At 72.1% G+C, this 57,671-nt stretch carries 49 protein-coding genes (1 of these 49 running past the window's edge); 30 read left to right on the forward strand and 19 right to left on the reverse strand.

The genetic code is table 11. From position 1 onward, the window contains the following. Both DI272_RS45345 and DI272_RS17645 read left to right on the forward strand, forming a co-directional pair. A partial coding sequence (locus DI272_RS45345) for an alpha/beta hydrolase (protein WP_258314591.1) occupies positions 1-268 on the forward strand: 268 nt, incomplete at its 5' end. Between the two features lie 300 nt (positions 269-568). Continuing rightward, the gene (locus tag DI272_RS17645) at positions 569-1,960 is read left to right on the forward strand and encodes an MmgE/PrpD family protein (RefSeq protein ID WP_181387223.1); all 1,392 of its coding nucleotides are present in this window, start codon (positions 569-571) and stop codon (positions 1,958-1,960) included. On the opposite strand, the gene DI272_RS17650 is transcribed toward DI272_RS17645, so the two are convergent. Then, positions 1,942-2,139: a thiamine pyrophosphate-binding protein gene (locus DI272_RS17650; protein ID WP_146238344.1), complete on the reverse strand. Its 198-nt coding sequence runs from the start codon at positions 2,137-2,139 to the stop codon at positions 1,942-1,944. The genes DI272_RS17645 and DI272_RS17650 overlap by 19 nt on opposite strands. Positions 2,140-2,517: 378 nt before the next feature. On the opposite strand from DI272_RS17650, the gene DI272_RS17655 reads away from it, so the two are divergent. Further along, positions 2,518-2,766 carry a hypothetical protein gene (locus DI272_RS17655; protein WP_109496292.1) on the forward strand — a complete coding sequence of 83 codons (249 nt, stop codon included), beginning with the start codon at positions 2,518-2,520 and terminating at the stop codon, positions 2,764-2,766. Positions 2,767-2,793: 27 nt separating this feature from the next. On the opposite strand, the gene DI272_RS17660 is transcribed toward DI272_RS17655, so the two are convergent. After that, on the reverse strand, positions 2,794-3,402 hold the full coding sequence (locus tag DI272_RS17660; RefSeq protein WP_109496293.1) for a TetR/AcrR family transcriptional regulator: 609 nt from the start codon (positions 3,400-3,402) through the stop codon (positions 2,794-2,796). A gap of 286 nt (positions 3,403-3,688) precedes the next feature. On the opposite strand from DI272_RS17660, the gene DI272_RS17665 reads away from it, so the two are divergent. Then, positions 3,689-4,327 carry a GNAT family N-acetyltransferase gene (locus DI272_RS17665; RefSeq protein WP_146238345.1) on the forward strand — a complete coding sequence of 213 codons (639 nt, stop codon included), beginning with the start codon at positions 3,689-3,691 and terminating at the stop codon, positions 4,325-4,327. Between the two features lie 108 nt (positions 4,328-4,435). Here DI272_RS17665 and DI272_RS17670 read toward each other — a convergent pair whose 3' ends face one another. Next, entirely contained in the window at positions 4,436-7,261 is a 2,826-nt protein-coding gene (locus DI272_RS17670; protein WP_258314592.1) for an FtsX-like permease family protein, read from the reverse strand. Continuing rightward, entirely contained in the window at positions 7,258-7,962 is a 705-nt protein-coding gene (locus DI272_RS17675) for an ABC transporter ATP-binding protein (protein ID WP_109496295.1), read from the reverse strand. The genes DI272_RS17670 and DI272_RS17675 overlap by 4 nt, the downstream gene beginning before the upstream one ends. An 80-nt stretch (positions 7,963-8,042) precedes the next feature. On the opposite strand from DI272_RS17675, the gene DI272_RS17680 reads away from it, so the two are divergent. From DI272_RS17680 to DI272_RS17710, 7 genes are all read left to right on the forward strand, one after another. Further along, complete coding sequence (locus DI272_RS17680; protein WP_109496296.1) at positions 8,043-8,669, forward strand: PadR family transcriptional regulator; 627 nt, start codon at positions 8,043-8,045, stop codon at positions 8,667-8,669. A 455-nt stretch (positions 8,670-9,124) separates the two neighbouring features. Then, positions 9,125-10,036, forward strand: a complete 912-nt coding sequence (locus DI272_RS17685) for a pyridoxamine 5'-phosphate oxidase family protein (protein WP_109496297.1) — start codon at positions 9,125-9,127, stop codon at positions 10,034-10,036. Positions 10,037-10,605: 569 nt separating this feature from the next. Then, positions 10,606-11,190 carry an RNA polymerase sigma factor gene (locus DI272_RS17690; protein ID WP_109500891.1) on the forward strand — a complete coding sequence of 195 codons (585 nt, stop codon included), beginning with the start codon at positions 10,606-10,608 and terminating at the stop codon, positions 11,188-11,190. Next, entirely contained in the window at positions 11,187-12,410 is a 1,224-nt protein-coding gene (locus DI272_RS17695; RefSeq protein ID WP_109496298.1) for a CU044_5270 family protein, read from the forward strand. Before DI272_RS17690 ends, DI272_RS17695 begins: the two co-directional genes overlap by 4 nt. 339 nt (positions 12,411-12,749) lie before the next feature. After that, entirely contained in the window at positions 12,750-13,547 is a 798-nt protein-coding gene (locus DI272_RS17700) for a hypothetical protein (protein WP_109496299.1), read from the forward strand. Between the two features lie 115 nt (positions 13,548-13,662). Then, positions 13,663-17,790, forward strand: coding sequence for a ricin-type beta-trefoil lectin domain protein (locus tag DI272_RS17705; protein WP_109496300.1), 4,128 nt, complete (start codon positions 13,663-13,665; stop codon positions 17,788-17,790). 67 nt (positions 17,791-17,857) lie between these two features. Next, the gene (locus tag DI272_RS17710; RefSeq protein WP_109496301.1) at positions 17,858-18,649 is read left to right on the forward strand and encodes an SDR family oxidoreductase; all 792 of its coding nucleotides are present in this window, start codon (positions 17,858-17,860) and stop codon (positions 18,647-18,649) included. Positions 18,650-18,703: 54 nt separating this feature from the next. Here the strand turns inward: DI272_RS17710 and DI272_RS17715 are convergent, their stop codons facing one another. Both DI272_RS17715 and DI272_RS17720 read right to left on the reverse strand, forming a co-directional pair. Continuing rightward, positions 18,704-19,363, reverse strand: a complete 660-nt coding sequence (locus tag DI272_RS17715; RefSeq protein WP_109496302.1) for a TetR/AcrR family transcriptional regulator — start codon at positions 19,361-19,363, stop codon at positions 18,704-18,706. A 160-nt stretch (positions 19,364-19,523) separates the two neighbouring features. Next, positions 19,524-20,342, reverse strand: coding sequence for an oxidoreductase (locus DI272_RS17720; RefSeq protein ID WP_109496303.1), 819 nt, complete (start codon positions 20,340-20,342; stop codon positions 19,524-19,526). Positions 20,343-20,598: 256 nt separating this feature from the next. Between DI272_RS17720 and DI272_RS17725 the strand changes: the two genes are divergently transcribed. Further along, positions 20,599-22,185 carry a CehA/McbA family metallohydrolase gene (locus DI272_RS17725; protein ID WP_181387224.1) on the forward strand — a complete coding sequence of 529 codons (1,587 nt, stop codon included), beginning with the start codon at positions 20,599-20,601 and terminating at the stop codon, positions 22,183-22,185. Positions 22,186-22,214: 29 nt separating this feature from the next. Here the strand turns inward: DI272_RS17725 and DI272_RS17730 are convergent, their stop codons facing one another. Genes DI272_RS17730 through DI272_RS17750 form a run of 5 tightly spaced genes read right to left on the reverse strand, consistent with a single transcriptional unit; the run spans position 22,215 to position 27,711 of the window. Beyond that, positions 22,215-23,222, reverse strand: a complete 1,008-nt coding sequence (locus DI272_RS17730) for an ABC transporter ATP-binding protein (RefSeq protein WP_109496304.1) — start codon at positions 23,220-23,222, stop codon at positions 22,215-22,217. Further along, positions 23,215-24,189, reverse strand: a complete 975-nt coding sequence (locus DI272_RS17735; protein ID WP_109496305.1) for an ABC transporter ATP-binding protein — start codon at positions 24,187-24,189, stop codon at positions 23,215-23,217. Before DI272_RS17735 ends, DI272_RS17730 begins: the two co-directional genes overlap by 8 nt. A gap of 3 nt (positions 24,190-24,192) precedes the next feature. Next, positions 24,193-25,155, reverse strand: a complete 963-nt coding sequence (locus DI272_RS17740; RefSeq protein WP_109496306.1) for an ABC transporter permease — start codon at positions 25,153-25,155, stop codon at positions 24,193-24,195. Continuing rightward, positions 25,148-26,071 carry an ABC transporter permease gene (locus DI272_RS17745; RefSeq protein WP_109496307.1) on the reverse strand — a complete coding sequence of 308 codons (924 nt, stop codon included), beginning with the start codon at positions 26,069-26,071 and terminating at the stop codon, positions 25,148-25,150. Before DI272_RS17745 ends, DI272_RS17740 begins: the two co-directional genes overlap by 8 nt. Before the next feature lie 5 nt (positions 26,072-26,076). After that, entirely contained in the window at positions 26,077-27,711 is a 1,635-nt protein-coding gene (locus DI272_RS17750; protein ID WP_109496308.1) for an ABC transporter substrate-binding protein, read from the reverse strand. A gap of 134 nt (positions 27,712-27,845) precedes the next feature. On the opposite strand from DI272_RS17750, the gene DI272_RS17755 reads away from it, so the two are divergent. Next, a complete protein-coding gene (locus DI272_RS17755) occupies positions 27,846-28,772 on the forward strand; it encodes a phosphatase PAP2 family protein (RefSeq protein WP_258314593.1) in 927 nt (308 codons plus the stop codon). Positions 28,773-29,213: 441 nt separating this feature from the next. Here DI272_RS17755 and DI272_RS45350 read toward each other — a convergent pair whose 3' ends face one another. Then, the gene (locus DI272_RS45350; protein ID WP_258314594.1) at positions 29,214-29,591 is read right to left on the reverse strand and encodes a hypothetical protein; all 378 of its coding nucleotides are present in this window, start codon (positions 29,589-29,591) and stop codon (positions 29,214-29,216) included. Further along, entirely contained in the window at positions 29,570-29,896 is a 327-nt protein-coding gene (locus tag DI272_RS45355) for a hypothetical protein (RefSeq protein WP_258314595.1), read from the reverse strand. Before DI272_RS45355 ends, DI272_RS45350 begins: the two co-directional genes overlap by 22 nt. Before the next feature lie 33 nt (positions 29,897-29,929). On the opposite strand from DI272_RS45355, the gene DI272_RS17770 reads away from it, so the two are divergent. The 3 genes from DI272_RS17770 (at position 29,930) to DI272_RS17780 (ending at position 32,450) form a co-directional block, all read left to right on the forward strand. Beyond that, entirely contained in the window at positions 29,930-30,475 is a 546-nt protein-coding gene (locus tag DI272_RS17770; RefSeq protein WP_258314596.1) for a hypothetical protein, read from the forward strand. A 188-nt stretch (positions 30,476-30,663) separates the two neighbouring features. Then, positions 30,664-31,335 (forward strand): response regulator transcription factor, encoded by a 672-nt coding sequence (locus tag DI272_RS17775; protein WP_109496312.1) that lies wholly within the window; start codon positions 30,664-30,666, stop codon positions 31,333-31,335. Beyond that, positions 31,332-32,450, forward strand: a complete 1,119-nt coding sequence (locus DI272_RS17780) for a sensor histidine kinase (RefSeq protein WP_109496313.1) — start codon at positions 31,332-31,334, stop codon at positions 32,448-32,450. The genes DI272_RS17775 and DI272_RS17780 overlap by 4 nt, the downstream gene beginning before the upstream one ends. 8 nt (positions 32,451-32,458) lie before the next feature. Here the strand turns inward: DI272_RS17780 and DI272_RS17785 are convergent, their stop codons facing one another. Both DI272_RS17785 and DI272_RS44530 read right to left on the reverse strand, forming a co-directional pair. Further along, on the reverse strand, positions 32,459-34,231 hold the full coding sequence (locus DI272_RS17785; RefSeq protein WP_109496314.1) for an ABC transporter ATP-binding protein: 1,773 nt from the start codon (positions 34,229-34,231) through the stop codon (positions 32,459-32,461). A 42-nt stretch (positions 34,232-34,273) separates the two neighbouring features. Beyond that, positions 34,274-34,444 carry a hypothetical protein gene (locus DI272_RS44530; protein WP_181387225.1) on the reverse strand — a complete coding sequence of 57 codons (171 nt, stop codon included), beginning with the start codon at positions 34,442-34,444 and terminating at the stop codon, positions 34,274-34,276. Between the two features lie 214 nt (positions 34,445-34,658). On the opposite strand from DI272_RS44530, the gene DI272_RS17790 reads away from it, so the two are divergent. Then, entirely contained in the window at positions 34,659-35,906 is a 1,248-nt protein-coding gene (locus DI272_RS17790) for a DUF418 domain-containing protein (protein ID WP_181387226.1), read from the forward strand. A gap of 47 nt (positions 35,907-35,953) precedes the next feature. On the opposite strand, the gene DI272_RS17795 is transcribed toward DI272_RS17790, so the two are convergent. Next, positions 35,954-38,314 (reverse strand): M4 family metallopeptidase, encoded by a 2,361-nt coding sequence (locus DI272_RS17795; protein ID WP_181387227.1) that lies wholly within the window; start codon positions 38,312-38,314, stop codon positions 35,954-35,956. A 524-nt stretch (positions 38,315-38,838) separates the two neighbouring features. On the opposite strand from DI272_RS17795, the gene DI272_RS17800 reads away from it, so the two are divergent. Further along, positions 38,839-39,282 carry a hypothetical protein gene (locus DI272_RS17800; protein ID WP_109496315.1) on the forward strand — a complete coding sequence of 148 codons (444 nt, stop codon included), beginning with the start codon at positions 38,839-38,841 and terminating at the stop codon, positions 39,280-39,282. 87 nt (positions 39,283-39,369) lie between these two features. Next, a complete protein-coding gene (locus DI272_RS17805; RefSeq protein ID WP_258314597.1) occupies positions 39,370-42,339 on the forward strand; it encodes a LuxR family transcriptional regulator in 2,970 nt (989 codons plus the stop codon). 151 nt (positions 42,340-42,490) lie between these two features. Here DI272_RS17805 and DI272_RS17810 read toward each other — a convergent pair whose 3' ends face one another. Then, entirely contained in the window at positions 42,491-45,517 is a 3,027-nt protein-coding gene (locus DI272_RS17810) for a helix-turn-helix transcriptional regulator (protein ID WP_181387228.1), read from the reverse strand. A gap of 191 nt (positions 45,518-45,708) precedes the next feature. On the opposite strand from DI272_RS17810, the gene DI272_RS17815 reads away from it, so the two are divergent. The 4 genes from DI272_RS17815 (at position 45,709) to DI272_RS17830 (ending at position 49,630) form a co-directional block, all read left to right on the forward strand. Next, entirely contained in the window at positions 45,709-46,128 is a 420-nt protein-coding gene (locus tag DI272_RS17815; protein ID WP_109496317.1) for a hypothetical protein, read from the forward strand. Positions 46,129-46,243: 115 nt separating this feature from the next. Beyond that, the gene (locus tag DI272_RS17820) at positions 46,244-46,891 is read left to right on the forward strand and encodes an HAD family hydrolase (RefSeq protein ID WP_109496318.1); all 648 of its coding nucleotides are present in this window, start codon (positions 46,244-46,246) and stop codon (positions 46,889-46,891) included. Between the two features lie 209 nt (positions 46,892-47,100). Further along, positions 47,101-47,838 carry a response regulator transcription factor gene (locus DI272_RS17825; RefSeq protein ID WP_109496319.1) on the forward strand — a complete coding sequence of 246 codons (738 nt, stop codon included), beginning with the start codon at positions 47,101-47,103 and terminating at the stop codon, positions 47,836-47,838. Continuing rightward, positions 47,828-49,630: a cell wall metabolism sensor histidine kinase WalK gene (locus tag DI272_RS17830; RefSeq protein WP_109496320.1), complete on the forward strand. Its 1,803-nt coding sequence runs from the start codon at positions 47,828-47,830 to the stop codon at positions 49,628-49,630. The genes DI272_RS17825 and DI272_RS17830 overlap by 11 nt, the downstream gene beginning before the upstream one ends. Before the next feature lie 3 nt (positions 49,631-49,633). On the opposite strand, the gene DI272_RS17835 is transcribed toward DI272_RS17830, so the two are convergent. After that, positions 49,634-50,701: a serine protease gene (locus DI272_RS17835; protein ID WP_219933850.1), complete on the reverse strand. Its 1,068-nt coding sequence runs from the start codon at positions 50,699-50,701 to the stop codon at positions 49,634-49,636. A gap of 160 nt (positions 50,702-50,861) precedes the next feature. Here DI272_RS17835 and DI272_RS17840 point away from each other — a divergent pair, with 160 nt between their 5' ends. The 7 genes from DI272_RS17840 (at position 50,862) to DI272_RS17870 (ending at position 57,238) form a co-directional block, all read left to right on the forward strand. Further along, entirely contained in the window at positions 50,862-51,464 is a 603-nt protein-coding gene (locus DI272_RS17840) for a hypothetical protein (RefSeq protein ID WP_109496321.1), read from the forward strand. Next, on the forward strand, positions 51,448-52,533 hold the full coding sequence (locus tag DI272_RS17845) for a hypothetical protein (protein ID WP_109496322.1): 1,086 nt from the start codon (positions 51,448-51,450) through the stop codon (positions 52,531-52,533). The genes DI272_RS17840 and DI272_RS17845 overlap by 17 nt, the downstream gene beginning before the upstream one ends. Beyond that, entirely contained in the window at positions 52,530-53,246 is a 717-nt protein-coding gene (locus DI272_RS17850; protein WP_109496323.1) for an ABC transporter ATP-binding protein, read from the forward strand. Before DI272_RS17845 ends, DI272_RS17850 begins: the two co-directional genes overlap by 4 nt. A gap of 8 nt (positions 53,247-53,254) precedes the next feature. Further along, positions 53,255-54,463 carry an ABC transporter permease gene (locus DI272_RS17855; protein ID WP_258314598.1) on the forward strand — a complete coding sequence of 403 codons (1,209 nt, stop codon included), beginning with the start codon at positions 53,255-53,257 and terminating at the stop codon, positions 54,461-54,463. A 132-nt stretch (positions 54,464-54,595) separates the two neighbouring features. After that, the gene (locus DI272_RS17860) at positions 54,596-56,068 is read left to right on the forward strand and encodes a catalase (RefSeq protein WP_109496325.1); all 1,473 of its coding nucleotides are present in this window, start codon (positions 54,596-54,598) and stop codon (positions 56,066-56,068) included. A gap of 18 nt (positions 56,069-56,086) precedes the next feature. Further along, the gene (locus tag DI272_RS17865) at positions 56,087-56,476 is read left to right on the forward strand and encodes an ankyrin repeat domain-containing protein (protein ID WP_109496326.1); all 390 of its coding nucleotides are present in this window, start codon (positions 56,087-56,089) and stop codon (positions 56,474-56,476) included. A 90-nt stretch (positions 56,477-56,566) separates the two neighbouring features. Beyond that, positions 56,567-57,238, forward strand: a complete 672-nt coding sequence (locus DI272_RS17870) for a TVP38/TMEM64 family protein (RefSeq protein ID WP_181387229.1) — start codon at positions 56,567-56,569, stop codon at positions 57,236-57,238. 7 nt (positions 57,239-57,245) lie between these two features. Here DI272_RS17870 and DI272_RS17875 read toward each other — a convergent pair whose 3' ends face one another. After that, positions 57,246-57,671, reverse strand: partial view of a TetR/AcrR family transcriptional regulator gene (locus DI272_RS17875; protein ID WP_109496328.1) — the 3' portion only. 153 nt of this gene lie beyond the right edge of the window; the window shows 426 of its 579 coding nt (coding positions 154-579); its start codon lies beyond the right edge, outside the window; it ends in the stop codon at positions 57,246-57,248.

Raw genomic sequence — 57,671 nt, forward strand, 5'->3', positions numbered from 1 at the left:
CCTCACCTGGGACAGCGTCGACAAGATGGCCGCCAGCGACGTCTTCCGTGCCGTGCCCCTCATCGGCCCCCGCCCGGTCCTGCAGATCATCGGCGAACGCGCGGTGACCGCCTGGATGGCCACCGACGCCCACCAGGCCGCCACCGGCCCCAAGGAACTCCACCGCATCCCCGGAGCCAGCCACGTCGACCTCTACGACAAGCGCGAGTACATCGACCCCGCCGTCGACAAGCTCGCCGACTTCTTCACCACCCACCTGGCCAAGTGACCCACGGCGCGGCGCCCGGCTCACCACGGGCCGGGCGTGCCGTGCTGTGCTGTCCTAGCGGTCAGGTGCCTCGGCAGGTGTCGGCATGTGGTCACCGTGCCGCCGGGCCAGTCCTTTGACTGACGATCTGCCGCACTGTGCGCAGTTCATGATGTTCCGAGGCTTTCTGAACGGTGTCGCACATGTGTCGCGCACCGTCACTTGACCGATGTGTTTCCTCCGCTCGCGCAGCGATCGTGGATCCGGCGCGCACACGTGGCTCGCCGCTTTCCCCGTTCGCGACCTCGAAGGAGGGCTGCCGTGACCGCCCCCGCCGCTGACCACCCCGGCACCACCACCCCGCTGGCGGAACGCATCGCCCGCTGGGTCACGGCCCTGCGCTATGAAGACATCCCCCCGGAGGTGCGGGACTTCACCAAGCTTCTCGTCCTCGACCAGATCGGCTGTGAACTGGCCGGTGCCGTCCTGCCCAACATCCAGCCGGTCCTGCGGCTGGCGGAGCGGCAGCCGGGAGCGGCCCAGGCGACCCTGGCCCACTCCGGCCGGGCATCCACCGTCTCACAGGCCGCCTGGGTGAACGGCACCCTGGGGCACAGCGGTGAGTGCGACGACGCCCATCCGCTGGCGTGGCACGTCACGTCCGTCGTCGTACCCGCCGCCCTCGCCCTCGCGGAGCGCGAGGGGGCGTCCGGACGTGACCTGATCACCGCCGTCGTCGCGGGCGTGCAGACGATGGCGCTGCTCGGCTCCGCCGGCACTCCGCCGATGCTGGCGACGGGCTGGCACGGCGCGAAAGTGCTGGGCGTGCACGGCGCGGCAGCGGCGGCCGGGGTGATCCTCGGCCTCACTCCGGAACAACAGACCAACGCCTTCGGCATCGCGGGCGGCGACTCGGGGGGCACGGTCGAGTACGACGAGCACGGGGGCGAGGTGAAGCGGATGTACCCGGGGTCGGCCGCCCGCGCGGGCGTGGAGGCCGCCCAACTGGCGCAGCTCGGCTTCACCGGCCCGCCCACCATATTCGACGGCAGGAAGGGGCTGCTGAACCTCTTCGCCGGCGGCGGGAACATCGCGGCGCTGGAGGCGCAGTGGGACCGCTGGCTCATCCTCGAAACGATCATTCGTTTCTTCCCCGGTGTCGCCACCAACCACACCCCGCTGGACGTCATCGGAAAGCTGCGCAAGCAGTACGGCGTCAAACCGGCCGACGTCGCCCGGATCCGGGTCGGCCTGGTCGACTTCGCCGTCGGGCACGGGGCCAGCATCACGCGGCCCACCGACGCCATCACTGCCCAGTTCAGCCTCGCGTTCAGCATCGGCCTGCAGTTCGTCACCGGCGCCAATGCCCCTGCCGACTACTTCGATCCCGCTCGCTGGACCGACCCGGACGTCCTCGGCATCGGTGATCTCGTCGAGGCGTACGCGATGCCGATCCCCGAGGGCGACCCGGTCTTCAGCACCCGGGTGGACATCGAACTGCACGACGGCACCGTTCTCAGCGCCTACCAAGCCGGCTTTCCCGGGCACTCCAGCCGTCCCGCCACCCGGGAGGACATCGAGCGCAAGTTCCGGACCGCTGTCGCCGGAGTCGTCCCCGCCGAGCGCGCCGCCGCGCTCCTGACGGCCGTGGCCGCTCTGGAGGAGCATGACACCGTTCGCGCGGTGACGAGGCACTACGGCATCGAGGGATAGCCATTCGGTACGCCGGTGAGCCGTCCCACGGCGGCGGCCGTGAAGACCGCTTTCTGCTCGTGCCGGCAGACGACGACCTGCGGTCCCGTGTCGGCCAGCGCGTCGTACACGGTGTCGATCTTCGCGCCGGGGACGCCGAACACGTACGGCGCGTCGTTGGGCCGGAGGCCCTCCGCCATCCGCTGGGCGGACCTGACCGGTTCGACGGGGGTCTCGGCAGGGCCGTGGGCGGGCGGTAGGGGGCGGCCCCGCGGTCTGCCCTCAGGGGCACACCTGCGCCGGGCACTGCCGCAACGAGACACATGTGATGTACGGACACCTCGTGCGGGTATGACACGGACGTAGGGCCGTCTCTACACGTCCCGATGGCAAACGTGGGGGCTGGTCCATCGCGCGGGTCGGGGTGATCGAGAAACATACGGACTGACGCCTGTCGCAGTTGGCGTTTTCCTCCGCATCACCTGCCGGCCACGATCGCGGGGCGTCTGACCAGCGGCGTCGGGATCGGGCTGGGAGAGGGCGAGCCGAAGACCCACCGTGAGGAGGCCGTCGGGGCGTTGCTCGGGTACGTCACGGGCCTCGGGGTCGGGGCCGCCTACGGGATGCTCTGCCGCCGCGCCGCGCTGCCGGTGTGGGCCGCCGGGACGCTGCTCGGCGCCGCGGCCATGGTGGGCAGCGACGTACCGGCCACCGCGTTGAAGGTGACCGACCCGAGGACCTGGGGCCCCTCGTCGTGGGTGTCGGACATCGTGCCGCACCTGGCGTACGGCTTCGTGGGGGCGAGTGTGTACCGCGCGCTGCGCTGATCGGGAAGTGTGTGTGACCGCGGGCGCTCAGGGGGAGAGACCTTCGCGGTGGGGTCGTGCTCCGTCCAGCAGGTCGAGCTGAAGGTTCACCGCGGCGGTGGTGCGGGCAACGTCGCCCGTGGCCAGCAGATCGAGCAGCGCGCCCCGCAGCACGGCCAGGACCAGGGTGCACTCCGCCTCCGCGGCCTTTGTCCCGTGCTGCTCGGCGGGGCGGCCCGCCGCGAGGAGTTCGAGCCAGTCATTGACCGTCTCGCGGGCGAAGCCGCCCCAGGGGCCGTCCGGCTCCATGATGGACCGGGCGTAGCTCTCGACCCACAACGCCACCAGGCCCCGGCGGGCGTCGTCGGAGAGCCAACGCCACAGACGGCGGGCGACCGAGGTGGTTCCCTCGTCCGCTGCGCGCAGGTCGGCCAGCACCTCGATCTGGTCGAGTTCGTCCGCTCGGGCGCGCGCGAGCAGGGCACGGATGAGTCCGTCCTTGCTGCCGAACAGGTACAGCAGCACACGTGGGCTGGAGCCGATCGCTTCGGCCAGCGGGCGCAGGGACAGTTCGCTGATTCCGCTGTGCAAGGCATATACGTATGCCGCCTCGAGGAGTTCCTTCTGGCGGGGAGAGTTGCGCTGAGGTGTGGTCACCGGGATACCATAGGTGAAACAGTCGTTTCAGTCACACCTATCGGTACTCGGCTCCAGCCGGCGACGCCCGGAGCTCGACGGTGTTGGCTCTCGCCGCGGCGGCCCTGCCGCGCTCGTAACGTTCTGCTGGAATCGCCCATCGCGGAGCCGGGCCATGTCCTGTGCCCGCGGTGGTTACAGAAAGACGATCACGATGACCACAGAAGCGATATCTCACCTCCTGGACGTGCCGGTGCGGGCCTCGCTCACGGGGGATCATGCTCGCTTCGGAGTCCGACGCGGCCGTGTGCTGCGATACAAACCTGGCCTCGCCACGTTTGCCGCGCTGCCGGACGACCCGGAGCCCCAGGACTGGCACGACGCCGCCGCGCTCGCAGGGCCGGGGCAGGTGCTGTACCTCGTGGGCCAGGACCCGGAGCTTCCTCCCGGCTGGACCGGGGTCTCGCACAGCCGGGGTGTGCAACTCGTCGCGGACCGCCCGGTGGCCCGGTACGACGAGGAGGTGCGGGTGCTGGGGTTCCAGGACGCGCTGGAGATCCTCGCCCTGGTCGAGGAGACGAAACCGGGCCCGTTCCTGCCCCGCAGTCTGCAGTACGCGCGGTACTTCGGGTTCCGTGTGCACGGGGAGCTGGTGGCCGTGGCCGGTCTGCGGATGCGCCCGGAGGGGTTCGCCGAGGTGAGCACGGTCTGCACGCTCCCCGAGTACCGGGGCAGGGGCCTGGCCCGGCGCCTGGTGATGCATCTGTGCCGGCTCGTCGCCCAGCAGGGCGCCACCCCGTTCCTGCACGCCAAGGCGGATCAGGAGGCGGTGCTGCGGTTGTACGGCTCGCTGGGTTTCGAGCACCGCGCCGATCTCGTCTTCCGTCAGATAGCGGCCCCGCGGGAGCTGTCCGCGTACCCCCTCGGCGGCGGGGAAGCGAGCTGAGGACCGGAAGCTGGGTGCCCGGGGCTCAGGGCCGCGTCCCGACGGCCGGACAGGGTCCGGCCGTCGAGACCGCCTGGTGAGCGCACGCCACCGCGGCGGCCGGCCGGTTCAGTCGGCGGCGAGCAGGTGCGCGGGGGCTATCCGGGACAGGCTGCGGATCGGGATCGCCAGGGCCGCCGTCACCAGGGCGGTCGCGGCGAGCGTGGCCAGCAGCGCCGCACCGGCGACGACGAGCAGGTGTCCGTGGAGCACCCCCTGCCCGAGCGCCAGCACGACGAGCAGCCCGGCCACCGCGCCGGACAGGCCGCCCAGCAGGGCGAGGCCGATGCCCTCGTACAGGGTCGCTCGCGCCAGCTCCCGGTCGCTCCAGCCGGTCGCCCGCAGCACCGCGAGGTCGGCGGCGCGTTCGCGCTGGGAGATGACCAGCACGTCCACGACACCGGCGGCGCCCAACAGCAGGCACAGGGCGACGCTGAGGTAGTCGGCCCCGCGGGCCTCCGCCACCACGGCGCTGCCGAGCAGTGAGCCGGCGACCTGGCCGCGAAAGGCCAGCGTCAGAGCGAGCAGCAGGGTGAACGCGGCCACGCCCAGGGCCAGTCCCGCCGCGCCCAGCAGGGTGCGGCCCCGGACCCGCAGCAGGTTGAGCAGGGCCAGACCGGCCACTGAACGCACCGGGCGGGCGCGGCGGACCGCTGCCACCGGCGGCCGGACCGCTTCCATCGGCCCCATCCGGGTGGCGAGCCAGGCCGGGATCAGGCCCGCGACCGTGGCCAGGACGAGCGCCACGGGCAGGACCAGAAGGGACTTGGTGCCGGCGTCGGGCTGTCCGAGCAGGCGGCCCAGCACGTAGGCGAGCAGCGTGCCGGCGGCTCCGGCGGCGAGTCCGATCGCGAACAGTTCGCCGAGGACGAGGCGGAGCACTTCGCCACTGCTCCAGCCCAGGCAGCGCAGCGTGCCGATCTCAGTGCGGCGTGAGCGCACCGAGGCCAGTGCCGCCTGTCCGATGAAGAGGGCGCAGACGACGAGGACGAGGACGAAGAGCAGGGCGCTCTTGGTGTCCACGGCCCGCAGGATCCGCAGGGCGACGCCCTTGGCGACCCAGCGTTCCGTCACGTGGGTCGTGGCGTCGAGGACCACCGTCTGGGGGGCGGGTGAGCTGCCGACGGTGACGTCGACCTGGAGGCGGGGGTAGGCGGCCCGGATCTGGCCGGCGACCGCGTTCACCCGGGCGCGGGAGGCGGCGTCGACGCCGCTGACGCCGGCCACCCGGATCCTGATGGCGCTGACCGGTGCCTTGTCCTGGAGGGTCGGGGTGCGGCGGCTCTTGGTGAGCGCGGTGATGGAGTCCATCGTCGTCAGCATGGTGGGGGGCGGGCTGACGTAGCCGCCGAGGTTGCGGTCGGGGCGCAGGGCCTTGTCGTGGAGCGCCTCGCGGGTGGCGGTGTCGGCGCCGGTGACCTGGGGCGGCTGGTAGGTCTCCAACGGGGCGTCGGACAGGGGGGAGAAGCCGGGCAGCTTGCCGGTGTCGTAGCGGCCGACCAGGCGGACGAGGGGGTTGGGCAGGCGCCCGTAGTCGGTCTCCTTGCAGGCGTCCATGCCGAAGCAGTTGGTGGAGGGGTGGCTGACCACCTTGCGGTACTGGGTGCCCTGGTTCTCCTCGGGCACGTAGGGAACCGGTTGCCGGTCCTGGTTCGTCACCCACAGGCCGGGTTTCTGTGCCGGTTGTGTCTGCACCTCCAGGTGGTCGCCGGATGTCCGGCGGTAGGTGACCGGGCCGACCGTCCAGTAGTCGCTGGTGTCGAAGGAGTCCTCCTCCAGCGCCTTGCGGTAGCCCTTGCTCAGGTCGGCGCCGATACGGCCCACGGGGGTGCCGTGCAGGCCGTGGACGAAGTCGACGGCGGTGGGGTTGCCCAGCTTGGACGGCAGCCGGGCCGGGTCACCGACGTCGAGCCGCTCGACGGTGGCGTCGAGGGTGCCGGTGGTCAGTGGGTTGCTGCTGAGCAACGCCGGTACGTAGAAGTCGTATCCGCCGTAGCTGCTCTTCGGGGGCGGGACCTTCCACGGCTTGTCGTTCTCGGTGAGCATGCGGCCCGAGGTGACCGTGCCGCCGAGGCCCACGAGCCGGTCCTCGGCCTGCGGGTCGATGGCTGACAGCAGCACGGGGTAGCTGACCGGGATGTCGATGGTGGCCTTGCCCTGGCCGGACTGGCAGTTCATCCACGAGTTGAGCCGGGGGTCGAACGCCGAGATCTCCCTGCGGTCCTCGGAGATGAGGTTCGGCTTCATGGGCAGGTCCACGCCGAACTCCGTCAGCTGCGTCTTGTCCCGGTTGAAGTAGAAGCAGACGTCGTACTTGCCGTCCAGCTGGTAGCGCCGGGTGCTCTTCTCCGTGGCGGCCTTCTCCAAGGTCCTCGACCGGAAGTAGTCCTCCGTCACCGAGGTCAGCGGGCTGCGGGTCAGGTAGACGTACTGGTCGGAGGTTCGGTAGCTGCCGAGTCCGGCCGTCAGGGTGGGGCGGATGCGGAGGATCTGCCGGGACGCCTTGCCGTCGAGGAAGCGGGACACGTCCACGGTGACGCGGCTGTTCACCATGAGGTAGCCGATGTTGGCGACGGGTGCGGCCACGTCCACTCCGGCCATGCCGCGGATGCGCCGGTACTGGTCCAGGGTGATGCCGCCGAACGTCCCGGACAGGAAGTTCGGTACGACCATGCCGTCGCGGCGTTCGGCGTCGGTCTGCGCGTTCGGCGGGCGCACCAGGACGTCGTACGCGGACCGCGCGTTCTTCTGCACGGTGCCCACGGTGGTCGCCCGGCTCGTGCTCACGGTCGCCGTCAGCAGGGTGAAGCTGGTCGCCGCCACCAGGATCCCGGCGGCGAGGGCCAGTGCGCGTCCGCGTCTGCGCCGGAGCTGTTCGAGGATGATCGCTATCACGGGCGCAGGCCCCCCAGTCGTCCCAGCACGTCGGCGGCGGGGGTGATGCGCTGGTCCGAGGTGATCCTGCCGTCCTGGAGGCGTACCACCCGGTCGCCGCTCGCCGCGACCTCCGCGTCATGGGTGGCGATCAGCATCGTCATCCCGTAGCGCTCGCGCAGCGCCATGAGCAGGTCGATGATCTCCCGCCCGATGACGCTGTCGAGGTTGCCCGTCGGCTCGTCGGCCAGCAGCAGCCCCGGCCGGTTGATCAGGGCGCGGGCCACGGCGACGCGTTGCTGCTGACCGCCGGACAGCTGCGAGGGCAGTGCGTCGGCGCGGTCGCCGAGGCCGACCGCTTCGAGCAGTTCCCTGCCGCGCTCGTGCCGGTCGAAGTCCACGCGGCGGGGCAGGACGGGGGCGAGGACGTTGTCGAGCGCGGTCAGCGCGGGCAGCAGGTGGAAGCGCTGGAAGACGAAGCCGATACGGCGCCGGTGGGCGTCCAGGTCGCGGGGGGTGAGCTGCACCCCGTCGATCTCGACATGGCCCTCGTCGGGCCGGTCCATGCCGCCGGTCAGGTGCAGCACGGTGGACTTGCCGGCGCCGGAGGGGCCGGTCAGCATCACCGTCTCGCCGGCCGCGACCTCCAGGTCGACCCCGTCCAGAGCGGTCAGTTGGGGGTAGCGGCGGCTCACCGCACGCAACGCCACGCTTACAGCCATAGGTACCGCCTCGCCTCATACATTGTCACAATGCAGCGGTATGTTGTCACAATGCAGAAGGGGAAGGGAGGTGCAGGCCGATGCCGATCCACCATGCCGTGCTCGCACTGCTGAGCCGGCGGCCGAACCACGGGTATGAACTCAAGGCCCGGTTCGAGGAGACGATCGGCCCGCAGTGGGGCGGCCTGAACATCGGCCACCTCTACCAGATCCTGGAACGGCTGGTGCGTGACGGATATGTGTCTCGCTCCCAGGTCGCCCAGACCGACCGGCCCGACAAGACCCTCTACACCCTCACACCGGCCGGCGAGACCGAGCTGCACACCTGGGCGACGACCCCGTGGGTGCGGGTCGGCGGCTTCCGCGACGAGCTGTTCCTGAAGCTGCTCGGCGCGGTCTCCGTGGGCCCCGAGGCGCTGTCCACGTTCGTCGAGTCGCAACGGCAGACCTACCTGTCCGAGCTCGCGGGCCTGGGCCAGCAGCGCCGGGCGCACTCCGGCGAGCCGCTGGTCGCGGTCCTCATCGACGCCGCCATCGCGCACACCAAGGCCGACCTCGGACTGCTGGACAGCGCCGCCCGCCATCTCGGCCCCCTCGCCGCCACGCACGGCGAACAGGCACCGGAGCGGCCCGCGTCGGCGACGCGGGAGCGGGGCGACGCCGACGGCCATGACGGGGCGGCGGGGGGCCGGGCGGAATCCGCGTAGCCGCCGGTGCGCTTCGGGGACGGCCCGACCGGCATCGGCGCCTGAACCAGGTGGGGGTCGCGCACAGGTGCCGCCCTTCCTCGCCCCGTGTCCGCGCTACAGCCGGGCACCGAGCCCGCACGGCCTCAACCAGGCAACGGTGCGGACGGTCCCGGAGGTTCACGGTGACGCCGGGGGCCGGGCGCACGGCGGTGGGGAAGTCGTCCCCGCCGTCGACGGCCCCTCGCGGTGAACCCGGGGCGGGGTCACTGCCGTTTCAGTGACGGGAGCGCCCTGCCCGGTGGGCCGGCTCGCCGAGGCGTCCGACCCCGGTGCCCTGCCGCATGCAGGAGTCCGTCGCCCGGCAGCCGTCCGGCGGATCACTGGGCAGCGGCGCTCCCGTACGTCAGCCGTACGGCACGAGACCGTTCGAGCCCTCGCTCCGTCCCCTCCGACACAGATAGGTCGCATACCCGGTGCCCCTGGATTCCGTTGTTGCCAAGACCGTCGACGCCTACCGGACCTGTGAGTTCGCCACCCTCGCCCGGGACGGAACACCGATCGCCTGGCCGACGGCGACCCTGCGCCTCGATGACGACACCTTCCTCGTCACCACGTCGATCGCCTTCGCCCAGAAGGCCCTCAACGTTCGTCGCGACGGCAGGGTCGCCATGCTCTTCTCCGATCCCACCGGCAGCGGACTGGACGGTGCCGAGCAGGTGTTCGTCTCCGGTACGGCGGTCTGCCCCGAGGAACTCGTCACCTCGCCGTCCGGCAACGAGGCGTACTGGTCGATGCTCTTCGACCGTCAGCCCGACAGCCGACGCTATGTGGACCTGCCCGTCCGGTGGCTCATGGACTGGTACTACCTGCGGCTGCTGATCACCGTCACCCCCACGGGCGTGACGACCCGCCCGCGCCTGTCCGCGCGGCCCGCCGCGGACACGCAGCTCTCGCTGCCCGGCGCCGACATCCTCGCGCGCTTCCCCACCGCCGTCCTCGGCGCCCGGGACGCTTCCGGCGCCCCCCTGCTGATGCGGACGCCCGTCCAGGCCACGCCCGAGGGATTCCTGGTGCAGACCGCCGACGACTGCGACGTGGTGGCCGGTCCGGCCTCCTTGCTCGTGCACCGCCACGACGACCGGCTCGCCGGCCTGTACAACGCGCTGGTGCGGGGCGAGCTGCGGCGTTCCGGCGAGGACGGCTGGCTGCTGGTGCCGCACCGCGTCATCGAGCCGTCGGGGGACGGCGGCGCGCGCACCCTGCGTACCGCTCGTCGCGCGACGAACACCTATCTCCGCAAGCGCAACCTGGACCGGCCGAAGGTGGACTGGCCCGCGCTGAAGGCGCTCGCCACCGCCTCCGCGACCCGGGCCGGCGAGTCCTGATCAGGGCCGCGGACCTCTGACAAGGACACACCTGCTGGGGGCGGCGCCCGGAGCGCCGCCCCCAGCAGCGCGAGCCGATCCAGCGGCCCGAGCCGAGCCGTCAGGCGTCACGCCTCGCGGTCCGACCGCCAACCGCACCCCTCGTTCGGACACTGCACGGTGAGAATGCCCGGGTGGGCGCCGGGACCCCGGTGGATACCGGGTGAACCGCATCGGGGGCATTCACGGTCGGGGAGGGCGGGCGGCACCGATCGTTCTCCGGGGGCTGTCGACGCCACCCGGGTCTCGGACGCTGACGCGTTGTTCTGAGGGTGCAAGAGGACGGCTCCACGGCTCTGCGGAATGGGGTTCCACGGGGACGGGTTCCCCATCGACCACAACGAGACGTGTGCGCCCCCGGGTTCATCCTGACGTGTGCATGACGTATGCGTGACGTGTGCGTGACGTGTGCGTAGGCGTGACACCCGCGAGGACGTGACGCCGATCACACGAGGGTTTTCCGCCCCGCCTGTAAGAAACGGGCCGCTGCGCGCATTTCCAGGTATGAAAGCCGAGATGAGGGGGTGCTCGTGACACCTGCCGAGCGCTTCCACGAGGTCTACGAGGAGTGCTACCCGCGTGTCCTCGCCTACGCCACGAGCCTGGTGGGACGCCAGGTGGGCGAGGACATCACCAGCGAGACGTTCACCGTCGCCTGGCGGCGGATCCATGACGACGTCCCTCACCCGACGCTGCCGTGGCTGCTGGGGGTGACCCGCAATCTGGTGCGGGAGATGCGCCGCCGGGACGCCCTGCGCTACCTCCTCGCCGCCGAGGAGGCACAACGCCTGGCCGGCGGCGCCGAAACCCAGGCCGGTGACGTGGCGACGGTGGTCGCCGACCGGCACGTCGCGCTGCAGGCCCTGGCGAGCCTGCCGGAGAGCGACCGGGAGCTGCTGACCCTGATCGCCTGGCACGGCCTGAGCACGAAGGAAGCCACCCAGGTCCTCAAATGCACCAGCGCGGCACTGGCCGTGCGCCTCTACCGCGCACGCCGACGCCTGGAGAAGGCCCTGGAGGCGGCACAGGCGTCCGAGCCGTCCGACCCCTCCGAAGCGGCGCCGGCACGCGCCGCCGGCACCCCACGAACGCATTGCGAAGGAGCAGCCGCGTGAAGAACGCACAGGACCGATCGAAGCGACCCGACATCATGCAGGTGCTCGCGGACGCCCGGCCCGACGAACTGGACCCGGCACGGCTGACCGACCCCGCGCGGCAGCAGCGGGACCTGGTCCGCATCGTCGCCGGACCCACGGGCGGGCGTGCGGCGCGGCGTTCGCTGCGATTCCGTCCGGTGGGAGCGGTCGCCCTAGCGGCGGTGGCGGCGTCCGTGGTGGTGTCCGTGGGCACCTTCGACCGGCAGGCACCGGCCGACGGCGCCGCGGCGCGGCCCCGGACCTCCACCGAGGCCCAGGCGCCGGGCGGGGTCACGGACATGCGGGTCGACGGCCGTATCGAACTGCTCAGCGCGGCCAAGAAGGCCGAGGCCTCGCCCGCCGAGGGGACGTACTGGCAGACCACCACGCTCGCGCAGTACGTGGACGTCGCCGACATGAACGGACGGCTCTTCGCCGTGCGCACCTCGTCGACCGAGAACTGGTCGGTGGGCGTGCGGCCCGGGACGAAGAGTCTGATGGTCTCCGGGCTGGACTCCGAGACCGAGCCGCTGGCACCGGCGGACAAGGCGGCCTGGCAGGCGGCGGGTTCGCCCCGCACGGTGCAGCTCAAGGTCGGGCAGTCGCCGTCGGCCGGCTCCCACTCGACCCCGTTCAAGATGGGGACCGGGCGGCCGCAGGTCCTGCGGACGAACATCGGCGGCAAGATCTACGCCGTCGGCCCGGACAACGTCTCCTACCAGGACCTGCGGGCACTGCCCACCACCACCGCCGGCCTCCGCCGCCACCTGGAGGAGTTGTACGTCCGGGACAACGGCGCCGACGGCGGCGCGTCGGGGCGCAGCGCCTGGATGCTGCGCCAGGCGGGCAACCTCGTCACGATGCCCGTGAAGCCCGCCGTCCGGGCAGCGGCGTACCGGGTGATGGCCGGGCTGCCCGGAGTCCGGGTGGTCGGTCGGGTCACCGATCCGCTGGGGCGCGAGGGTGTGGGCGTGGAGTTCCCCGGCACCTACCGCACGGCGCTCGGGACCACGCAGCAGCGGCTGGTCATCGACGCCTCCACCGGTGACATGCTCAGCGACGAACTCCTGCTGGTCGACCCGTCGGCCAAGGCCGAGGCGACGGGCCTGAAGGCGGGCACCGTGGTCACCTACCAGGCGACCAGCCGGATGGGCTGGAGCGACCACCAGATCACCGTGCCGAAGAACGCCCACGGCTGATCCGGGGCGCCCGCGCACCGTTCCGCGGTCACGCCCACGCGCACCCTCCCGCAGTCACGACCACGCGCACCGTCCCGCAGTCACGACCACGCGCACCGTCCCGCAGTCACGACCATGACACCGCCGGACCGCGCCCCCGCCAGGGGCGCGGCTCCGAAGGCGCGGCCGGAGCGTCCTCCCCCGCCGCGCACCACACGGCCGCGACCGGCCGTCCGGCACCGCACGCCCGTCGCCGGCGCCCTTCATGGCGCCCTGTGCCCCGCCGTGCCCCTGTGCCGCCCCTGCCTCCTCGTACCTCGACATGTCTCGACGTACCTCCTTCTTAGAAAGCCGATACTCATGCGCCTGAACAAGGGCTACCTCTCAGCGACCGCAGCGCTCGTCGTCTCCGCGCTGGGGCTCACCACGTACCAACACCTGGCCGGCAGTGACGGCTCCGGCGTTCGCGTTCATGCCACGAGCGCCGAGCAGGCCGACGGAGCGGCGACGGGAGAGTCGGGGCCGGCGTCCGCCGCTCCGTCGGCGACGGTTCAGTCACGGCCCCAACTGCCCGCCCAGCTGCCGGGGCTCGGCCCGAAGACGCTGGCCCGCGTCCCGGCCGACAGCCGGCAGGTCGTCGTCGTGACGGGAACCGGCAAGCACTCGTCGGCCTCGCGGGTCGTGCTCTGGGAGCGGGTGGACGGCGGCTGGCGCCAGGGGCGGACGTGGGCCGCCCACAACGGCTACAAGGGCTGGACGGACGAGCACTACGAGGGCGACCTGCACAGTCCCATAGGGGTGTTCGGTCTCACCGACGCCGGCGGACGGCTGGCGGACCCCGGCACCAAGCTGCCCTACCACCAGTCCAGTGCCTTCTCGGTCAGCGGCACCGGCTTCGAGGGGGAGCCGCTGGCTGGTTCCTTCGACTACGTCATCGCCCTCAACTACAACCGGCAGCCGGGCACTTCACCGATGGACGGCACGAAGCCGATGGGGGCGAACCGCGGCGGGGGCATCTGGATCCACGTCGACCACGGCGGCCCCACCCACGCCTGCATCAGCCTCACCAAGACCCACATGCGGGAGTTGCTGCGCACGCTCGACCCGTCGCAGCACCCCGTGGCCGTGATGGGTGACGCGGCCTCGCTCGCCCGCTGACCGGTCCCGTCCCGTATCGAAGGTGTCACCGCGTGGCACACGTATTCGGCCATCGACCGCTGTCCGTGTGAACTCGGTGTCGCCCCGTACACGTCATCGGCATGTGAGAAACAGCATGCCCGCCGACCGGCGGACTTCAGTCGACGCGCAGCGTCCGTCGCACCGGCACAGACCCGGCCGGCGCACCCTCGTGGCCGGTGCCGTGTGCGCCGTGGCCCTCGGTGTCGTCCCCCCGCCCGCGCTCGCCGCTCCGCAAGCGTCCCAGCAGACGGCGGCGGCCACGGCCGTCGCGACGACCGCGTGGCAGAACGGCGCCTTCCAGGTGGACCGTGCCGCTCTGGTGCACCGCTCGGACGTGGTGCTGGGGCGGCCCGGCACGGGGCCCGCCGAGTCCATGCCGCTGGGCAACGGCACGCTGGGCGCGGCGGTGTGGGCTGCGGACGGCTTCACCGCGCAGCTCAACCGGGGCGACACCTTCCCCGACCGCAAGTCCCCGGGGCGGGTGACGATCCCGGGGCTGAGGACCATCACCGAGGCCGACGACTTCTCCGCCCGCCTGAACCTGTACGACGGTGTCCTGACCGAGTCCGGCGGCGGGATGACGGCGACGATCTACACGCGCGCCGACCGGGACGAGCTCGTCGTCGACGTCACCGGCGCCGATCCGGGCAGTTCGCAGACGGTGCGCGGTGATCTGTGGGACGGCCGCTCGCCGTCCGCGGCCGCCTCCGGCGCGGTGGCCACCCTCGCCGAGACCTGGAAGGACGACGGCACGGGCGGCACCGGCGACACCTACGGAAGCCTGCTCGGGCTGACGGCCGGCGGGCGCAACGTCACATCCTCCGTGACGGACGGCGACACCGTGCAGGTCGCCTTCAACCCGGCGGCCGACGGCTCGTTCCGGGTCGTCGTCGCCGCACCGCACTGGGCCGGCGGGGACGCGCAGGCGACGGCCACGTCGTACCTGGGCAGTGACGCCGCCGTCTCGTCCGCGACCCTGAAGTCGGCGCACACCTCCTGGTGGCACGGCTTCTGGGACCGGGCGAACCCGGTGAAGATCGAGTCGGCCGACGGCACGGGCTCCTACGTGGAGAACCTGCGGACCGTCTTCCTGTACCAGTCGGCGGCCAGCAACCGCGGCGCCCTGCCGGGCACCCAGGCCGGTGTCGCGGACCTCTTCTCCTTCACCCGTGACGAGCACGACTGGTCGCCGCGGAACTACTGGTGGTGGAACCTGCGGATGCAGGCCGCCGCCCACCTCACCTCCGGTGTCTCCGACCTCAACAAGCCGTTCTACGACCTGTACACGTCCAACCTCGCGAACATCGAGGCGTGGACGAAGGACCACATGCCGGGGCACACCGGCGCCTGCGTTCCGGAGACCATGCGGTTCAACGGCAACGGCTACTTCGACGCGGGCGGCAACAACTCCTCCTGCGAGGCGAGTGAGACGTCGTACAACGCGCAGACCGTCTCCACCGGCGCGGAGGTGTCGCTGGCGCTGTGGCAGCAGTACCGCACCAGCGGTGACCTGTCCTTCCTGCGCGAGAGCTACCCGCTGATGAAGTCCAGCGCGCAGTTCCTGCTGTCGTACGCCACGACCGGCGGCGACGGTCTGCTGCACACCAAGGCCAACGCCCACGAGACGCAGTGGAACGTCAACGACCCGGTCACGGACATCGCCGCCATGCAGGCGCTGTTCCCGGTGGTCGTCTCCGCGGCGAAGGCGCTCGGCACGGACAGTGACCTCCAGACGCAACTGACGGCCGCGCAGGCCAAGTTGCCCCCGCTGCCGCGTACCGACGCAGCCACCCACACCAAGGTCCTCACCCCCGCCGCGGACAGCGCCGGCGACGACGTCATCGCACTGTCGGCCGAGCCGGCCGCCGAGACCCACAACTCCGAGAACCTGGACCTGGAGGCGGTGTGGCCCTACGGCCTGATCACCGACTCCGGCGGGCTGCACGACCTCGCAGTGCGCACCTTCGACAACCGCCGCTGGCCCAACGACGCCAACTGGAGCTTCGACGCGCTCCAGGCGGCCCGACTGGGCCAGGCGGCCGAGGTGAAGGCCGGGCTGCTGTACAACGTCACCAACCAGCTCTATCCCTCGGGTCTGACCAGCAACAACAACGTGCTGACCGGTCGTGAGGCGTACAGCGAGACGGTCGGTGTGATCGCTGCCGGGGTCAACGAGGCGCTGGTGCAGGACTACGACGACGTGCTGCGGATCGCCCCGGCGGTGCCGTCGGACTGGGACGTGGACGGCACGGTGAGCGTGCACGACAACGCCAAGGTGGATGTGCAGACCAGGGGCGGCGTCCCGGTCAGCGTCGTGCTGGAGGCGGGTTCGGCAGCGTCCTTCGTCACCCGCAACCCGTGGCCCGGCGAGTCGGCCGGGGTCGTGGACGCGGCGGACGGCTCGACGGTCGTGGCGTACTCCACGGCCGCGCAGTTCACCATCCCCGCCAAGGCCGGGCACGCCTATCTGATCCAGCGGAAGTCGGCGCCCATCACCTCGCTGCCGTTCCAGAAGGTCAGCGGGACGGCGGCCGAACTGGCCAAGCATCTGGGCAGGACGCAGATCGGCCTCGACTTCCCGGCCTCGCCCGCCCCGGCCGGTCCGGTCGGAGCGCTCACCGCGGTCGGCGGGCTGTGCGTCGGCCATGCTCCCGGGCTCGCGGGCGGTACGGCCGTGCAGACCGGGACCTGTGACGGCGGCGCCTCGCAGATGTGGATCGCGGGCCGGGACGGCTCGCTGTGGGTGCAGGGCAGGTGTGCGATGCCCGCGGGCAAGAGCGGCACGGCCGGTACCGCGGTGGTGCTGGCGGCCTGCGACGGCTCCACCGCCCAGCAGTGGAAGGCCACGTCGGACCGCACGCTCGTCAACCAGGCGTCGGGGCTGTGCGCCGAGGTCAAGGGCTCCTCGACCACGGCGGGCACGGCCCTGGCGACGGCGGTGTGCAACACCTCCACCGCCGGGCAGAAGTTCGATCCGCCCGTCACCCCGGCCGGCCCGCAGGGGCACCTGACCGGTATTGGCGGCATGTGCGCCGACAGCGACGGCGGCGGCCAGCAGCCGGGCACCGCCCTGGTGCTGAACACCTGTGGCTCGGCCGACTCCCAGCAGTGGCGGGTCGCCGCGGACGGCACGCTGCGGCTGTTCGACTCGCGGTGCATGACGCCCGACGGCGGCGGCACGGCCGACAACGGCAGCCAGGTGCTGCTTCAGATCTGCGACGGCTCCGCCGCCCAGCGGTGGCACGCGGGCGCCGACGGTGGCGTCGTCAACGACCTGACCGGCAAGTGCCTCGACGTCAAGGACACCTCCTCCGCGGTGGGCGCGATCCTGTGGCTGTGGAACTGCGGTCCGGTGACCGACGCGAAGGTGTGGCAGCTGCCCGTCGCCCAGGATCCGACCGGCCGGATCTCCGGCTACGGCGGCAAGTGCGCCGACCTCGCCGGGTCGGGCTCGACCAGCGCGGTGGGCACCCAGGTGCAGCTGAACACCTGCGGTACCGGCACGTCCCAGCGGTTCACGGTGCACACGGACGGCACGGTGAGTGTGCTGGGCAAGTGCATCGCCCTGAAGGGCGGCGGGGTCGCCGACGGCACCCGGGTGGTGCTGGCCGACTGCAACGCCGCCGCCACCGAGCAGCAGTGGACCTGGGCGGCCAACCGGGGGTTGGTCTCCAAGAGATCCGGCACCTGCCTGGACGCCACCGGCCCCAGCTCCACCAACGGCACCCCGTTGCAGATCTGGGCCTGCGCGACCTCCGACAACCAGCGCTGGCAGTTGCCCGCGGGGGTGCCGATCGGGCACGTCACGGGCATCGGGGGCAAGTGCGTCGACCTGAACGGCTCGGGCTCCACCAACACGGCCGCCACCGCGCTCCAGCTGAACACCTGCGGCACGGGCATCTCGCAGGACTGGTCCGTCGCGGCCGACGGCAGCCTTCAGATCCTCGGCGGCTGTGCCGGGGTCGCGGGCAACGGCACCGCCAGCGGTACCGCGGTGACGCTCCAGGTGTGCAACGGCAGCAACGGCCAGAAGTGGACGGCGGGCCCCAACAGCAGCCTCGTCAACACCCTGTCCGGCCGCTGCCTGGACGCCACCGGCGCCAGTTCCGCCAACGGGACCAAGCTCCAGATCTGGACCTGCGGCGGTTCCGACCAGCAGAAGTGGAGCATGCCGACGACGACCGTCTCGGCCGCGGTCACCCGTCGGGCCGGAACCCGGTGATTCCCCACACATGTCATGTGCGGCGCCGTAGGAACGCGCCGATGCCGACCTTGCTCAGAGAGGAACCATGAACACCAGCACGCACCACCAGGGCGCGGACGCCGTGCCGAAGAAGTTGCGCGGCATGGGCGCCATCGTCACCGGCGGGTCCCGCGGAATCGGCCGGTCGGTGGTCGAACGCCTCGTCGCCGACGGGGCCCGCGTCGCCTTCTCCTACCTCTCCGGTGCCGAACCCGCCGCCGAGCTGGAGCGCACGGCGGCGGCGGGCGGCGGCGCCGCGAAGGGGTTCCGGGCCGATCTGGCGGAGCCGGACGCGGTACGGGGCTTCCTGGCGGCGGCCCGGGAGTGGCTGGGCGGCTTCGACATCCTGGTGAACAACGCCGGTTGCGTGGTCCCCGCCCTGCTCGCGGAAACCGCGGACGAGGACTTCGACCGGGTCATGGCCGTCAACGCCACAGCCGTGTTCCTCGCGCTGCGGGAAGCGGCCCGGCACATGCGGGACGGCGGCCGGATCATCACCGTGTCCACGATCAACACCCGGCTGGCGGTGCCGGGGGCGGCCGTCTACGCGGGCAGCAAGGGCGCCATCGAGCAGTTCACGGCCGTGGCGGCACTGGAACTGGGGTCGCGCGGCATCACCGCCAACACGGTCTCGCCGGGCTTCACCGACACGGATCTGCTGCGTTCCGCGAACTCCGAGGAGACCCTGCGGCAGGCCGCCGCGTTGTCGCCGTTCGGCAGACTGGGCGAGCCGTCCGACATCGCCGACGTGGTCGCCTTCCTGGCCGGCCCGGACGGGCGGTGGGTCAGTGGGCAGAACCTCTGCGTCGACGGCGCGGTGAACGGCCTGTACCGCTGAGCCGCCCTGGCCGGTGGGCCGGCGGTGGGTCACCGCCGGCCCACCGGCCCGCGCTCACCCGGCGCGCAGCCCGGTGACGAGGAGGTACAGGGTGCGGCCGAGCATGGCGGCGAAGTCGACCTTCGTGGCGGCGAGTTCGGGATGCCGCTGGGCTTCGGCGACGGCCTCGGAGGGGTGGGCGAACGGCCAGAGCCCGGCCGTGCAGACGACGGTCAGGGAGACCAGTTCGCGGGCGTTCTCCGCGGTCAGCCCGGTGATGTGCTGCCGCAGCAGGTCGGCCAGGGCCCCCAGGAGCCGCACATGGGCGAGCTTGAACGTGCGTGCCGACTCGGCGGAGATGTTCCGTTCGAGCTCCGATCCCAGGGCGCTGAACAGGTCGCACAGCAGGGGGCGGCGGGCCAGCGAACGGGCCACGGTGCCGGTGACCGCCGCGCAGGATTCTTCGGTCGCGGCCAGTTCGGCGGTCAGGTCCTCGATCCACTGGGCCAGGGAGCGGTTGAGGAGTTCGAAGAACACCGCTTCCCTGGTCTCGAAGTAGCGGACGACGTTGGTCTTCGACAGCCCGACCCGGCGGCTCAGTTCCCGCAGGCTGATCTCGCTCACCGGCATCTCGGTCAGGAGCTGTGTGGCGGCGTCGAGGATGGCCTGCTTGCGGATCTCCCGCTGCTCGGCGCTGCGGGCGCGCTGAAAGCCGGCGGCCTGGTCGTCTGTCATCGTCGTCGCTTCCCCGGGGAACGTCCCGGCGGCCCGTGCGGCGCCGCCTGCGGCAACCCTAAGCCAGGGGTGCTGCCGGGCCCGGCTGCGGCAGAGGCGGTACCGGGTCCGGCCGCGGCGGGGGCGCTGCCGAGCCCCGCCGCCACAACCGCCACACGGGTCATACGGACTCGCTCACGTGGCGCCACTCGGCGTCCCCGGCGGCGAGGTTCTCAGCGAAGGCCTGCGCCACCTGGACGGCGTCCTTGCCGAGCAGCAGCCGGCGCGGCGGGCGCTCGGCCGCCACGACGTCGAGCAGGACCTGCGCGATGCGGTCCGGGTCGCCGGGCTGCTTGCCGTCCTGGCCGCGGATGGCGGCGATGGCACCGCCGACCACCTCCTGGTAGGGCTCGCTGACCGGCGGGGTGTCCATGGAGGAGCCGGCCCAGTCGGTGCGCATGCCGCCCGGCTCGGCGACGGTGACCTTGATGCCGAGGGGGGCGACCTCCAGGGCGAGGACCTCGGAGAAGCCGCCGACCGCCCACTTGGCCGCCTGGTAGGCACCCAGTCCGGGGACGGCCACCCGGCCTCCGACGGAGGAGATCTGGATGATGTGGCCGGAGCGCTGCGCCCGCAGGACGGGGAGGGCGGCGCGGGTGACGTTGACGACGCCGAAGAGGTTGGCGTCGATCTGGTCGCGGAAGGCCTGGTCGGACATGTCCTCCAGGGCGGCCATGTCGGCGTAGCCGGCGTTGTTCACCACGACGTCCAGGCGGCCGAAGGCGTCCACGGCGGCCCGCACGGCCCGGCGCGCGGCCTCGGCGTCGGTGACGTCCAGGGTGACCAGCCGGACGCGGTCGCCGTACTGGTCGGCGAGGTCGTTCAGGGGCTCGGTGCGCCGGGCGGTGGCGACGAGGTTGTCGCCGGCCTTCAGCACGGCCTCGGCGATGGCGCGGCCCAGGCCGCGGGAGCTGCCGGTGATCAGCCAGGTCTTGCTCATGGGGGTGCCTCTGTTCTGGTGGGCGGGGAGCCGCGATCTCTTAAGAGGCCGCTGGACCTTTACTGCCCTCCAGCTTAAGAGGCCACTGGACTCTTGTCGACCGCAGAGGCGTTTCCCGTGACAAGTGTCACAAGCGCGAGACAGAAGTCGTCCGCGCTTCAATCAAACGTGGTGTGGGGTTCTTCGCGCCGTGCGGGATGTTCACCTGGGCCGACAAATGTTCCGGCGTCACACACGCAACCCGCGGGAGAGTCACATGTGTCAGTCCGAGACCGGAACCACGGACATGGGCCGCCGGGCCCTGCTGATGGCGGGCGGGGTGCTCGGCGCGGCCGGGGCACTGACCGTCGCGCCCGTCAGCTTCGCCGCGGCCGACGAGAACACCGCGACGGGCACACCCGCCGACGGCACCGAGGAGGCCCGCACCGTCACCGGCCACCTCCAGACCGGTGCCGCCGACTTCGTCTACCTGCCCGTCGAAGTCCCGCGCGGCGTCAACCAGATCGCCGTCTCCTACACCTACGACAAGCCCTCCGTGCCCAGCGGAACGCCCGGCAACTCCTGCGACATCGGCATCTTCGACGAGCGCGGCCTCGCCCTCGGCGGCAAGGGTTTCCGCGGCTGGTCCGGTGGCGCCCGCACCTCCTTCGTCATCGACAGCGGTGACACCACCACACCGGGCTACCTGCCCGGCCCGGTCAACCACGGCACCTGGCACGTCGCCCTCGGCCCGTACCAGGTGGCCCCGCAGGGCATGAACTACTCGGTGACCATCACCCTGCGCTACGGCCCGGCGGGCGCCCCGTTCCGGCCCAACTACCCCAGCGAGCGCGCCAAGGGCCGCGGCCGGGCCTGGTACCGCGGCGACTGCCACCTGCACACCGTGCACTCCGACGGCAAGCGCCTGCCGTCCGAGGTCGCGGCCGGGGCCCGTGCCGCGGGCCTGGACTTCATCGTCTCCACCGACCACAACACCTCCTCCGCACACGCGGTGTGGGGCGAGTACGCCGGACCCGACCTGCTCGTCATCAACGGCGAGGAGATCACCACCCGCAACGGCCACTGGCTGGCGCTGGGCCTGGACAACGGCTCCTGGATCGACTGGCGCTACCGCTCGCGCGACGACGCCTTCCCGCGCTTCGCCCGCCAGGTGCGCCGCCAGGGCGGCCTGGTCGTCCCCGCGCACCCCTACTGCCCGTACGTCGCCTGCCAGTGGAAGTTCGGCTACGAGGACGCCGACGCCGTCGAGGTGTGGAACGGCCCCTGGACCTACGACGACGAGTCCGCCGTCGACACCTGGGACTCCATGCTCGGTACCGCGATGCGCTCCGGCAAGGACTGGCTGCCCGCCATGGCCAACAGCGACGCGCACAGCGTGCCCCAGGTCATCGGCCTGCCGCAGACCGTCGTGTACGCCGACGACCTCAACCGGGCATCGATCCTGGAGGGCATCCGCAAGGGCCGCACCTACGTCGCCGAGTCCTCCGCCGTCACCGTCTCCTTCAGCGCGGCCGGCGGCGGCCGGTCCGCCGGGATCGCCGAGACGCTCGAACTGCCCGCGGACACACCGGTCGACGTCCGCCTGGAGGTGTCCGGGGTGCCGAACGGCACGGTGCGCCTCATCACCGACGAGGGCCAGATGCACCAGGAGTCGCTGGGCGCCTCCGGCACGGGCACCGTCGTGTGGCGTACGACGGTCTCCCTCGCCGCCTACGTGCGCGCCGAGGTCCGCCACCCCAAGGCGGACGGCACGCCCGGCAAGGGCAACACCATGGCCGCCGACCTGCAATGGGGGCCGATGGCCGCGCTGACCAACCCGATCGTGCTGCGGGTCCGGGACTGACAGCGCGCCGGATGCCCGGGGCGCGGCCCTCACTTCTCGGCGAAGAAGCACGCCGAGTCGTGGGCCGCCGCCCCGCCGGCGTCACGGAGTCCGGCGGGAACCGCGAGCACCGGGACCTCCGTCGCGCAGCGTTCCTGTGCTTTCCAGCAGCGGGTGCGGAAGCGGCAGCCGGAGGGGATGTTGGTGGGTGAGGGGACGTCGCCGGTGAGGATGATGCGTTCGCGGTGTTCGCGGGCCTCGGGGTCGGGGACGGGGACCGCGGAGAGCAGGGCCTGGGTGTAGGGGTGGGTGGGGTGGTCGTAGATCTCGGCGTCCTTGCCGATCTCCACGATCCGCCCGAGGTACATCACGCCGACGCGGTCGGAGATGTGGCGCACGATCGACAGGTCGTGGGCGATGAAGACGTAGGAGAGGTCGAACTCGTTCTGCAGGCGGTCCATGAGGTTGATGACCTGGGCCTGGACGGAGACGTCGAGGGCGGAGACGGGTTCGTCGGCGACGATCACCTCCGGGCGCAGGGCCAACCCCCGGGCGATACCGATGCGCTGGCGCTGGCCGCCGGAGAACTGGTGCGGGTAGCGGTTGATGTACTCGGGGTTGAGGCCGACCACGTCCAGGAGGTCCTGGACGCGTCTGCGGCGGTCGCCCTTGGGGGCGACCTCGGGGTGGATGTCGTACGGTTCGCCGATGATGTCGCCGACCGTCATACGGGGGTTGAGGCTGGTGTAGGGGTCCTGGAACACCATCTGGATGTTGCGGCGCACGGATTTGAGGGCCCGGCCGGACAGCTTGGTGATGTCCTCGCCCTTGTACTTGATCGAACCGGCCGTCGGCTGTTCGAGGTTGACCAGCATCTTGGCGACGGTGGACTTGCCGCAGCCGGACTCCCCCACGATCCCAAGGGTTTCGCCCTTGTTGAGGGTGAAGTCGACGCCGTCGACCGCCTTGACCGCGCCGACCTGCTTCTTGAACAGGATGCCCTGGGTGAGCGGGTAGTGCTTGACCAGTCCGGTCACTTCAATGATCGGCTCAGCCATCGAGGCACTCCTCCCAGAAGTGACAGGCGCTGGTGCGGTAGTCGTCCAGCTGCTCCAGTGGCGGTTCATGGGCGCGGCAGATGTCCTGCGCCATCGGGCAGCGCGGGTGGAACGCACACCCGGAAGGGATGTTCATCAGGTTCGGCGGCAGTCCCTGGATCGCGTACAGCTCCTGCCCCTTCTGGTCCAGGCGGGGGATGGAGTCCAGCAGGCCGCGCGTGTACGGATGCGCCGGGGCCTTGTAGATCTCGCGCACGGGGGCCTGTTCGACGATGCGGCCCGCGTACATGACCGCGATGCGGTCGGCGACGTCGGCGACCACGCCGAGGTCGTGGGTGATGAGGATCAGGCCCATGTTGTACTCGCGCTGCAACTCCGCGAGCAGGTCCATGACCTGGGCCTGGACGGTGACGTCCAGGGCCGTGGTCGGCTCGTCGGCGATGATCAAGGCCGGCTCCAGGGCCAGCGCCATCGCGATCATGATGCGCTGGCGCATGCCGCCGGAGAACTGGTGCGGGTACTGCTTGACGCGTTCCTTCGCCGCCGGGATGCGCACCCGGTCCATCAGCTCGACCGCCTTGGCCCGCGCGTCCTTCTTCGACATGCCCCGGTGGACCACGAACATCTCACCGAGCTGATCACCCACGCTCAGCACCGGATTCAACGAGGACAGCGCGTCCTGGAAGATCATCGCCACCTCGGCGCCACGGACCTTCCGCCGCTCACTCTCTTTCAACTTCAGCAGGTCCCGGCCCTGGAAGAGAACTTCGCCCGCCGTGACCAGGCCGGGCGGGGACGGGAGGATGCCCATGATCGCCTGGGCGGTGACGGACTTGCCGGACCCGGACTCACCCAGCACGGCGAGGGTCTCCCCCGCGTCCACGGCGTAGTTGACCCCGTTGACGGCCTTGGCGACCCCGTCCCGGGTCCTGAACTCCACGTGCAGATCACGCACTTCCAGGAGCACGACTCACCTCAGCTTCGGGTCGAGGGCGTCGCGGACCGCGTCGCCGAGCATGATGAACGCCAGGACGGTGACCGCGAGGGCGCCGGCCGGCCACAGCAGCATGTGCGGGGCGTTGCGGATGTACGGGGAGGCGGCGGAGATGTCGATGCCCCAGCTGACCGTCGGGGGCTTCAGGCCGACGCCGAGGTACGACAGCGTCGCCTCGAGAGAGATGTACGTGCCGAGCGCGATGGTCGCCACCACGATCACCGGGGCCACCGCGTTCGGGGCGATGTGCCGGAGCAGCAAACGCGTGTTGGAGGCGCCCAGCGCCCGCGCGGCCTGGACGTAGTCGTTCTGTTTGGCCGTGATCACCGAGCCTCTCGCGATCCGGGACACCTGGGGCCAGCCCAGCAGCACCATGAAGCCGATCACCGGCCAGACCGTGCCGCCGGTGACCACGGAGAGCAGGGCCAGGCCGCCCAGGACGACGGGGATGGCGAAGAAGATGTCGGTGATGCGGGACAGGATCGTGTCCCACAGGCCGCCGAAGAAGCCGGCGAGGCCACCGAGCACCGAGCCAAGGACCGTGACGCCGAGGGTGGCGCAGACGCCGACCGTGACGGAGGTGCGGGCGCCGTAGACCGTGCGGGTGTAGACGTCGCAGCCCTGGCCGTCGTAACCGAACGGGTGGCCCGGCTGGGAGCCCTCCTGTGCCTTGGCGAGGTCGCATTTCAGCGGGTTGCCGGAGGCGATCAGGGACGGCCAGAGGGAGATCACGATCAGGAAGAGGATCACCAGGGCGGAGAGGACGAAGACCGGGTTGCGCAGCAGGTCGCGGGCGGCGTCGGACCAGAGGCTGCGCGCCGCGTCCTGCGAGGCGCCGGATGCCGTCTCCAAGGACGCGGCCTCGCTCGCCGCGAGGTCCATCGCGCCGCCCATGCCGGTCCCGGCGATCGCGCCCTCGGGCTCTCGGGGTTCAGGCATAGCGGATCCTCGGGTCGAGTACGGCGTACAGCAGGTCCACGAGCAGGTTGGCGACCAGGAAGACCAGGACGAGGACGGTGACGAAGCCGACCACCGTCTGGGAGTTCTGGCGCAGGATGCCCTGGTAGAGCTGGTAGCCGACGCCGTGGATGTTGAAGATGCGCTCGGTGACGATCGCCCCGCCCATCAACGCGCCGATGTCGGTGCCGATGAACGTCACGACCGGGATGAGCGAGTTGCGCAGCAGATGGCGGGTGATGATCCTGCGGCGCGGCAGGCCCTTGGCCACCGCCGTGCGGACGTAGTCGCTGCGCCGGTTCTCCGCGATCGACGTGCGGGTCAGGCGGGTGACGTAGGCCAGGGAGACCGACGCCAGCACCAGACCCGGCACGATCAGCTCGCTGAAGGGTGCCTCCGTGGACACCGAGGGGGAGATCCAGTCCCACTTGACGCCGAGGAGCAGTTGGAGCACCAGGCCCGTGACGAAGGTCGGGATGGAGATGACGACCAGGGTCAGCAGCAGGATCGCCGTGTCCAGGACGCGTCCTCGGCTCAGGCCGGTGAGGACGCCGAGGCCGAGACCGAGGACGATCTCGAACAGGATGGCCACGACGGTCAGCCGGATGGTGACCGGGAAGGCGGTGCTCATCAGGTCGATGACCTTCTGGCCGTTGAACGCGGTGCCGAAGTCACCTGTGAGGAGGTGACCCATGTACGTCAGGTATTGCTCCAGCACCGGCTTGTCGAGGCCGAACTCCCGCTTGAGCTGGGCGGCGGTGGCCGGGTCGCACGCCTTGTCGCCGCACAGGCCCGCCACCGGGTCGCCGAGCACGTTCACCATGAGGAAGATCAGCAGCGTGGCTCCGATGAACACCGGGATCATCTGGAGCAGACGGCGTATCAGATACCGGCCCACATCGATCAGCCGACCTTGATCTCGTTGTAGACCGGGACGCTGAACGGGTCGAGGGCGACTTGCGACAGCCTGCTGGACCAGCCGGCGCTGCCGTTCTGGTACCACAGCGGGATGGCGCCCATGTCGTCCCGGAGAACTTCCTCGGCCTGCTGGAAGAGCTCCACGGCCTTCTTCGGGTCGGTCTGCGCGTTGGCCTGGTCGACGAGCCGGTCGAACTTCTTGTTCGACCACTTGCCGTCGTTGGAGGAGGCGTCGGTGTAGTACAGCGGCTGGAGGAAGTCCTGGATGAGCGGGTAGTCCATCTGCCAGCCGGCCCGGAACGGTCCGGTCAGCTTGTGCTGGCCGATGAGGTTGCGGAAGTCGGCGAAGGTGCCGACGGGGGAGCCCACGCAGGCCTTGTCGTTGCCGACGACGTTGTTGATGGAGTTGCAGACCGCGTCCACCCACTGCTTGTGGGAGCCGGTGTCGGCGTTGTACGTGATCTTGAGCTGGCCGCCTGGTATGCCGCCGCCCTCCTGGATGAGCTTCTTGGCCTCGGTGGGGTTGTACTCACAGGCGTCGCCGCACAGGCCGGCCTTGTAGCCGCCGCTCGCGCCGAGGACCGGGGAGGTCCAGTCGGTGGCGGGGGTGCGGGTGTTCTGGAAGATCGTCTTGGTGATCTGCGCCCGGTTGATCGCCATGGACAGGCCCTTGCGGACCTTGGCGGCGCCGGGGGTGTTCCAGGCCTTGTCGTAGAACGGGAAGGCGATGGTCTGGATGATGCCGGCCGGGGTGTTCAGGTAGCGATCGCCCAAGTCCTTGTGGACGTTGGTGAGCTGCTGCGCCGGGACGTCGTCTACGAGGTCAAGGTTGCCGGCCAGCAGGTCGGTGTAGGCGGTGTTGTTGTCGGTGTAGACCTTCAGGTCCACGCCGGCGTTCTGGGCCTTGTCGGCACCCGGGTAGCCGTTCCACTTGCGCAGCTGCATCTGCGAGCCCTCGGTGTAGGACTCGATCGTGTAAGGCCCGTCCCCCACCGGCTTCTTCAGCCAGGCGGCGTGGTCGCTGAAGAAGGCCTTGGGCAGCGGCGCGAACGCGACGTAGCCGAGGGTGTCGGGGAACGTGGAGAACTTCTGGGTGAGCCGGATGGTGAAGGTCTGGTCGTTGATCACCTTCAGGCCGGACAGGGTGTCGGCGGTCTGCTTGCCGCTGTCGGGGTGGACCTTGTCGTAGCCCTCGATGTAGCCGAAGAAGTAGGCGTTCTTCTGGTTGTTCTTCAGGCTCGCCCCGTAGTTCCAGGCGTCCACGAAGGAGTGCGCGGTGATGGGTTCGCCATTGCTGAACTTCCAGCCCTTCTTCAGCGTGACGGTGAAGGTGCGGGAGTCCTTGGTGGTGATGCTCTCGGCGACCGCATTCTCGGCCTTGCCGGTCTTCGGGTCGTACTCCTTGAGCCCGCGGAAGATCATGCCGAGGACCTTGCCGCCCTCCACCTCGTTGGTGTTGGCCGGCTCCAGGGGGTTCTGCGGGTCGCCCCAGACCGCGCTGAGCACGTCGGAGCCGCTACCGTTCCCGCCGTCGGAGCCACCGACACCGCTGCAACCGGTGAGGGTGAGGGCCACGGCGGTCGTGAGGGCGGGCCAGATGGCATACGTGTGTGCTCGCATGGGTCTCTCCTTGAGGGGGCTGGCCCGCGAAGTCGACTGGATTTCAGTAGGTCAAGGTAGTTTCGGCACTCCATACCCGACATCACATGTCCGTGCGATATGTCCCGGCAGGGGGCACACCTACATTCGTACGTGTGTCGTTGCATGCTGCCGGGAGTGAGCGAGACGAGGAAGTCCGGGCGGATCGGCGAAACCGGCGCTTCGCGGAGCGGATCGCGGTCCGGCTCGCCGCAGCCGGGACCGCCTCCGCCGTGGCGGGCCTGCTGGTGTACGCGGCGTTCGTCCGTACGGCCGCGGGCCAGCGCTGGGAGAACGCCGTGTGGGCCGGGCGCGCCCAGGACGAGTCGCTGGCCGCGCTGCACCGTGCCGACCGGGTGCTGGACCACATCACGCTGATGTCCCTGGCCGGCGCCGTGGCCGTGGTGGTGCTGATCGGAGCGGTGCGACGGTGTCACGCGGCAACGGCGGCCGCGGTGGGGGTGGTGGGCTGCTCACTCGTCCTGAGCGAGGTGCTCAAGCGCCTGGTGCTCGGACGCCCGGACCTGGTGGGGGCGTCGCCCCGGCTGCTGGACAACAGCTTCCCCAGCGGGCACACGGCGATCGCGATGAGCGTGGTCTTCGGGCTGGCCCTGGTCGTGCCGTACCGGCTGCGGGCCGCCGCCGTGGGGGTGTGCGCCGTATGGGCGTCCTTCGTCGGCGCCTACACCGTGGCCGCCGGGTGGCACCGGCCCAGCGATGTCATCGGCGCCGACCTGCTGGTCCTCGCCGTCACCTGCGGCTGCGCCTCGGTGCTGGCCCGCTTCGGCGGGGTGCGCGCCGCGTCGGGGCGGCGCCATCGGGCCGGGGCGCTCCTGGTGACCGGCCCGCTGATGTTCGTAGCGCTCACCGGGCTGGGCACCGGCGGGATCCTGCTCGCGGGGGCCGTCTCCGGGGCGGTACCGGCCTGGTCCGCGCCGGGCGTCGCCTATACGGCGGGGCACGCGCTGGCGGCGGGGGCCGGCGCCGCCACCTCGCTGGTGTGGCTCGGTCTGCTGCGCCGCTGCGAGGTGTGCGCGCACTGATGGCAGGTGCGGGTTCTGAACGTTCCGGCGGCTGCGCCGTTGTCGTTTCTGAGGGGGCCTCGGGCCCGCCGGCAAAGGTTGTAGAAGGGCAGCAGAATGATCTTCAGGAAGCGTCTCGGGGGCCCTGGCGATGGGCATGGTGGCCGCGGCCGGGGTGGTGACCGGCACCGCCGGTTCCGCCTCCGCGGCGACGGCCAACAACTGGTGTCCTTCGGCGACTTATGAGTTCTGCGTCTTCAAGGACGCCAACTACCAGGGGGAGTTCTACGGCGTGACAAGTTCCAATGGCTGTCGTACCTCGGCAGCGCGAACGACCTAGCGGTGACGATCGGCATCAACAAGTAACGGCCGACGCCCCGCAGGGTCGTCCGCTTCGCCCCGCCGGTCGTCGGATCGGCGGGGCGAAGTACTGCGGTCGCGCAACGTGCCCGGACAGCACTCCTAGTCATGCTCCCAGTGGTAGGAGAAGACCACCGTGGCGCCCTTGCACAGGCCGGGGGACAGCATGGACGCGCGCAGCGTCCTGGTCCTCGGGTCGTAGTCGACGCCTTCGGCCTCGTAGGCACCCGAGCACTTGCTGATCTTCGGCAACTTCAGCACATCGGTCACCTTGCCCCCGACCTGCCGGCCGTCCAGCGCGCGGTCGAGGTCGACCTGGAACACCCTGCCCTGGTCGGCGTCGCACACCAGGCGCCGGTCGGAGAAGAAGTCGCAGCCCTGGACGTCCTTGACCGGGCGGTCGAGGGTGATCTGCCCGTTCTGCGGGAGGGGACCGCCGTCGCGCGGGGTGGACGTGTTCAGCAGGGGCGTGGGGAACACCTGGAGCCGCTCGCGGGTCCCGAACTCGCCGGGACCAGCCATTGGTGGTCGGGCGAGACCGCGGCGAAGGAGTGGTTGAACAGCTCGCCGGCGTCGAGGTCGTGACGGTACTCCCGCCGCTTGCCGTCGGGGCTCGTCACCAGGAACATCTTGGCGGACTTCGCCCGCGGGCCCTGGTAGGAGTCGAAGACGTACCCGGCTGCGATGTCGAGGTCCCCGACATGCTGGAAGCCATGGGCCCGTACCGACACCGGGATGCTGCCCGGCCCCCGCAGGACGAGGGTGCCGTCCGCACGGGTGGCCACCCCCTCGGCGCCGATGAGGGAGTTGACGGTCGTGTGCCCCGTGGCCGTCCAGGAGCCCGAGGGGGCCGCGCCCTGCGCGGTGAACCGAGTGGTGGCGACGAGGGCGACGACTACATCGCCGCCGAGGTCGCGCCGGACACGCTGGCCTACCGTCTGGTGCAGGACACCGCGCGTGATCTGCCCGACCGCCCGTACTCGACCCGTACGCACACCGAGTGGGCCTTCCGCTCGGGGCACGCGGGCGACACGGCCCTCCAGACGCTGCCGCTGGTGCAGGTGGACTACGCGGTGGCCACGGACCTGTCCGGGAAGGCGGGGCGGCGGACCGAGGTGCCGGTCACGCCGTCACACCTCGCGGGCGTCGCCGGGAGCCGGTTCCGTCCCGTCACGCTCGACGTGTCGTACGACGACGGCGCGACCTGGCGTCGTACGGACCCGGCGCGTGGGGGCGGTGACGGGGTGCGGTTCCATCTCGACGCCCCCGCGCAGGCGCGGTTCGTGACGCTGCGGGCGTCCGCTCGGGACGCCGACGGGAACGCGGTGACCCAGACGGTGGTCCGGGCGTTCGGTCTCAGGTAGAGCCGCGGTGCCGCTGCCGGGCCGGTCATGGCCGATCCGGCGGCGGGCCGCGATGCCCTCCCGACTGGTGGGTGCCACCCCGCCGGGTGGCTGGAGCGGCCGCTCGTCGGGCCGGCGCGCGACCTGCCTGGCTTTAAGGTCAAGGCGGCATGGGTGAACGGCAGGAACGAAGATGAGGCGGAGCGCGCGTGATCCGGGTAGTGGTGGTGGACGACGAGGCGTTGGTCCGCTCGGGCTTCCAGCTCATTCTGGGCGCGTCCGAGGACATCGAGGTCGTCGCGACCGCGGGCGGCGGTGACGCCGTGGAGACCGTGCGGCGGGTACGGCCGGACGTGGTGTTGCTGGACATCCGGATGCCGGACGTCGACGGGCTCACCGTGCTGCGTGAGCTGCGGGCGAGGCCGGATGCGCCGGTGGTGGCGATGCTGACGACGTTCGACGCCGACGAGTACATCCTGACCGCGCTCCAGTGCGGTGCGGCCGGGTTTCTGCTCAAGGACACGGAGCCGGAGCAGCTCGCCCATCTGGTGCGCACCCTGGCCGCGGGCGGTGTGGTGCTCTCGCCCAAGGCGTCGCGGGCGCTGTTGCACAGCCATCCCGGCGCCGAGGCCGCCGTCGACGAGGAGGCCGGCCGGGTCCGGCTGCTCACCGCACGGGAGCGTGACGTACTCGTCCTGGTGGCGGAAGGGTTGTCGAACGCCGACATCGGGGCGCGCATCCACCTGAGCGCCGGCACGGTCAAGGACCACGTCAGCGCGATCCTCACGAAGCTGCGGGTGGCGAGCCGGGTGCAGGCCGCGCTGCTGGCGCAGCGGGCCGGGCTGCTGGACGCGCGCCCGCAGCCGGAGGCGGGGCGGTGAAGCGCGTCCGTGCGCTGTGGGCACGTGTGCCCGCGCCGGTCGTCGATGCCCTCGTGGTGGTGGCGGCGGCCGTGGACGTGCGGGCGAACCTGTGGGACGACACCCCCCTCGGCATCACGCTGGCCGTGCTCGGCTGCGCCGCGTTGGCCTTCCGGCGCCGGTTCCCGCTCGGTGTCTTCGTGCTCACCCTGCCCATCGCCCTGACACAGCCGGTCGCCGTCGCTCCGCTCGTGGCGCTGTTCACGCTGGCCGAGCGGTCCCGCAAGCGGCCCCTCCTCGCCGTGTGCGTCGCCCTGACCGCCGTCGCGAACAGCACCCCGTGGCCCCTGGCCAGCCTCACCGAGGTCGGCCGGACCATGACGCTGGTCACCTTCGTGTACAGCCTGGCGACGGCCGCCGCGCCGGTCCTCATCGCCCAACTTCTGCAGGTGCGGCGGGACTTGGCGCGGCGGCTCATCGAGATCGAGGAGGCCAGGGAGCACGAGCGGGTGTTGCATGCGCAGGCCGTGCTCGCCCGTGAGCGCGCTCAACTGGCCCGTGAGATGCATGACGTGGTCTCCCACCAGGTGAGCCTGATCGCCGTACGGGCCGGGGCCCTTCAGGTCGCCGCCAAGGACGCGGACGCCAAGGAGGCCGCTCGCACGATCCGTTCGCTGAGCGTCACCACCCTCGACGAGCTGCGCACGATGGTCACGCTGCTGCGCGCCTCCGGCGGCCACACCACCGAGCTGACGCCGCAGCCCACCCTGGCCGACCTGCGCAAACTGGTGGAGTCCAGCGGCACACATGCGGAACTGACGGGTGAGCTCCCGGCCGCCGTGGGCACACCCGCGCAACGGGCCCTCTACCGTACGGTCCAGGAGGCGCTGACCAATGTCCGCAAGCACGCCCCCGGCGCCACCGCGTGTGTCGAGCTGTGGCAGGACGGCGACGGCGTCGGAGTGACCGTCACCAACACCCCGCCCACGCGGCCCTCCCTGCCCCTGCCCGGTTCGCAGCAGGGGCTGGTCGGGCTGCGGGAACGGGCCGAGATCCTGCACGGCACCCTGGAGGCGGGCCCGACCGCGGAGGGCGGCTACCGGGTGCGGCTGCGCATTCCCCTCGGCGCGGACTGACCGGCGCCTCAGCGGGTGGGGGCCAGCAGTTGGGTGGCCGCCAACTGCGCGTACAGCCGGTCAGCGTCCAGCAGTTCCTCATGGGTGCCCACTGCGCGGACCCGGCCCGCGTCCATGACGACGATGCGGTCGGCGCCGGTCACCGTCGACAGGCGGTGGGCCACCACCAGCACGGTGGTCTCGCCGGCTACCTCCGCGACGACGTCCCGCAGCGCCAGCTCGTTGACCGCGTCGAGCTGAGAGGTCGCCTCGTCCAGGAGCAGCAGCCGGGGGCTTCGCAGCAGGGCGCGGGCGATGGCGATGCGCTGGCGCTCGCCGCCCGACAGCTTGGAGCCGCGGTGGCCGACCGGGGTGTCCAGGCCGTGGGGCAGGCGCTCTACGAGGGTGTCGAGTCTGGTGCGGGACAGCACGCCGCGGATGTCGTCGTCCGTCGCTCCGGGCGCCGCGAAGAGCAGGTTCTCCCGCAGCGTGCCGGCCAGCACCGGGGCGTCCTGCTCGACGTAGCCGATGGCGGATCGCAGTTCGGGCAGCGGCCAGTCCCGTACGTCCTTGCCGTCGACCAGGACCCGGCCGCCGGTGGCCTCGTAGAACCGCTCGATGAGGGCGAACACCGTCGACTTGCCCGCACCGGAAGGTCCGACGAAGGCGGTCATCCCGGTGGGCGGTACTGCGAAGCTCACCTGGTGGTGGGTGTGCGGCAGGCCGGGGCGGTAGCGGAAGGAGACGTCCTCGAAGCGGACCGACGCCGGTCCCGGTGCGGCTGTCGCCTGCCCGGGGCGGGCGGACGGTTCCGTCGCCAGGCGTTGAACGGCCGCGATCCGGGAGATCGCGGCCGCGCCCTCCTGGTAGGAGGTCACGGCGTCGACCAGCTTGCCCACCGGCTCGATCAGGTAGAAGAGGTACAGCAGGAAGGCGATGAGGGTGGAGACGGGGATGTCCCCGGACGCCACGCGTGCCCCGCCGACCGCGAGGACGGCGAGGAAGGCCAGTTGTACGGCGAGTTCGTCGGCCGAGCCCGCCGCGGCCTCCCACTTCGCGCTCCTCACACCGTGCCGCCACGCCCGCCGCGCCGCGGCCTCCACCCGGGCGGTCTCCCGCTCCTCGGCACCGGACGCCTTCACCGTGCGAAACGCCCCGAGAGCCCGCTCCAGCGCGACGGAGATCTCCCCGACCGCCTCCTGCGCCCGCTCGGTGGCGCGGGCGATCCTCGGCATCACCAGAGCGACGGCCCCGCCGACCAGCACGACCACGCCGAGCGTCACGCCCAGCAGGACGACGTCCAGGTACGCCATCATCACGACCGCCGCGACGAAGGCCACCGCGCCGGTCGCGGCGGAGACCACCGCCTGGGTGCTGACGGCCCGCAGCAGTGTCGTGTCCGAGGTGACCCGGGACATCAGATCACCCGGCGGGACCCGCTCCCACTCCGCGAGCCGCAGCCGCAGCAACCGCCCCACCAGGGTGCGTCGCGCGGCCAGCACCACCGACTCCGCCGTCCGCTCCAGCACATATGTGCCGAACGCCTCGACCGCCGTGCCCAGTACCACCAGCACGGTGAGCGCGATCAGGATCCCGGCGATGGTCGAACCGGAGGCGAGCCGGTCGACCAGGGCCTTCGTCGCCAGTGGTTGCAGCAGGCCTCCGGCGGCCCCGACCAGGGCGCACAGCAGGCCGAGGGCGACGGGCCAGCGGTGCGGCCGGACGTAGGCGTACAGGGCCTTGATTGTTTCTCGGGCGGGCAGAGGCGTTTCATCCGTCGTCGGGGCGGATGCGGTGTTCACGATGTTCCTTTGTTCTGCGGTTCGCTGGGTACAGGTGTCGGGTCAGTGGACGAGTCCTGCTGTGGTCGTGGCGAAGATGTGCACCAACGCCTGGCCGACCTCGGGACGGACGACGAACAGGACGAAGACGCCTCCCGTCAGCGTCAGACCGAGGAGTTCCAGGAACTCGCCCCTGAAGTCCTCGCGCTTGGTGTGTCGCGCACGGTGTGTCATGCCTCCAGCCTGGGAGCCCGTCCGCCCGCGCCCCATCCGGCAACCGTCGGGGCCACCCCCGCCGGGTGGCGGAAGCCGATCGGTCTCAGGTCTGACGGGAACCGGCCGGGGATGCGGCTCCGCCGGTCGGCAGGGCGGTACCCGCCGATCGGCGGGGGCGGTACCGAGGACTGCCGGATACTCCGCCGGGTGACGCTCGCGCGAGGTTCTTCGTATGACACAGACACAGCCGCCGCAGGAGAAGCCGGCTCCCCAGGAGAACTCGCCGCCGCCCCGCGACTCCCCCGGCCCCTCGATGGGGCGCCTTGTCGGGGTGGACCTGGCCCGCGCGCTGGCGGTGTTCGGTATGTACGTCGTGCACATCGGCCCCCCGCTGTCGGCCACGCACGGCGTCGCCAGCTGGGTGCGGTACATCGCGGACGGCCACTCGTCGGTCCTGTTCGCCACCCTCGCCGGATTCTCGCTGATGCTGATCGCCGGGCGCCGGGAGCCCAAGACCGGCCTGGCCGGCCGGCAGGCGCGGGCGCGGATCGCGATCCGTGCCGTGGTGCTGCTGGCGCTGGGCACCGTGATGGCGATGGAGTACGGCGGGGTGATCATCCTCGGCTTCTACGGGGTCTACTTCCTGCTGGCCCTGCCGCTGGTGCGCCTGCGCGCCAGGACGCTCGCGGTCGTCGCGGCGGCGCTCGCGCTGGTCGCGCCGCAGCTGGCGTACGTCCTGAACTCGTGGGTGACCGACTCGGTCCGGCAGAGCATCAACGCCTACGACCCGCTCCACCGGCTCAGCGAGGTGGGAGTGCTCGATCTGCTGCTCACCGGCTTCTACCCGGCGCTCACCTGGCTGCCGTTCGTGATCTCGGGCATGGCGCTGGGCCGCCTCGACCTGTCCTCCGGGACTGTCCAGCGGCGCCTGGCCGCGCTCGGTGCCGGTCTCACCGCCGCCGCGTACGGTCTTTCCTTGCTGCTGGCCGGGAAGGGCGCGTTGCGGAGCATGGCGGAGGACGGGCCGTCTTCGTCTTCCTCCGGGGGCTCGGGTTCGATGCCTCTCGGCAGCGGGTCGGCGCCCCTCGACGGGTCGTTCCCCGAGATGCCGGCGTCGTCGCTGCTGACGGCCGGGCCGCACAGCGGCACCACCTTCGACATCATCGGCAGCGTCGGCGTCGCGATCCTCGTGATCGTGGGCGCGACGGTGGCGATGGAGCGGCTGCCGCGGCTGCGCCGCCTGGCGAAGCCGGTCATCGCCGTGGGAACCATGTCCCTGACCGCCTACGTCGGCCACTTCCTCGCGCAGTCCGCGCTGTCCGTGCCCGCCGGGACCAGCACCCAGCAGTCGTGGGTGCCGCTGCTCATGTTCGTCCTAGGGGCGACGGTGTTCGCCGCGATCTGGTCCCGTTTCTTCCGGCGCGGCCCGCTGGAGTATCTGCTCAACGCGGCCACCAGGCCGGCCAAGCACATCCGGTGAGTGCCGGCCGGGGCAGAACGCCGCCGCGCTCTACCCCGGCCTGCCGCTCAGAAGGTGAGGCTCCAGCGGTCGAGGTAGCCGCCCTCGCTCGGTGCGATGCCGGGCGCGGCCGGGGTGTAGTCGGTGACGCGGAGCTTCCAGATGCCGTTGGCGGGCAGCGCCGAGGCGTCCACGGTGAAGGAGTCGTGGAGCTCGGTGCCGGTGTCCCACTGGAAGTCCTTGACCAGCAGCACCGTGCCGTCCGGGGCGACGAGTTCGACGACCTGGGCGCCGATGAAGGTGTGGACGATGTCCACGGAGACCTTGAGGCCGGCGGGCGCGTTGCCGGTGCGGCCGGTGACCGTCAGGGGTGTCTCGACGCTCTGCCAGGGGGCGTAGTCGTGGCGGTCGGGGTCGACGAAGAAGTCGCCGCCGGAGGCCACCACGGTCCAGTCGAAGGTGTAACGGCGCTTCTCGGCGGCCGAGTCGGTGAAGATGACGGTGGTCCGGAAGGTGCCCGCCGTGGTGGGGGTGCCGGAGATCAGACCGGAGACGGTGTCGAGGGACAGGCCCGTGGGCAGGCCGGTGGCGGCGTAGGTGACGGCGCCGGGCCGGGTGGAGACGGCGGAGACGGTCCGGGCGACAGGCTGGCCGACGGCCGCGTCCCGGGTGTTCAGGGACGTGATGGCGATGTGCTTGACGTAGCGGGGGCCGACGTTGACCGCGGCCCAGGCGTTCGCGACGGACTCGTAGGCGTCGCTGGTGGTTCCGAACAGGTCGGTGGCGGCCTTCAAAGTGGCGGTGCGGGCGCCGGCGTAGTCGGTGGTGCTGGTCATGTAGTGGGTCAGGGCGCGGTACCAGACGTTGGTGGCGTTGCGCAGGCCGATGCCGGAGACCGGGAGACCGTCGTAGGTGGGGCTGTCGTAGTGGACGCCGTTGATGGTCTTGTGGCCGCTGCCCTCGGAGATCAGGTAGAAGAAGTGGTTGGCGACCCCGGCCCCGAAGTGCGGGTCGAGCAGGTGTGTGCCGGGGGTCCAGTAGTCCTGTGAAGTGCCTTTCTCCGAGGCGTCCTTGGAGGGCTGGTCCAGGTAGCGCAGGGGCTTGCCGGTGCCGCGGACGTCGGCGAGCTCGCCGATGGTGTAGTCGGGGACGTCCTGGGGGTTGTTCGCGTAGAACTCGACGGCGGTGCCCATGATGTCGCTGGTGGCCTCGTTGAGGGCGCCGGACTCGCCGGTCTCCAGCAGGCCCGCGGTGGCGGAGGTGACGCCGTGGGTCATCTCGTGGGCGGCGATGTCGAGTTCGGTGAGCGGGTGCCGGTTGTCCAGGCCGTCGCCATAGGTCATGCAGAAGCAGCTGTCCAGCCAGTAGGCGTTGGCCAGGCCCGCGACATGGACGTTGGAGACGGCTCCGACGCCGTCGTCGGCTATGCCGTTGCGGCCGAAGACGTCGTGGTAGAAGTTCCAGGTCGTACGGGAGCCGTGGGCGGCGTCGACGGCGGCGGTCGCCCGGTCGTCGGCGGTGCCGTCGCCCCAGACGTCGTCGGCGTCGGTGTACAGGACGCCGAGACCGCCGTTGGTGACGTCGCGGACGCTGTTGCCGCCGCGCTGGGTGTCGACCAATTGGTAAGTGTCGCCCACCCGTTGGGTGTCGAGCTGGACGGTGCCGCTGTACTGGCTGTTGCCGATGCCCGCGGTCACCTCGTCGTAGGCGGCGAGCCGGCTGCCGGTGGCGGCGTCGAGGACGACGTGCAGGCGACTGGGCGTGCCATCGGCCCGCGAGCCGTCGATAACGTTGTCGAAGGCCAGCCGCGGAGTGCCGGAGCCCGCCCAGACGACGCGGCGCGCGGAACCGTCGGCGGCGGCGTGGGCGAGGTGCTCCTTCCTGGCCTCGGCCAGCGCCCCGCTCCTTGCGTGGGCCGCCGTCACACCGTCCTTGACGGCGGGCACGGACAGCGGGTCGCGCAGGGAGTCGTCGATCCGGCGGCCGTGCGGGCCGTCGTGCACGACCAGGTCGCCGCCCTCGACGGGCAGTCCCTGGTAGGTGCGCGCGTAGCGGGTGTGGACCGTGCCGTCGGCGTCCTTCATGACGTCCTTGGCCACGAGGTTCTCGTGGCTCCCGGCGTGCACTGTCTTCCGGACGCCGGCGCGGACGTCGGCGGCACGGTCGAGCAGCGACTTGCGCTCGGCGGAGCCCAGAGGCACGGCCTTGGCGCCGGTTCTGGCGTGTGCGGTGACGAGCGGGGGCGCCGGGACGTGCGCGGCGTCGCGGGCGGTGCTCTCGGCGGCTGGGACAGCGGTCGCGGGCGGGGCGGTCAGGACAAGGGCGCCCAGGGTCACGGCCAGGGCCACCGCGAGGGGGCCCACGGGTCTGAGGCGCGACGCCGACCGGTCCGCGCGTGACACACGTGCGGCGTTCTGGAAGCGGGACATGGGTCTCCTGGCTCGGAGGTGCAGGTGACACAGGTGCCGCGACGGTGGGGCGCCTGTGGGACGGAGAGGCGGGTGCGACGGCGGTACGAGGCCGACGCAGCGGAAGCGACGGGATCGTTGCAGGTAACACGCGTGTTGTCAGCACTCCGGTGATCGCTGTCCGAAATCCGGCCACTCGTGCGCCCCGGGGCGTACGGCCCGGCCGGGCCGCCGACGGGCGCTTTTACGCCACGGCAACATCCGGCCACTTCAGAACTTTGGCTGCTTTTCGATGGCGCGCGCACGGGCGGCACATGTGTGCCACAGGGGCGACTGCGGAGGCATATACGCACCCGTTCCGGCCAGGACAAGACGAGGCCGGGCCGGACCAGCCCGGCCCGGCCCGGCGCACACGTAGCAACCGGAGGGGCCGACTCGGCACCTCCGGACGGTGGCATTCCGGCGCGAACCGGGCAGGCACATGTCTAAACAGGTGTTCTGCGGCTAGTTTTGTCGTCATTGACGGCCACAGTCCGAGGACCAACATGCAGGTGCACCTGAACCCCCCGCTCGAACCCGGTAGTGCGCCCCAGCTCGCCGCCGCCATCGTGGCGGCGGCTGCCGACATCAGTGACGCGGCGCTGGACTACAGTCCGGAGAGCATCGACGTCGTGGAAGACATCGTCGACGGCTTCCGGGCCGAGGGGGTGAGCAGCGAGGAGATGGCCGAATCACTCGTCGGCTTCGGCTGCTACCTCGGCGAGATCGTGACGCGTCACATCGGCGGCGCATGGCGGCCCACTACGGCCGCCCACCCCACGACCGCCCCCTTCATCGTCGTGCTGCCCGACGCACGGGAGTGCCATCCCATCGACTGGGTCTTCAGCCGTCTGGAGTCCGGGGCAGCTTTCAGCATCCGTGACCTGTACGCGGCGGCTGCGGTCGGCGGCGCGGACAGCGGGCTCGCGGCAGAAGAGGCACTTGAGTGAGGTGCCGGAGCCTTCCGGGCCTGGAACGATAGGGGTGACCAGGCACGGGGGCGCGCCTGCGGAGGGGCGGGGAGAGCAGGAGGGCACGTGATCAGCGCGCACGCCGGGACAGCGGCGGCCGGCCTGACCGGGGAGGCCGACCCGGGTGACCGCGAATCGGGTGACCGCGAATCGGGTGACCGCGGCCCGGACACCGGCCCGGACGGCACCAGGTTGGTCGGTCGAGTGCGGGAGCGGGAGCTGGTGAGCGCGCTGCTGGCGGACCTGCCGGGCGACGGCATCCGGGTGCTCCACCTGAGCGGCGGGACCGGTGCGGGAAAGTCCGCGCTCCTGCGCTTCGCCGCCACGGAGGCCGCGCGGCAAGGCGTACGCGTGCTGTCGACGGGCTGGGCGCCCGGCGAAGAGGGGCTGGCCCATGCCGCGTTGCATGGCCTTCTGCGTCCCGCCCTGGCGTGGGCCGACGACCTGCCGGACCGGGAACGAGCTGTCCTGCGCGCCGCGTTCCCCGGCGGCGACGCCTTGCCGACGCCGACAGAGCTGGCCGCGGCGGCGCTCCTGCTGCTGGCCGCGTTGCCGGAGCCGGTGCTGCTGTGCGTGGACGACCTCGACCGGATCGACGCATCCAGCCGCGACACCTTGTGCGCCCTGGCCACGATCATGGCCGACGGTTCCCGGACGGTGGCGCCGGTAGGCATGATCGTGGCTGAGCGTGCCGTCGGCGGCGGCGCCAGGTCGCTTCCGCGCGGGACGGCCGCGACGCTCGGGCCGCTGCCCGGCCCGGACGCCCGCGCACTCGTCGCCCGCGCCGGACGTGTCACCGGGTACGGCGAGGAACAGCTCGTCCTCGCCGTGGCACAAGGCAATCCGCTCGCCCTCACCGAGCTCTCCCTGGGCGGCAGCCCGCTCGGTGACGCGGCCGGCTTCGGCATGCCGACCGCGACGCCGCGCCTGGCGGAGGCGTACGCGTACGACTGGGAGAGGCTGTCGGCAGCCGCCCGCGACGTGCTGCTCACCGCGGCGCTGAGCACGTCGCCGCGCACGCGGGACGTCCTGGCCGCGGGCGCCTGTCTGCTGGGCGGTGACGACGGCACGGCCCGCGCCGCTCTCGCGGAACTCGTGGCGCGCGGACTGGTCGTGGAGGTCGTGGAGTCGGACGACACGGATGAGGCCGACGAAAGCGCCGGGGGCGGGAACGCGGGCAACGGGAACGCGGGAGACGCGAGCCGGAGGGGGGAAGACGCGGGGAAAGGGCGCGCAGGCGGCGGTTCGCGGGTGCGGTTCCGTGAGCCGCTGATGCGGATCGCCGTGCTGCGGCTGGCGTCGGCGGCGCGGCGTATGAGCGGGCATGCCGCGCTCGGGCGGAGCCTCGGCGGTTCCGTCCGCGCCGCCTGGCACGCGGCCCAGTGCGCGGTGGGTCCCGACGAGGAACTCGCGGGGCGGCTGGAGCGGCTGGCGGCCGGTGCGCGTACGGTCACCGGGGTGCTGGTGGCGCTCGCCGCGCTGGAGGCCGCGGCGCGTCTCTCCGCGCATCCGGAACGCCGCGGGGTGCGGCTGCTGCGGGCCGCCGAACTCGCCGGCGACCACGGTCTGACGGACCAGGCGCTGCGGCTGGTGAGCCGGATCGACCCGATCGACCTGGGGGCGTTCGGGCGGGCCCTGCTGCTGCGGGTGCACGATCTGCTGCCGGGCAGCAGCGCGGCCGGCCGGGAACGGATCGTCGCCCTGTGCGAGGCGGCGCGCGCGGTCGCCGCGCTGGATCCCGTACTCCCCCCGAAGCTCCTGCTCGCGGCGGCCCGCAGATGCCGGTGGCAGCAGGTCGGCGCGAGGGAACGCGACCTGGTCCTGAGGACGGCGGAAGAGCTGCGATCGGGGCCGCGGGACGGGTGGTACCTGGTTGTGCTGTCGCTGATCGACCCGCTGAAAGTGCCCCGGCCGCCGGTCCCGCAGCCCGTTCCCCTGCCGTCCCAGGTCGAGGGGCGGAACCTGTTCAGCCAGGTGACCACCCTCACCATCGACTTCGAACAGGCCGCGCCGCTGCACGTGGAGGTGGAGCGCGCCCTGCGCGCCGCCGGCCGGTACGGGCAGCTGCCGCTGATCCTCGTGCCGAGGACGATGTGCGAGATCTGGCTCGGCACCCAGTGGGACACGGCCCTGGCGCTGGCCGAGGAGAGCCGGATGATCGCGGAGCGGACCGCGCAGCCGGACTGGGCGGCGCGGGCCACGGGGATGCTGGCCATCGTCGCGGCGTTGCGCGGGGAGTTCGACCGGGCGTCGGAGTGCGCCACCGAGGTCGAGGAGTCCTCTCTGCGCCTCGGCCAGAACCGGCAGCTCAGCCTGGCCGTCCTGGCCCGCGCGCTCACCGCGTCCGGCACCGGCCGCTACGCGGAGGCCTACGTCCGGCTGCGCTCGCTGTTCGCCGATCCGGCGACGCCGTACGCCTTCGAGCAGTTCTGGGGGCTCGCCTTCCTCGCGGAGGCGGCGCTGCCCGCCGGGGAGCAGGCCGACGCCAGGACCGTGCTCGCCCCGTTCCCGGCACTGACGCGGGCGGGCTGCTCCCCCTTGCTGGAACGGATCGTGGCCTATGCCGACGCGGTGCTCTCCCCGGACGACGAGGCGGAGGAGCGCTTCCGGCACGCGCTGCGGCCCGGGATCGAGCGGTGGCCGCTGCTGCACGGCATGACCCAGTTCGGCCACGGGGCCCGGCTCCGGCGTCGGCGGCGCGTCACCGAGTCCCGCACGCCGCTGGCCGCGGCCGAGGCGGTCTTCCGGGAGCTGGGCGCCCCGTCACGCGCCGAACAGGCCGCCGCGGAGCTGCGGGCGACGGGCTGGGCCGCGGACGGGCAGCCCGCGGAGGACGCCGCGGACAACATCGCCCGCGTGCTGTCACCGCAGCAGCTCACCATCGCCCGCCTGGCCGCCCGCGGCCTGTCCAACCGGGCGATCGGCGAACAGTTGCGTCTGTCGCCGCGTACGGTCGCCTCGCACCTGTACCAGATCTTCCCGAAGCTCGGCGTCTCCTCCCGGGCGCAGCTCGCCGCGAGGTTCGGGGCCGACTGACGCGGGAGGAGTCGGCAGGTGTGCGAGGCCCACGCGGCAGACCGCGAGGTTCGGCGCCGACCGGTGCGGGAGGACCCGGATTCCCTGCGCGGTGCGCACAGCTCGCCGCCAGGCTCGGGACCGACCGACCGACCGACCGACACGGCGCGGTTCAGGGTGTGTCCGGGTTCCTCAGGGCCTCGGCGAGCTGTGCGCGGGACGTCACGCCCAGGCGGGGGAAGATGCGGTAGAGGTACGCGCCGATGGTCCGGGAGGCGAGGCCGAGCTGTTCGCCGATCTCCCGGTTGGACAAGCCGCGGGCGGCCAGCTCGGCGATCCGCAGTTCGCGGGCGGTGAGCAGATCGCGCGCCGCGGCGGGCCGAAACCCGCCCGGGGCGGCGCCTTCCGCCCGTTCCCCGGAGGCCCGTAGTTCCGCGGCGATCCGCGGGGCGCGTGCCTCGGCGCCCAGCATCGTGAAGCCGGCTGCCGCCTGGCGCAGGGTGGCCTGCGAGTCGGCGAACTGCCGCCGCAGCCGCAGCCACCTCCCCTCGGCCAGCCGCAGCGGCGCCTCCAGGTAGGGCCAGGGGGACAGGTCCTCGGCGAAGGCCCGCTCGAACATCGTCCGCGCGTCGTCGTCCGCAAGAACGGCTCGCGCCACCGTGAACCGGACGCCGATCACGCGGGGGCACCGCGCGCCCAGCTCCCGCTCCAGGCGGTCGAGCGTCGCGAGCGCCTCCCGGGATGCCTGCTCGGCCTTGGCCGCCTCGGCGAAGGCCACCACGGCGAACAGGGCCGCCGCGCGGGTACGCGGATCGGTGAGAAGCGAGGACAGGGCGGGAAAGGCCGCAGCGGACTCGCCGCACTCCGCCAGCGTCCAGGCCGCGCCGACGGCCAGGACCGCGTCGATCGACGGCACCGAGCGCCGGGCCGCCGCCAGGTCACGGTCGGCGGCCGGTCCGACCGGCGTGCCGGTGCGCAGGCCCCGCACCAGATCCGTCAGGAGGCGGGCGGCGGCCACGTGGTGGTCCTGGCCGTACGTGCCCTCCGCCGACTGCGCGCAGCGCCGGAAGGCGTGCTCGCCCTGCGCCCAGTTGCCCATCCCCAGGTGCGCCAGTCCCTGTCTGAGCAGCACCCAGGGCAACTGGGCGGGCAGCGCGTGGAAGCGGCGGCGGCGCTCGGCCCGCCGCCACAGGTCCAGGGCCCGCAACGGGTCCCCGGCCAGCAGCGCGGCCTCCCCGAGGCGTTCGATGTCGCGCACCGACACATCGCCCAGGTCCCGGTCGGCGCAGACGCCCGCGAGGACGGTGGCGGCCCGGCCCAGGGGGCGGACCGTGGCCATGGCGTACAGCAGCCGGGGGTCGTCGGCGCGGTCGGGCATCCCGTCGAGGAAGGCCAGCAGCGCCTTGGACCGCTGCTCGTCCCCGGCGGCCACGGGCGCCGTGATCCGGGCCAGCTCCAGCGCGTTCTGCTGCTCGGCGGGCCCGACGGGGGTGGGCCAGGAGGACGGGTCGGTGGGGTCGGGGACGGCACCCGTGCCAGGGCCGGTGGCGTGCGTCGGCGGCTGCGCGCCGGTGGTGCCGGGGTGTGCCAGGGCCTGGGCGCACAGCGTGCCCAGGGGGCCCAGCGGGTGGCGCAGGGCGTGGTGCGCCAGCGTGCGGGTCATGCGGTCCAGGCCGAGGAGCTGGGCCAGTTGGGCGGCCCGTAGCGCGCAGCGGCCCCGGTCGGCGGGGTGCGGGTGGAGGTCGGCGGCGCGGCGCAGCAGGCGTACGGCCATCGTCGGCGGGCACTGTTCGAGGGCGTCGCCGCGCACCGCTTCCAGGCGGGCCGCCAGCTCCGGGTCGGGTCCTTCCGCCGCCTGCGCCAGGTGCCACAGCGTCCTGACCGAGCCGGGTGGCAGGACGGCCGCCAGGGCCGCGTGAGCGGCCCGGCAGCGGTCGGGGCCGGTGCCGTGGACGACCGCGCCCGCCGTCGCGGGGTGGGCGAAGTGCGGCCGCATGCCGTCGAAGAACACCAGGCCCGCGCGTTCCGCGGGTTCCAGCGCGGCGGGATCCAGCGCCGTACCGCCGATCCGGGAAGCGGCCGACAGCAGCAGCGGGAGGTCTCCCTCGGGGTGCAGCGCCGCGACCAGAAGCAGGTCCCGGGTGCCGGCGGGCAGGCGCGCGGCGCCCGGCGCCATGGCGGCGGCCAGCCGGTCGGAGGAGGCGGGCAGGCTGGGCAGGGAGTCCTCGGCGGGCGCGGGGAGTTCCAGCAGCGCCAGGGGGTTGCCGGCCGCGGTCGCCAGGAGTTCGCGGACGGCCTGCGCGTCCAGGCCGGGCCGCCGCGAGGCCAGCAGCCGGGCGGACTCGGCCGGGGACAGCGGGCCGAGGGACAGCGTGGGAACTCCGGTCAGCGGGTCCGGCAGGGCGTGGGGCGGGCGGGAGGTCATCAGCAGGGCCAGCGGATGCCCCTTGGCGCGCCGGGCGACGAACGCCAGCACCTGCCTGCTGGGTGCGTCCAGGGCGTCCCAGTCGTCGACGGCGACCAGGAGGGGCTGTCCGGCCCGGCTGACGGCCGTGAGCACGTCCAGGACGGCGAAGGCGAGCCAGGAGTGTCCCGTGCCGGGCGCGGGGGCGCCGTCGACGAGCACGCTGACCAGCGCGTCGAGACTCGACGCGCGGGGTGGGGGGTCGATGGCCGGTGGGTGGTGCGGAGTGGCCGGATCTGCCGGGTCCGCCAGGTCTGCGGCGCCTGCCGGACGTGCCGCGTCCGCCGGGTCCAGCCCGTCCGCCTGGTCCAGCGCGTCCGGCAGCACCGGCCACACGGTCTGGAGCAGGCCTGACAGGTCAGGCGGGTTGCTCCCGCGGATGCCGGCGCACCGTAGGACCCGCATGCCCCCGGTCCGCGCCGCCCGGACCGCGGCTTCCAGCAGCGCCGACTTGCCTGTCCCGGGCTGCCCGGACAGCACCAGGGCCGCTCCCTGGTCCGTCGCGGTCGCCGCCGGTGTCGTCGCCGCGACGAGGGCCTCCCGCAGCGCACCCAGTTCCGCGGTACGGCCGACGAAGCCCAGGTCGCCGAGGTGCGCCGGGTGCGGAGAGGGGGGAGGCGTGGAGGTGCGCGGGGAGGCGGGCGCGGGCGTGGAGGTGGACCGTCCGTCCTCGTCCCCGGCGGGGGAGGCGAACCTGCCGTGCCCGTTCATCGGTCCCCCTGCTGTGGCGCGCACGCTCCCCTCCGACGCCGAGAGCGCTCTCGTGCATGCTGCCATCCCACGGGAGGGAACGGCGAACGACAGGGGCGGTCCGTCTCCCCCGCCGGGCGGCCGGGTGAACTTTCCTCCGCCGCCCCACCGTCTCCCCTGTGCGACGTTGATCCACTTCCGAGCAGCGGGAGCGGGGACAGGAAGGACGGTTGGGCATGGGGAACCTCAAGACACGACTCGCCACCCTGGCGGTGGCGGGAGCGTCCGCCGCGGCCATCACGCTCGGCACCGCCGGTTCGGCGTCGGCGGACGCCTGGATCGGCTCCGGGGCCGACAAGTGCGGCAGCCAGTACGCCCTGTGCATCTGGGACCAGGGCAACTACCAGGGCAGCGGGATCGGCGTTCCCTGGAACGAGCTCTGGAAGCTGGGCAGCATCAGCGAGCACTACGGGTTCCTGGGCTACAACGTCTCGTCCATCATCAACAGGACCGGCGCGACGTTCTGCGGCTCCGAGTACGACTGGGGGGTGGGCAGCGCCTTCAAGATCCAGGCCTGGGGCTGGTACAGCGGCCTCGGCTCGTGGGACAACCGCATCCGGTCCATCCAGCAGTGGCCCTGTGACCCCGGGGCCTGACACGCACGTGCTGACGATGTGCTGACGTCATTCTGACCTCGTGCTGACGGGCCCGGCCGGGCGGTCGTCCGACGGCCGGGTCCCGTGAAGATCCGCCCGGGTTAGGGTCGGCGGCATGCGCCTTGCTCTGTTCGACCTGGACGGCACCCTGGTCGACCGCCGTGCCGCGTTCGCGGACGCCATAGCCGAGTTGGTCCACGACCATGCCTACGGGCCGGACATCGAGGGCTGGCTGCGTACCGAACTGGCCGACACCGCGGACCGCGCCGACTTCGAGCGGCTGCGTGCCACGTTCCGCGTCGAGGAGTCGGCCGAGCACCTGTGGCGGGTGTACGTCGACCGCATGGCGTCCGCCGTGCACTGCCGGCCCGTCGTGCTCGACAGTCTGGCGCGGCTGAAGGACGCCGGCTGGAGCATCGGGGTCGCGACCAACGGGGCCAGTGACATCCAGCGCGCCAAGGTCCGGGCGACCGGTCTCGCCGAGCTGATCGACGGGATCGCCGCGTCCGGCGACATCGACGTGCGCAAGCCCGACGCGCGGCTCTTCGAGCTCGCCGCCGCCCGGTGCGGCACACAGTTGACGCCCGGTGACTGGATGACCGGCGACAATCCCGAGTCCGACATCGCCGGCGGTGCGGCGGCGGGACTGCGCACGATCTGGGTGCGCGGGCGGGTGTGGCCCGAGGGGCTCACGGTTCCGCACCACACGGCTGACGACGTCGTCGACGCCGTCGACCACCTCTTGGCACACTCCACGCCGTAGCGCCCGTTCGTCACGGAATGCACCACTTCGCCTCCGGCCGGATCTTCAGCGGCAAACACCCCGTTTTGCCGCACTGAAACATGTGACCGAGGGCTTCTCGTCGGCCGAATGTCAGGAACGTGTTGGGTTCCTGTCGCCGTCCGGTGCCCTCCGGCCGGTTTCCACGGCAACGACCAGGTGGGGGCCGCCGCGGTTCCTACGATGACCGCATGTGTGCGTACGTGGTGCTCGCCGACGACGATCCCAAGCAGGCCGATCTCATCCGGCGCTATCTGGAACGGGAGGGCCATGCGGTCGGGGTCGTCCACGACGGGCGGGCGGCCCTGGACGAGATCCGGCAGCGGATGCCCGATCTCGTGGTGCTGGACTGGATGATGCCCCGCGTGGACGGACTCGACGTGTGCCGGGTGCTGCGCAGGGAGTCCGACGTGCCGGTGCTGATGCTCACCGCGCGCGCAGAGGAGGACGACCTGCTGCTGGCGCTCGACCTCGGCGCCGACGACTACATGACCAAGCCCTTCAGCCCACGGGAGCTGGTCGCCCGCGTCCGCACCCTGCTCAGGAGGACCGGCCGCGGGGGCGCCCCCGGCGGCGGGCAGCAGGACGAGCCGGTGTTCGTCGTGGGACCGCTCGTGGTCGATCCTGGCCGCTTCGAGGTACGCGTCGACGGACGGACGGCCGAGTGCACTCCCGGCGAGTTCCGGGTGCTGGAGGTGCTGGCGTCGGCGCCCGGGCGGGTGTTCACGAGGAAGCAGATCCTGGAGCGTCTGCACGGCATCGACCGGTATGTGACGACACGTACGGTCGACGGGCACGTCATGAACCTGCGCCGCAAGATCGAGGGGGATCCCGCGCGGCCCACGTTGCTGCTCACGGTCTACGGGGTCGGCTACAAGATCGCCGAGGTGCGCCCCCCTGCGGACGCGGACGGTCCTCATGCCCCGTGACCTCCCGCTGCGCAGAAGCCTGCGCTCGCGGCTGCTGTGGGTGTCCGCGCTGGTCTCGCTGTGCTCGATCGTCGCGACGGCCTGGCTGGTCGTCAGCCTCACCGCCGTGGCCATCGGACGGGAACGGGGGCAGGTCCTCGCCGACGACGCGCGGATCTACGACACGCTCGTCGGGTACGCGGCCACGCATCCGGACTGGACCGGCGCCGGGCCGACGGTGCACACCCTGTCCCGGCAGACGGGCAGGCGGATCACGCTGACCGACGAAAGCCGCCGTCCGCTGGCGGACTCCGACAGCGAAGGGGCGGCAGGCCCACTCCCGTCGAGGGCGTCGGCGACGGTCGACGCGCTGGCCGTGGACACCGCGCTCGCCCGCCGCACGGACGGCACCTCGGCCGACCGTATCGACCCGCGCGCGGTAGGCCCTTTCCGGTTGGACGGGCGGGAGAGGAAAGACCTGGAAGCGCGGGCGTCCCGGATCGCGGAGTGCCTGCGCGGTGCCGGTCCCCCGCAGGACATCGAGGTGACGCGGGCGGCCAACGGACGGGCCCAGGTCGAGGTCGACGGCCATGTCGTCGACACCGGGGACCGGTGCGGGGCCGACGGCCTCCAGCGGCGTACCCGTACGGAGAGCCGTGCCCTCACCCAGCTGGGCGGACTCGTCAACGACTGCCTCGCCGACCGCCATGCCGCGCCGGTCCGGCTGGCCGCCGACCTGACCTGGCTCCCCGCCGACGTGCGCGGGGCCCCCGACACCCGGGCGGTGACGGCCTGTCTCGCCACCGCCCGGCGCGAGCAGCTCGACCCGTACGTGGCCCCTCCCGCGCTGCTCTTCGCCACCGCGCCCGACCGCAAGATCGCCACGTTCTTCGACCTGTCCGGCGCCAACCGCACGCGGATCGCCGCAGTGACCGTCGCGGTGCTGCTGACCACCGTGACGGTCACGTTCGTCGCGGGCACCCGGATGGTCCGTCCCCTGCGGGCGCTGACCGGCGCGGCGCAGCGGATGGCGGACGGCGACCAGGACGCGCGGGTCGAGGTGGCCGGGGACGACGAGTTCGGCAGGCTCGGCGCGGCGTTCAACCTGATGGCGAGCAGACGGCAGGAACTGGAGCAGTTGCGGCGGGCGTTGGTGAGCGACGTCGCGCACGAGCTGCGGGCGCCGGTCAGCAATGTGAGGGGCTGGCTGGAGGCCGTCGAGGACGGTGTCGTACCCGCCGACGAGAGCCTCGTCTCCTCGCTGCTGGAGGAGGCGATGCTGCTCCAGCACATCATCGACGACCTGCGCGACCTCTCGGCGGCCGACGCCGGCGCGCTGCGCCTGCATCCGGAGGACGTCGACGCGGCCGCCGTGCTCGGCCAGGTCGCCCGTGCCCATCAGGGCGGCGCCGGGTCGGCGGGGGTGGAGCTGCGGGTGGCGGCCGAGGAGGGGCTGATGCTGTCCGCCGATCCGATGCGGCTGCGGCAGGCGGTCGGGAACCTCGTCTCCAACGCCGTACGGCACACACCGGCCGGCGGCACGGTCACCTTGTCCGCGGACCGGGAGGGCGACGACGTCGTGTTCCGTGTCGAGGACACCGGGTCCGGCATCGGCGCCGAGGACCTGCCGAAGGTCTTCGACCGCTTCTGGCGGGCGGAGAAGTCCCGGAGCCGGCAGAGCGGGGGCAGCGGGCTGGGGCTGTCCATCGTCCGCAAGCTGGCCGAGGCGCACGGCGGCAGCGCGCAGGTGTCGAGCGTGGTCGGGAAGGGATCGGTGTTCTCGGTGCGGCTGCCTGGACGAGGGCTCCGGTGACGGTCAGTTGGCGCGCTGGGCGGCCTCGTACAGGGGTCGGGTGATCGCGGAGGTGAACTGCGGGCCGACGAGGTGGCGCTCGCAGTCCGGAGTGCCGGAGTCGGCGCACACCTCACCGGCGGGGGTCAGGTAGGCGCTGTAGGTGTTGACCCCGACGACCGTGCCGAGGCCCCTCTCCGGGTCGAAGCCGGCGATGCGGGGTCCGCCGCTGGCGCCGCCGCCCATCACACACGCGGTGCCCCATTGGCCCGCGGGTTCCGGGAAGTCGGGGGTGCCGGGGTCCTCGCGGGTCGGGCCCGCGCAGTAGGCGAGGCGGGCGCCGGTGTACTCGGGCAGGCCCTGCCGCGCCGGGTCGGACGCGGAGCGCGGATAGCCGAACTCGTACGCCGTCCGGTCGCCGGGCCGGTCGAAGGCGATGCGCTGGGCGACGCCGACGGCGTCCTGCACGGTACGGCCCCGGCTGTCGGGGTTGAGGACCACGAACGCCTGGTCGTGGCCGTCGTACCGCGCCGAGTCGAGCGCGTCGTAGCGCAGCCAGGTGGTGTCGGCCACGCCCAGTCTGCCGACGAACTTCCCGTACGGGGCGCGGCCGTCGTGGTAGCCGGGGGCGAACATCACGTTCGTCGCCCACTGGTTGTCCTCGCCGAGCAGGTCCGGGCTGTTCACGCAGTGCCCGCCCGTCACGACGGTGCTGTGGTTGGCGCTGGTGACGACGGTGGCGGTGCAGCTGGCGTCCTCGCCGTGGTCGGTGAAGAAGAGCCTGCCCACGGTCCGGGCGAGGGTGTCGGAGCCGGTCCAGGGCGCCCCGTCAGGACCGCTCTTCGGCGGCTGGTCGGCGGCGGCCGGCTCGGTGAGGGCGGCGATGCGGTCCGGGGTCCAGTAGTCGAGTACGGCCCGCTGCTGGGCGGTGGTGACCGCCTGCGCGTGGACGGCGACGCCGTCGCCGTCCGGCGTGGTCGCGGAGGCGGGTGCGGACACGGCGATGCCCGCGGCGAGGGCCGCCGCGACGAGGACGGGCCCCCGACGCGGGGGGCGGAACATCCGGTTCTGGCGGCTGGAAGTCTTCGGCATGGGCGGGAGCGTAGGAGGCCGGGGTCGGGATCCTGTCGGCGAACGGTTCCGTTCGTGTGGGGGCCTGCCGGTGCCGCCGCGACGGGCGGGCCGCGCAGGGGCACCGGACCGGCAAGGGTTCCTGACGGCTTCCCGACACATCGCACGGACGATGACGGCCATGACCCATCCCACCAGTACCCGCCGCGGTCGTGTGCTCGGCGCGACCGCCCTGCTGTCCGGCGTCGCCGTCCTCCTGCTCACCGGCTGCGGCGGAACGGACGACGACGGCTCCGAGCGGCAGGACGTGGCCTCCCTGCGCAGTGAGGCCCCGGCCGCCGGCGGGGCGACGAGCGCGAGCGCCGCGCCGGCCGCCGACTCCGGCCGCCCCCAGCTGCGTCTGGACAGTTCGGATGCGGAGCGGGACCGCTACTGGCACGTCTACGCCACCTGCCTGAAGGACCACGGGCACAAGATGCTTCCGCAGCGCGGCCCGGACTCCGTCGACGACACCGACCAGAGCCCCACGGCCAAGGCCGCCACCAAAGCTTGCGCCGGCAAACTGCCGCTCCAGCCGCCCGAGTTGGACCGGTCGACGAATCCGCACTACGACGACGACTACCGCGCCTATGTGAAGTGCCTGAACCGCGAGGGGCTCAAGGTCCACGCGCTGCCCGACAACTCGGGCTGGACGTACGACGGCCAGACCACGATGGGCAACGCCCGGCAGATCGAGGTCGACAAGAGCTGCACCCTGGAGGCCTTCGGTGGCAAGACGCGGTAGGGCCGCCGTCGCGCTGAGCGCGGTGCTGGTCGTGGGCGTCGCGGGGGCCGGGGCGGTGGTGTGGAGCGGCGCGCACTCGGGTGAGGGCACGCGGGCCACGGCTCCGGTGCGGGTGCGGACCGCGACGGTGACCAGGACGGATCTCTCCGACAGCCGCACGCTGCCGGGCACCCTAGGTTTCGGCAGGCCGCACGTGCTCAAGGGCGCCGGGCAGGGTGTGGTCACCGCGCTGCCGAAGCCGGGCGCCCGTGCGGTGCGCGGGCAGGCCCTGTACCGGGTCGACGACCGGCCGGTGCCGGTCTTCTTCGGCGACACCCCGTTCTTCCGCCCGCTGACCAAGCCGGGGGTGCGGGGCCGGGACGTGAGCGTGCTCGGGGACAACCTGCGGGCGCTGGGGTACGACACCGGCCCCGCCGGGACGTCCCGGACGGGCATCGAGGGCGAGGAGTTCACCCCGGCGCTGGCCGCCGCGCTCAAGCGGTGGCAGCACGACAGCGGCCAGGACGCCACGGGCACCCTGGTGCCGGGCCGTGCGGTGGTGCTGCCCGGCGCGGTGCGGGTCGACACCGTGCAGGCGCAGCCGGGCGATCCGGCCGACGCCCCGCTGCTGACCTACACCGCGGCCGCCAAGTCCGTCACCGTGCCGGTGGAGGCCACCGACGTGGGGACCGTCAAGGCCGGTGACAAGGCGGAGATCACGCTGCCCGACGGCAGGTCGGTCCGCGGCACGGTCACGGCGCTCGGCCGTACCGTGCAGGGCAGCGGTGCCCAGGACTCCGCGACGCAGGCCGGTCCGGCCACCGTCGACGTGAGCGTCGCCCCGGACCGGGCGAAGGACGTGGGCGGTCTGGACGCGGCGGCGGTGCAGGTGAGGTTCGACACGACGACCCGCAGGGGGGTGCTCGCCGTCCCGGTGAGCGCGCTGCTCGCGCTGCGTGAGGGCGGGTACGCCCTGCAACGCCCGGACGGCACGCTGATCGCGGTGCGCACCGGCATGTTCGCGGGCGGTCTGGTCGAGGTCAGCGGCAAGGGATTGACCGCGGGCAGCAAGGTGGTGACGGCCTCGTGAGCGCCCCCACGCCAACTGACCTTGTCCCGCCGCCGGTTCTCGTCCTCGACGACGTCACCAAACGCCACCCCGGTGGTGTCACCGCGCTGGACCGGGTCTCGCTGCGGGTCGACCAGGGTGAACTCCTCGCCGTCGTGGGCCCGTCCGGGTCCGGCAAGTCGACGCTGCTGCACATCATGGGCACCCTGGACCGTCCGACGACCGGCACCGTCCGCGTCGACGGTCACGACGTCCGCACGCTGCGCGACCGTCAGCTCTCCGCGCTGCGGGCCCGGTCGCTGGGGTTCGTCTTCCAGCACTTCCACCTCACCGACGGCCTGGACGCCACGGAGAACGTCGCCACCGGCCTGCTGTACGCCGGTGTCCCACGCCGCAGGCGTGCGCCGCTGGCCCGGGAGGCGCTGGCCCGGGTGGGCCTCGCGCACCGCCGCACACACCTCCCCCAGCAGCTGTCCGGGGGCGAACGCCAGCGGGTCGCCATCGCGCGGGCCCTGGTCAACCGTCCCTCGCTGGTGCTCGCGGACGAGCCGACGGGGGCGCTCGACGCGGCCAACGGGGAGGCCGTGCTGGAGCTGCTCGTCGAGCTGAACGCGCAGGGCACGACCATCGCCGTCATCACCCACGACCGTGACATCGCCGCCCGGCTCCCCCGCAGGGTGGAGCTGCGGGACGGCCGTGTCACCGCCGACGGGCGGGAGGTGAGTGCCGTATGACGCGCAGGATGACAGGGCACGGACCGCGCCCGGTCCGCCTGGCGTTCTCCGACATCCTGCGGCTCGGTCTGCTGGGCATCCGGACCCGGGGGCCGCGGGCCGCGCTGTCCGCGCTGGGCATCTCCCTCGGGATCGCGACGCTCGTCGTCGTGACGGCCGTGCCCGCCGCCGGCCAGCGTGCGCTGGTGAACCAGCTGTCGGCGCTCGGCACGAACATGCTGCGGGTGGCGCCGCAGGCGGACAGCGATCCGCCGGTGGTGCTGCCCGTCGACGCCGACGCGATGGCCGCCCGCATCGGGCCGGTGACGGGTGCGAGCGCGGTCGCCAACACCCACACGACGGTGCTGCGTTCGGACCGCGCCGACCCGGCGGACGCGTCCGGCATCAGTGTCCTGGCCGCCCGCACGAACCTGCTCGGGGCGGTGCACGGAAGGGTCCGGTCGGGGGCGTTCCTCACCGCGACGACGGCCCGTTTCCCGACCGTGGTGCTCGGCTTCCGGGCCGCTGCCCGGCTCGGCTTCGACCGGGTGCGGGCGGGCCAGGAACCCGGTCAGCTCTACATCGGCGGGCGCTGGTTCACCGTCATCGGCATCCTCGACCCGCTCCCGCTCGCCCCCGACCTCGACAGCGCGGTCCTGGTGGGCTGGAAGGCGGCGCGGGACCGGCTCGGCTTCGACGGGCATCCCACGGTCGTCTACGTCACCGCCCGCGAGGCGCGGATCGAGGAGGTACGGGCCGTGCTGCCGGCCACCGTGCACCCGCAACTGCCGGGCCTGGTCCAGGTCAGCCGCCCCTCGGACGCCCTGGCCGCCAAGCGCGCCACCGAACGGACGCTGTCGGTGCTGCTGCTGGGGCTGGCCGGGGTCGCCCTTCTGATCGGGGGTGTGGGTGTGGCCAACACCATGGTCGTGTCGGTGCTGGAGCGGCGGCGCGAGATCGGGCTGCGGCGGGCGCTGGGCGCGACCCGCGGGCAGATCAGGGGGCAGTTCCTGGCGGAGTCGGTGATGCTGTCCGCGCTCGGGGGCGGTGCCGGGACCGTGCTCGGGGCAGCGGGGGCGGCGGGGTACGCCGTCGCGCACTCCTGGCCGGTGGTGTTCCCGCCGTTCGTGCTGGCCGGGGGTGTGGCGGGGGCGGTCGTCGTGGGGATGGCGGCCGGGGTGTACCCGGCCGTGCGCGCCTCAAGGCTGCCGCCGACCGAGGCGCTGGCCGCGGTCTGAGCCCCCGGACGGGCAAACATGTCAGAGCCTCGGACGAGAGACACATGTGTCCCGGATTTCGGCTTGACGGAGATATGTTCCTCCATAGGATGTGAAGGCAGGAGCCGTGAACCACATATCGAGGAGCCAGCCTTGCCCGAGGACAACAAGAAGCCGTTGACGACGGTCGCCGGCGCGCCGGTTCCCGACAACCAGAACTCGCTGACGGCCGGAGCGCGCGGCCCGATGCTGCTCCAGGACGTGTGGTTCCTGGAGAAGCTCGCCCACTTCGACCGTGAGGTGATCCCGGAGCGCCGGATGCACGCCAAGGGCTCGGGCGCATTCGGGACCTTCACGGTCACCCATGACATCACCCGGTACACGAGCGCGAAGATCTTCTCCGAGGTCGGCAAGCGGACCGAGCTGTTCGCCCGGTTCTCCACCGTCGCCGGTGAGCGGGGCGCGGCCGACGCCGAGCGGGACATCCGCGGCTTCGCCCTGAAGTTCTACACGGACGAGGGCAACTGGGACCTGGTCGGCAACAACACCCCGGTGTTCTTCTTCCGCGACCCGCTGAAGTTCCCCGATCTCAACCACGCGGTGAAGCGCGACCCGCGCACCAACCTGCGCGACGCCGAGAACAACTGGGACTTCTGGACCCGGCTTCCCGAGGCCCTGCACCAGGTCACCATCGTGATGTCCGACCGCGGCATCCCCGCCTCCTACCGGCACATGCACGGCTTCGGCTCGCACACCTACAGCCTGGTCAACGCCGAGGGCGAGCGGTTCTGGGTCAAGTTCCACCACCGCACCCAGCAGGGCATCAAGAACCTCACCGACGCCGAGGCCGAGGCGCTCGTCGGCAAGGACCGGGAGTCCCACCAGCGCGACCTCTTCGACGCGATCGAGAACGGCGACTTCCCGAAGTGGAAGCTGTTCATCCAGGTCATGCCGGAGGCCGACGCGGAGACCTACCGCTTCCACCCCTTCGACCTCACCAAGGTCTGGTCGAAGAAGGACTATCCGCTGATCGAGGTCGGCGAGTGGGAGCTCAACCGCAACCCCGACAACTACTTCGCGGACGTCGAGCAGGCCGCCTTCAGCCCCGCGAACGTGGTGCCGGGCATCGGCTTCTCCCCCGACCGCATGCTCCAGGGCCGCCTGTTCTCCTACGGCGACGCCCAGCGCTACCGCCTCGGGGTGAACCACCACCAGATCCCCGTCAACGCGCCGCGGAACCCGGTGAACTCCTACCACCGCGACGGCGCCATGCGGGTCGACGGCAACCAGGGGGCCACCCCGGGCATCGAGCCCAACTCCTACGGCCGCTGGCAGGAGCAGCCCGCCTACCGTGAGCCGCGCCAGGCCGTGGGCGCCGTCGCCGACCGGTTCGACTTCCGTGCCGACGACGACAACTACTTCGAGCAGCCCGGCAACCTGTTCCGCCTGATGAGCCCGGAACAGCGGCAGGCCCTCTTCGAGAACACGGCGCGCGCGATCGACGGGGCGTCGCGGCAGACGGTCGAACGCCACATCGCCAACTGCACGCAGGCCGACCCGGCCTACGGCGAGGGTGTCCGCAAGGCGGTCGAGGCGCTGGCGGCCGCCACGCCGCACGGCGCCTGACCGGGAGCGGACACCTCCATGACCAGCGGCGCCGGTCTGACACCTGAGCAGACGGAACGTGTCGTGGCCATCGCCCTGGACCTGGCCCGGGAGGGCCGTACCGAGGCGCTGCGGGAGTTCGTGGCGCACGGTCTGCCGGTGGACGTGTGCGACGCGGCCGGCAACACCTTGCTGATGCTGGCCGCGTACCACGGCCACGCCGACACCGTACGAGCCCTGCTGGAGCTGGGCGCCGACCCGGACCTGCGCAACGCCCGGGACCAGTCGCCCGTCGCCGGCGCCCTGTTCAAGGGCGCGGACGACGTGGTGGCGGTCCTGCGGCGGGCCGGTGCGGACCTGGACTCCGGGACGCCCACGGGCCGGGCCGCCGCGGCCCTGTTCGGCCGCGCGCACCTGCTCCAGGAGTGAGCCCCCGGAACCGTTCGCAATCCGAAATCCCAGTCCCTTCAGTCCCTGCCGCCGCCCCACGCCCGCCCCATGATCGCTACCCTGCACGCCATGCGTTGGTTCTGGCTCGTGTCCGGGCTGCTCGCCGCGATCCTCGTCCCGTTCTTCCTCTTCGGGGACTACTTCGATGCCCTCGCCTCCCTGGCGGCGGAGCACCGGCTGTCCACCCCCGTGGCCGTGGCGGTGATCGCGGGCCTGCTCGCCCTGGACGTCTTCCTCCCCGTGCCCTCCAGCGTGGTCTCGGCCGCCGCGGGCGTACTCCTGGGGTTCGTGTGGGGTACGGCCGTCGTCTGGGCCGGCATGACCGTCTCGTGCGTGCTGGGTTACCTGGTCGGGGCCCGCTCGGTGTCCCTGACGCGGCGGCTGGTGGGCGAGGCGGGACTGGCCCGCGCCGCCGACGCCGCCCGGCGCCACGGCCTGGTCGCCCTCGCCCTGTGCCGTCCTGTGCCCGTGCTGGCGGAGGCGAGCGTGGTACTGGCGGGCACCACGCGGGTACGGCCCGGCCGGTTCCTCCTGGTGTGCACATGGTCCAACCTCGGTGTGGCCGTCGTCTACGCGGGGGCCGGCGCGTGGTCGGTGTCCGTGAACTCCTTCGCCCTGGCGTTCCTCGCCGCGATGGCCTTCCCGGGGCTCGCCCTGCTGATCACCCGACGGTGGGCCGGCCGGTCGGGGACGGGAGAGGAGACCGCGGAACGGGACGGGGCTCCGACGCAGGCGTCATGACGGCAGGTCAGGCAGCGGGCGCGGCCGGCCAGTTGCGCAGCAGGGCGTCCAGGGCATCGAGGACGCGGGTCCAGGTCTCCTGGGTGTCGGGGGCGCTGTGGCTGAAGCCGCCGCCCATCTCCAGGCTGATGTAGCCGTGGAAGGTGCTGCCCAACAGGCGGACCGCGTGGGTCTGGTCGGGCTCCGCCAGGTCGTAGCCGCGCAGGATCGCCCGGGTCATCTGGGCGTGTCTGGCACCCGCGCTGGCCGCTGCCGCCTCGGGGCTGAGTCTCATCTGGGCCGCGGCGTAGCGGCCGGGATGGGCGCGGGCGTAGTCGCGGTAGACGTCGGCCAGGGCGGTGAGGGCGTCCTTGCCCGCCCGGCCGGCGAGGGCGACGGCGCCCTTGTCAGCGAGTTCCTCCAGGGCCAGGAGGGCGATCCTGGTCTTGAGGTC

This window comes from Streptomyces sp. Act143, from assembly GCF_003143935.1.
GTDB lineage: Bacteria > Actinomycetota > Actinomycetes > Streptomycetales > Streptomycetaceae > Streptomyces.

Coding starts and splice junctions, on each gene's coding strand:
- DI272_RS17650 (WP_146238344.1), bottom strand. CDS start 2,139: ATGGCGGAGGGCCTCCGGCCCAACGACGCGCCGTACGTGTTCGGCGTC.
- DI272_RS17675 (WP_109496295.1), bottom strand. CDS start 7,962: ATGGCTGTAAGCGTGGCGTTGCGTGCGGTGAGCCGCCGCTACCCCCAA.
- DI272_RS17680 (WP_109496296.1), top strand. CDS start 8,043: ATGCCGATCCACCATGCCGTGCTCGCACTGCTGAGCCGGCGGCCGAAC.
- DI272_RS17700 (WP_109496299.1), top strand. CDS start 12,750: ATGCGCCTGAACAAGGGCTACCTCTCAGCGACCGCAGCGCTCGTCGTC.
- DI272_RS17705 (WP_109496300.1), top strand. CDS start 13,663: ATGCCCGCCGACCGGCGGACTTCAGTCGACGCGCAGCGTCCGTCGCAC.
- DI272_RS17710 (WP_109496301.1), top strand. CDS start 17,858: ATGAACACCAGCACGCACCACCAGGGCGCGGACGCCGTGCCGAAGAAG.
- DI272_RS17715 (WP_109496302.1), bottom strand. CDS start 19,363: ATGACAGACGACCAGGCCGCCGGCTTTCAGCGCGCCCGCAGCGCCGAG.
- DI272_RS17720 (WP_109496303.1), bottom strand. CDS start 20,342: ATGAGCAAGACCTGGCTGATCACCGGCAGCTCCCGCGGCCTGGGCCGC.
- DI272_RS17725 (WP_181387224.1), top strand. CDS start 20,599: ATGTGTCAGTCCGAGACCGGAACCACGGACATGGGCCGCCGGGCCCTG.
- DI272_RS17730 (WP_109496304.1), bottom strand. CDS start 23,222: ATGGCTGAGCCGATCATTGAAGTGACCGGACTGGTCAAGCACTACCCG.
- DI272_RS17740 (WP_109496306.1), bottom strand. CDS start 25,155: ATGCCTGAACCCCGAGAGCCCGAGGGCGCGATCGCCGGGACCGGCATG.
- DI272_RS17750 (WP_109496308.1), bottom strand. CDS start 27,711: ATGCGAGCACACACGTATGCCATCTGGCCCGCCCTCACGACCGCCGTG.
- DI272_RS44530 (WP_181387225.1), bottom strand. CDS start 34,444: ATGACACACCGTGCGCGACACACCAAGCGCGAGGACTTCAGGGGCGAG.
- DI272_RS17790 (WP_181387226.1), top strand. CDS start 34,659: ATGACACAGACACAGCCGCCGCAGGAGAAGCCGGCTCCCCAGGAGAAC.
- DI272_RS17795 (WP_181387227.1), bottom strand. CDS start 38,314: ATGTCCCGCTTCCAGAACGCCGCACGTGTGTCACGCGCGGACCGGTCG.
- DI272_RS17800 (WP_109496315.1), top strand. CDS start 38,839: ATGCAGGTGCACCTGAACCCCCCGCTCGAACCCGGTAGTGCGCCCCAG.
- DI272_RS17815 (WP_109496317.1), top strand. CDS start 45,709: ATGGGGAACCTCAAGACACGACTCGCCACCCTGGCGGTGGCGGGAGCG.
- DI272_RS17820 (WP_109496318.1), top strand. CDS start 46,244: ATGCGCCTTGCTCTGTTCGACCTGGACGGCACCCTGGTCGACCGCCGT.
- DI272_RS17825 (WP_109496319.1), top strand. CDS start 47,101: ATGTGTGCGTACGTGGTGCTCGCCGACGACGATCCCAAGCAGGCCGAT.
- DI272_RS17830 (WP_109496320.1), top strand. CDS start 47,828: ATGCCCCGTGACCTCCCGCTGCGCAGAAGCCTGCGCTCGCGGCTGCTG.
- DI272_RS17835 (WP_219933850.1), bottom strand. CDS start 50,701: ATGCCGAAGACTTCCAGCCGCCAGAACCGGATGTTCCGCCCCCCGCGT.
- DI272_RS17840 (WP_109496321.1), top strand. CDS start 50,862: ATGACCCATCCCACCAGTACCCGCCGCGGTCGTGTGCTCGGCGCGACC.
- DI272_RS17855 (WP_258314598.1), top strand. CDS start 53,255: ATGACAGGGCACGGACCGCGCCCGGTCCGCCTGGCGTTCTCCGACATC.
- DI272_RS17865 (WP_109496326.1), top strand. CDS start 56,087: ATGACCAGCGGCGCCGGTCTGACACCTGAGCAGACGGAACGTGTCGTG.
- DI272_RS17870 (WP_181387229.1), top strand. CDS start 56,567: ATGCGTTGGTTCTGGCTCGTGTCCGGGCTGCTCGCCGCGATCCTCGTC.